The following is a 44,343-nucleotide window of genomic DNA, read 5'->3' as shown; positions in this document are numbered from 1 at the left end:
GGGCCGCAACGCGGCCCCATTTACTTCACTTAACGGTAACGGTAATTTTCTGCGACTCAACGCTAGGCTTGAACGGCACATGATACTTGTCGCCCAGCACCAACTGCAGGGTGTGCTTGCCTGGTGTCAGGGTGATGGTCGCTTCAGTCTGCGCCTTGCCGAAATGCAGCACCTGCGGCCCAGCCGGCAGCGGCGCGTTGTTTTCCGGCATAAGGCTGGTCGGCAGCGGTGTATCGCTCAGTGGCTGCTTGTCGACATCTACCAGCAAGTGGTGGTGGCCGCTATGCGGAGTCTGGTCGCCAGCGGGTTTCAGCGCCATGCCTTCGATGGCAAATTTGACGGTAAAGGTCTTGTCGACCGTGGCACCATCCGCCGGGGAAACAATGAAGACCTTGGCATCCTTCGGCGGCTCCTGGCTTTGCAGGGCATCCGCTGCACTGGCCAGTACCGACGCCCCCATGAGCAGACCGGCAACGGCAGCACGCGAAAATAGGCTGTTCATTCACTTCTCCTGTGATTCACTTCATTGACCGCCGCCAGGTAACGATCGGCAGCGGAGCATCAACATAGTCCAAATGTGGCCCGAGGTGTCTGGGCCCGCTGTCACAAATAATTTATCAGCGGTTTAAACATTAGGAGAGACCCACGGTCATAGCCAGCGTTCGACCGCCACCACAAATAAAGCAGCGGCGAATGAAATTTACCTGCTGAACAAGAAGGGATACTCATGCGTTTGACCATTGGCGTACTGCTGACAGTACTGATCAGTCCGTTGGCCCAGGCCGAGCTGATAGACGAAATCAACGACCGGGGCGAACTGCGCATTGCCGTGCAAGCCGATACACCGCCTTATGCCTTCAAGCAGGACGAACATCTGGCGGGCTTCGATGTCGAGCTGGGCCAGGCCCTGGCCAAGGAGCTGGACCTGCGTGCCGAGTTCATCGAAACCCCCGCAGAACAGATATTGCCCGAGGTCGAGAGCGGCAAGAGCGATGTTGCCCTGAGCCAGCTGCGCGCTGCGCAGAAGGTCGACGCGGCACTGGATGTCAGCCAGCCGTTTGGCAGTGACAAGCTGGTAATCCCGTTCCAGAAAGACAACCCGGCCTTCGAGAGCGCAGTGAACAACGCCCTGCAGCGGATCAAGGATGACGGCAGGCTGGCGGACCTTGAAAAGAAATGGCTCAAGGGTGAGAGACCTACCGCCGGCCAGTAACCTGCTGATGACATCTCAGTGGTCGAGGGCTGCCAGGGCCTGCTGCGCCTCGGCCAACTGCAGCTCGCTGAACACCAGCACGCCTTCGCGGCGCAGCAGCGCAGTAGTCACGCCCTGCCCCGCCACTTTGACCCCGCTGAAGCTGCCGTCGTAGGTCAGTTGGTTACCGCAGGAGGGGCTGCCGGACTTGAGTACGGCGACCCGGATGCCGTGCCGACGCACCAGCGCCAGGGCGATCTGCGCACCCGCCAGAAACGCCGCACTGACGTCCTCGCCCGACACCGTAATCACCTGCGCCTGCCCGTCGAGCACCTGCGCGCCCTGCCCGCCGGGGATTTCTGCAGGTGGCCGCGGGGTCGGCAAGCCGCCAGCTACCTCCGGGCACAGCGCTACCACACGACCCTCGGCCTGCCAGCCTTGCAGCACGTCCGGATGGCCACTGGCACGCCCGTCGTAGCGCACCGGCTGGCCCAGCAGACACGCGCTGACCAAAACCGGCGACAATTCAGAACGGCTCATTGCCACGCCTACGGAACCAACCCGTCAACGACAAGCGCTCACGCCCGGCCGCCAGCACTTCGTGGGGCACGTCGTCGGACAGAAACACCACCAGTGTGCCCGCTGTCGGCGCTACGTCATGCACGCGCTGGTCATCGAGGAACATGCGCAACTCGCCGCCGTCGCCGGGCTGCCAGTCCTGATTGAGATAGATCACAGCCGACACGGCGCGGCGGTCGTCATCGCGAAAGCGGTCCAGATGGCGCCGATAGAACGCCCCCGGCGGATACAGGGCGAAATGGCATTCGTAATCTTCAAGGCCGATGAACAAGCCCTGATTGATTGCCTGACGCAGCGCGTCCATGGTGTCCAGGTAACGGTCGCAAGCGCTCGACTCGCCAGGCTCCAGCCAGCGGATGTGATCGCCACGGATCGCCTCGCGAACCTCTAGCGTGCCGCCACGGCCAACCCCGGCAGGGTTGAGCTGGCCGTCGCCGGCGCGCCGCCGGCATTCAGCGGCCAGCGCGCTGACCAGCTCGGCCGGCAAAAAGTCGGCCTGCTGCGACCAGCCCTGGCTGGCCAGGTCATCGACAATCGCGGACAGCTTGGAAACATCGGAAGTAATGTGCATGGCGCATCATAGCCATTCGCCCAGGCCCCCTCCAGCGCCACTTGGCTGACCGGCGTCATTGCGTCTCGACAAACTCCCACTGCGCCACGGACAATAGCGCACTGCCGACAGGAGTCCTGAATGCGCCGTTTGTTTTCCCTGCTGTTGCTGATGATCTGCACCATGCCTGTCTGGGCAGACAGCCTCGATCAGCTGTACAAGGCCGCCGGCTGGCCCGACCAGCGCGCCCATTTCAATGATGCCGTGAGTGCTGCCCAACAGCGCTACCGCAACAGCCTGCCGCCTGCGGTTTACCAGGCGCTGGTGAGCAACAGCAACCAACGCTTCCAGGCCCAGGCCATGGACCAGCGCGCACAGGCGCAGCTACGCAGCAAGCTGGCCAACCCGGCGCCAGCCTTGGCGTTCTTCAATTCGCCGTTGGGGCGCAAAGTGGTGGCCGCCGAGTTGCTCGCCACACGCAAGGACCAGTTGGCCAAGAACGCCAAAGGCCTGCCCAAGCTGCAGGTCAGCGACACTCGGCAACTGATCATGGGCCACCTGGCCCAGGCCCTGCCCGCGCGCGAAGCCGGCGCCGAAGTCAGCCTGGCGATCGCCGGCGTGGCTGCCGACAGCCTCAGCTCGATGATCCCAGGGCTGTTTGGTGGCGGTCAGGCGCAAGGGTTGCTCGACGGCCAGCGCCAGCGCCTGATGAACCAGATCGGCGAAGACCTCAACAACACCTTGCTCTACGTCTACCGCGAGCTCAGCGATGCCGAACTGGAAGAGTTCGCCAACTTCGCCGAATCCGCCGACGGCCAGGCGTACTATCAGGCGGCACTGGCGGCAGTGCGTGCGGGGCTTGCGGTCGGCCAGAACGGCAATCAGCTCAAGTAATCAGCCCAGCCGCTGGCTGATGAAATCGAGGTAGCGCTGACGGGTTGCCGGCAGTTCATTGGCCAGATGATGGCGCGCCTCTGGCAGCAGCAGGATCTGCGGATCAGCGAACTTGGCCTTGAGCACCTTGAGGTTGTAACGCCAGTCGACCGTGCCATCCGCCTCGCCCTGCACGATCAACGGCCTGCGCGTGCTCGGCGGCGCCGCCTCGATCCGCTTGACCCAGCTCATCAGCGCACCTACCCAGGCAGTCGGCAAGCGCCGTGGTTGCAGCGGGTCGGCCTGCAGAAACGGCAGAAACGCCGGGTCGTTGCTGTTTTCGCTGAACTGGCGCTGGATGCCGTTGACGAAGTGGCGCAGCAACCGATAGCTGAGCTTGGACCAGTGCCACGCCCGCGGCCGCACCAGCGGTGCCAGCAGGATCAGCTCGCCATCGACCGGGCTGTGTTCGCCGGCATGCAGCACGTGATCGACCGCGATCGCGCCACCGGTGCTCTGCCCGCATAGATGCCACGGGCGTGGCAGCTCCAGCTCGCGGGCCTGGCCGAACAGCGCCACCAGTGTCTGCTGATAAAGCCCGAAGTCACTGATGCTGGCCCGCTCGCCACTGGACAGACCATGCCCGGGCAAATCACAGCTGACCACCGCCAAGCCCTTGCTCAGTGCCCACTCGATGACATGCCGGTACAGCCCCATATGGTCATAGTAGCCGTGCAGCACGAACAGCGTCGCCACCGGCTGCGGCGGCAGCCAGGCCTGGCCGACCAGCTCGAAACCGCCCGCCTCGAAGCTGCCGAGCAAACGCTGCACAGGCAGATCCAGGCCATAGAAGCGCTGGTACGCAAGCGCCTGGGCAGATAACGGCTGGCGGCTCGACAATGGCGCGAGGCCGCTGCGCAGGTCGACGTTGAAAGGAGCAGGCATCGGCAAAATCCGCGAACAAGTATTGATCTGGGATATTCAGCTCAAGCGCGGCGCATGGCAAGCTGGGCGCCCCTCCAACTCATTGCAAAAAGCGAGTACCGCAGCTGCGGCCCCCCCATGAAAAAGCTGTCGACCTTGGCCATCACCCTGCTCTGCGCCGCCGTGCTCTGGTGGGCTTACGACAGTTTCCAGTCACGTTATCTGCGCCCGTTCGCCAATCAGGCCACGCTGTTCGATGGTAGCCAGTTGCGCCTGCCCGCCGAGCTTGCCGGCCCCGGGGCGATCCGTGTGGTGCATTTCTGGGACCCGGCCTGCCCGTGCAACGTCGGCAACCAGCAACATCTGAGCGAACTGGTCGAACAGTTCACGCCGCAGGGAGTGAGTTTCTATCTGCTGCAAAAGCCCGCCAGCCATGGCGCGCTGCCGGCCAACCTGGCCGCGCTCAAGGTCCTGAGCGAGCTGCCCGGCAGTGCCAGCCTGCCCGCCAGCCCTGCGGTGGCGATCTGGGATCGCGAGGGCCGACTGGCCTACTTCGGCCCGTACAGCGAAGGCGCCGTGTGCAACTCAAGCAACAGCTTCATCGAGCCGATCCTCAAGGCCTTGCTCGAGAACCGCAATGTCAGCGCCTCCAACACCCTCGCGGTCGGCTGTTACTGCCCTTGGGCTGACTGACGCTCGCGGGCCGGATTGCCCACCACAACCGCACCGGCGGCGACATCGCGGGTAACCACGCTACCAGCACCAATCACCGCGTCATCACCGATGGTGACGCCCGGCAGAATGATCGCACCGCCACCGATCCAGACGTTGTTGCCGATGTGCACCGGGCGCCCGCTTTCCAGGCCGGTGCGGCGCACGTCCGGGTCGAGCGGATGATCGGCGGTGTAGATCTGCACCGACGGCGCGATCTGGCAGTCGTGGCCAATGTGTACCGGCAGCACGTCGAGGATCACGCAGCTGAAGTTGATGAAGGTGTTGGCACCGATACTGATGTTGTAGCCATAGTCGCAATAGAACGGCGGGCGGATGACCACGCCCTCGCCGACTGCGGCAAGATGTTCGGCCAGCAATGTATGGCGGCTGAGCTTGAGCTGCTCGTCGCTGCCGTTGTAGCGGTCCATCCACTGCTTGTTGCTGCGTTGCTCAGCCTGCAACTCGGGGCAGCCTGCGTGATAGAGCTGGCCGCTGAGCATCTTCTGTTTTTCGCTGAGGGACATGCAGACTCCTTTGGGGGCTATGCTGGTGGCGCGATTCGGTCAATGATCTGACAACCGTTTGCGTTGATATGCACAAGGAGTTCTGATGAAACGCAGCTTGTCCGTGCTGGTCGTGGTGATTGCCGTGGCCGCTGCCGGCGGTTACTGGTATGTCCACAGCAAGCAGCCCCAACGCCACGGCGAACTGAGCCTGCGCGGCCTGCAAGCGCCGGTCAACGTGCGCTACGACGAGCGCGGCGTGCCGCACATCCAGGCGCAGAGCGAAGCCGACCTGTACCGCGCGCTGGGCTATGTGCACGCCCAGGACCGGCTGTTCCAAATGGAGATCATGCGCCGCCTGGCCCGTGGCGAGCTGGCCGAAGTGCTCGGCAGCAAGCTGGTCGCCACCGATACCCTGTTCCGCAGCCTGCGCATCCGCGAGCAGGCCGCCCGCATGGTCCAGCGTCAGGATCGCCAAGGCCCCGCCTGGCAAGGTTTGCAGGCCTATCTGGATGGGGTCAACCAATGGCAGGCCAGCCACCCCAAGCCGGTCGAGTTCGACCTGCTCGGTATCACCCCACGCCCCTTCAGCGCCGAAGACACCCTGAGCATCGCCGGGTATCTGGCCTACAGCTTCGCCGCCGCGTTTCGCACTGAACCGGCGCTGACCTATATCCGCGATCAGCTTGGCGCCGATTACCTGAACATCTTCGACCTGGAATGGCAGCCCGAAGGCGCCCTCGCCCCGCGCCTGGCAGCCGTCGACTGGCGCAGCCTCGAGCAACTGGCCAGCGCCAGCCAGGATGCTCTGGCCGCCGCCGGCCTGCCGCAGTTCGAGGGCAGCAATGCCTGGGCAGTTTCAGCCAGCCGCACCCGTAGCGGCCGCCCGCTGCTGGCCGGCGACCCACATATCGGCTTTGCCGTGCCGGCGGTATGGTATGAGGCCGAGCTGGCGGCGCCGGGTTTTGAGTTGTATGGCTACTTCCAGGCACTCAACCCGTTTGCCCTGCTCGGCCACAACCGCGATTTCGGCTGGAGCCTGACCATGTTCCAGAACGACGACGTCGACCTGATTGCCGAGCGCAGCAACCCGGCCAATCCCGAACAGGTTCTGATCGACGGCCAGTGGCAAACCCTGCAGCGCAGCCAGCAGCAGATCGCGGTCAAGGACGCAGCGCCGGTCGAGATCACCCTGCGCAGCTCGTCCCACGGGCCGATCGTCAACAGCGTGCTCGGCGAAACGGCGGGACCCACGCCGATTGCCATGTGGTGGGCGTTTCTGCAAACCGAAAACCCGATTCTTGAGGGCTTCTACCAGCTCAACCGCGCCGACAGCCTGAACAAGATGCGTCTGGCGGCGGTGAAGATTCAGTCACCCGGGCTGAACCTGGTGTGGGCCAATGCCGCTGGCGACATCGGCTGGTGGGCCGCGGCGCAGTTGCCAATCCGCCCGGAGGGGGTCAACCCGGCGTTCATCCTCGACGGCAGCAGCAGCCAGGCAGACAAGCTTGGCTTCTACCCCTTCAGCCTCAACCCGCAGCAGGAAAATCCAGCCAGCGGTTACATCGTCTCGGCCAACTTTCAGCCACCGGCCACGATCCCGGTGCCGGGTTACTACAACCTTGCCGACCGCGGCCGCCAGCTTGACCGGCAACTGGCCAACCCGCAGATCAAGTGGGACACAGACAACAGCCAGGCGCTGCAACTGGACACCGCCAGCGACTACGGCCCACGCCTGCTCGCGCCATTGCTGGCGACCCTGCGCGAAGCTGCCGAGGGCGTGCAGGAGCAGGAGCTGGCCGAGCAATTGGCAGCCTGGCGCGGTGACTACCCGCTGGATTCGACCAGCGCGACCCTGTTCAACCAGTTTCTGTATGAGTTGGCCCATGCCGCACTGCATGATGAGCTGGGCGATACCTGGTTCACGATGCTGCTCAACACCCGCGCCATCGATGCCGCCCTTCCCCGACTTGCAGCTGATCCGGAATCACCCTGGTGGAGCCAGCGCGGGACCAGTCAACCTGCAGGGCGCAGTGCGGTGGTGCGCGAGGCCTGGCACAAGACGTTGGCCCACCTTGGCGAAACCTTTGGCGCCGACCCGGCCAACTGGCAATGGGGCAAGGCGCATACTCTGATCCATAACCATCCGCTGGGCGTGCAGAAGCCGCTCAACCTGCTGTTCAACGTCGGCCCGTTTGCCGCGCCGGGCACCCACGAGGCGCCGAACAATCTCTCGGCCAAGATCGGCCCCGCGCCATGGCCGGTGAACTATGGGCCGTCGACCCGGCGAATCATCGACTTCGCCGACCCCGCCCAGGCATTGAGCATCAACCCGCTCGGCCAGAGCGGCGTGCCGTTCGACCGGCATTATCGCGATCAGGCCGAGGACTACATCGAAGGCCGTTATCAGCGGGCGCAGCTGGGCGTGATCCCGGCGCGCAGTACCTTGCGCCTGCTGCCTGCCGAATAGCCTTTCGCAGAAACAAAAACGCCGACGCAAATGCGTCGGCGTTTTTTTCAGGGCAGTCAGCGTGCAAATCAGAACGCTGGCAGTACCGCACCGCTGTATTTCTTGGCGATGAAGGCTTTCACTTCCGGGCTGGTCAGCGCTTTGGCCAGTTTCTGCATGGCATCGCTGTCCTTGTTGTCCGGGCGAGCCACCAGGAAGTTGACGTACGGCGAGTCGCTACCTTCGATGATCAAGGCGTCCTTGGCCGGGTTCAGACCTGCTTCTAGGGCGTAGTTGGTGTTGATCATGTCCAGGTCAACCTGGTCCAGCACGCGCGCCAGCATGGCCGATTCAAGTTCCTTGAACTTGAGGTTCTTTGGGTTCTCGGCGATGTCTTTCGGCGTGGCCAGGGCGTTTTTCGGGTCTTTCAGGGTGATCAGGCCAGCCTTCTGCAGCAGGATCAGGGCGCGGCCGCTGTTGCTGCCCTCGTTGGGGATGGCAACGGTAGCGCCGTCTTTCAGCTCGCTGAGGTTCTTGATCTTCTTCGAGTAGCCGCCGAAGGGTTCAACGTGGACACCGATCACGGTGACCAGGTTGGTGCCTTTACCTTCGTTGAAGCTCTTCAGGTACGGCAGGGTCTGGAAGTAGTTGGCATCCAGGCGCTTCTGATCGACCTGCACGTTCGGTTGCACGTAGTCGGTGAAGACCTTGATCTCCAGATCGACACCTTCCTTGGCCAGGGTCGGCTTGATCAGTTCGAGGATCTCGGCATGCGGCACCGGGGTGGCAGCGACTACCAGTTTCTCGGCCGCATGGGCAACGCCGGTCAGCGCCAGGGCAGCAGCCAGGGCCGCAGTCAGCAGGGATTTCTTCATGGTGATCCTTAAGTAAGCTGAGCCATCGGCGACGGCAATATGGGGTGCCCGGCGCAAGCTGCGCTGGGCGTGAAGCGGACGATACCGGGATTTTATATTCCGGAACAATATCTTTTGATTAGCTGCTTATATCAAAAAGAATTGGCCATCATCGACTTCGCTTATTAGCCGCATGATCGACTATTTGAGTGCCGCCAATGCTGACTCGAGCAACTGGCGCAGGGCTGCGCTGGTGTGCGGCTCCCGGCTATGACCGAGCTGGCTCAGTCGCGCCGCCAGGCTGGCCAGCGGTGCGCTGTCGGGCAGGTCGAGTTGCTCGGCGAGGATCTCGTCGCCATCGCTCACCAGCAGGGCGAAATGGATGACGTTTTCCAGCTCGCGGGTATTGCCCGGCCAGGTATGCGCCTCCAGCGCTTGCTGGGCCAGGTCGCTGATCAGTGGCACCGGCCGCTCCAGCCGGGCGCTGTAGATGCCGACGAAGTACTCGGCCAACGGCAGGATATCGCCTACCCGCTCACGCAGTGCCGGCAGTTCCAGCTCGCCCTCGTGCAGGTACAGGTAGAGCCGCTCGTTGAAGCGCCCTGCCGCCACGGCCAGGGCCAGGTCAATGCTCGAAGCGGCAACCAGGCGCACGTCGACCGGCTGCGGCTGCTGCGCACCGACCCGGGTTACTTCACGGTTTTCCAGCGCGGCGAGCAACTTGGCCTGAATCGCCAACGGCAGGTCGGCAATCTCATCCAGGTACAGCGTGCCGCCATTGGCCGAACCAAACCAACCGGCCCGGCTGCTGGCGGTGCCGCCGTGGCTGCCGGCGCTGTAGCCGAACAGCTCGGCATCGGCGTAGGTATGGCTGATGGCGGCGCAGTTGACCGAAACGAACAGGCCGGCGCGGTCGCTGGCGCGATGGATCTGCCGCGCCAGCAGCTCCTTGCCGGTGCCGGTTTCGCCACGGATCAGCACCGGCAGCGGCTGCACTGCCAGACGCTCCAGGTCTCGGCGCAGCTGCTGCGAGCGCGGGTCGACAAACACCAGCGCCTTGGCGCGAATGCTCAGCGGGCTTTTATCCAGCTCGGGGAAGGTCAGCAGCGGCTGGCCGAAAGGGGCGTGCAAGGTCATGACAAACTCCCGCCGGGCCATCAGCAGCCGGGCGTCTCAGGCATTCTGTGGATAACTGCCGGGTCAGGCGCGCCGTAGCGTGCGCTGCTCGATCCGGCTTTGCAGGCGGTACAGGTAGGCAAAGCCCTGCTCCCAGCGCTCATGCCCGGACTTGACGTTGATATGCCCGGCATTGGCCAACAGGCCCGCCTCGGCCGCCCATTCCTGGGCCAGATACAGCGCCCGCGGCACGCTCACCGCTGGGTCGTTGTCCGAGCTCACTACTTGGCTGGCAAACGGCAACGCCTGCAGCGGGATCGGCGCGAAGTTGCGCAGCGCCGGCGCGCAGGTTGGCCGTTCGACATCCGCCGGTGCCACCAGCAAGGCGCCACGTACCCGTGCGAGCAAGGCCGGGCTGGCCGCAGCGGCCCAATGGGCAACGGTGATGCAGCCCAGGCTGTGGGCAATCAGGATTACCGGCGTACTGTCGGCGGCAATCGCCTGCTCCAGCGCCTGCACCCAATCGCGCCGCTGCGGCGTCAGCCAGTCGGCCTGCTCGACCCGAGCGCTGTTGGGCAGGCTGCGCTGCCAGTGGCTTTGCCAATGATTGTCTGGCGATCCTTGCCAGCCCGGCACAATCAGGTAACGAATTGACTCATTGCGCATGGGGACGCCTCCAGGAAGTTTGCGTGCTTGTTGACCAGTATAGGGAGCGGGATATATCCGTAAAGGAATAAGAAGCTATGTGTTTATAACCAATTTACGTTTCGCAAATAAAAAAAGGGCCACCCCCCTGCCAAGAGGTATGGCCCTGAAGCACTTGCCTGAAGAGGGTACGACGGGCTCTAGCGTGCGGTTATCACCGCCAGCTTGGTGATCCCGGCGCGTTCGATGGCCGCCATGGCGCGGGCTACTTCGCCGTAGTTGACGCCATCGTCGGCCTGCAGCTGCACTCGCACCTCGGCGTCCTTGAGCTTGGCCGCCTTGAGGTTGCTTTCGAGCAGGTCTGGCTGGATCTCGTCCTTGTTGATGAACAGCTTGCCGCCACCATCGATGCTGACCACCAGCGGGTCTTTCTGCTCGACCGGGGCCACGGCTTCGGTCTTGGGCAGGTTGATCGGTATGGCGTTGGTCAGCAGCGGTGCGGTGACGATGAACACCACCAGCAGCACCAGCATGACGTCGACCAGTGGCGTGACGTTGATTTCACTGAGGACTTCGTCGTTGTCCTGGGTTGAAAAGGCCATATCAGGACGCCTCTTTCACGGGCTGGGTGAAGCCGGCCTGAGGCTTGTGTGCGGTCGGGTGGACCAGCACGCGGAAGGCGCTCTTCTGGGCCAGGCTGTAGAAGTCATGGGCAAAGTCATCGAGGTCGGCAGCGGTCAGCTTGAGCCGGCGCAGGAAGTAGTTGTAGACCAGCACCGCCGGCACCGCGACCGCAATACCAACGCCGGTTGCAACCAGTGCCGCACCGATCGGCCCGGCCACGGTTTCGAGGCTGGCCGAACCTGCCGCACTGATGCCCTTGAGCGCTTCCATGATGCCCCAGACGGTGCCGAACAGGCCGATGAAGGGCGAGGTGCTGCCGATACTGGCGACTACAGCAAGGCCGGTCTCCAGCGAGCGCCGTTCACGCACGATCTGCTGGCGCAGGGCACGTTCGAGGCGGTCCTGATGGTTGATCGACTGGCTAAGGTCGCTGGCATGGCCAGGCTCACCCACGGCGATGGCGGCGTACCCGGACTGCGCCACGCGGGCGGCCGGGCCTGGCAGTTCGTGGCTGAGCTCGGCCGCCGAGTCGAGGCTGGAGGCAGCCCAGAACTGCCTGTGAAAGCGTTTGTCCTGGTTCTTCAGGCGCACGAACTGTACGGCCTTGATCAGCGCCAGGCCCCAGGTGGCGACAGAGAACACAACCAGCAGCCAGATCACGGCTACTTCAACGGACTCGAGGGGAGATGCGGATGCCAGCAGGCTCATGATGAAGTCTTCCTATGTTCGGTCGGTATACGGTTCAGGTGCATGTTCAGGGGTGTAATCAGCGCAGCTTGAAGTCGATCGGCACACTTACCCAGCCGGACTGGGCGACATCGCCCTGCTTGGCCGGGACAAAGCTCCAGCGCTTGACGGCCGCCAGTGCGGCGTCGTCGAGGGCCGGGCGGCCACTGCTTTTCTGAATCTGGATCTGGCCGGGCTTGCCGCTGGCCATGACCTCGACCCGCAGCAGCACGGTGCCTTCCCAGCCGCGGCGCTGGGCCATCTGCGGGTATTCCGGCGCCGGGTTCTTCAGGTAGGCAGCGTTGGCCGACGGCGGCGTGACCGGCGCTGGCGCCGGTGGAGCTGGCGTTGGCGCAGGTGCTGCAACTGGCGGCGGCGGAGTTTCCACCGGTTTCGGCACGGGCTTGGCGACAGGCTTTGGCACCGGCTTGGGTTTCGGTTTAGGCACAGGCTTGGGTGCAGGTTTGGCCGCCAGCTCATCGACTACCGGCGGCGGTGGCGGCTCGACTACCGGAGGCGCTGGTGCAGGCGGTGGCGGTTCGACCACGGGCGGGGCCGGTGCGGCAAACTCGATGGTCATGGGTGGGATCTGCGGTGGCACGACCGGTAACGGCGGGGTCGGGCTCTGGCTGATCCAGTACGCCGCCGCGCCATGCAACGCCACTACCAGCAGGGCCAAGGCCCATTTGTCGCGGCGCTTGAGGCCGCTGACCGGCGTGCGTTGCAGGCGCAGCTGGCCGAGCGGCAGACGAAGCGTGCGTCCAAGCTCGACCAGGTCGCCCGGGGCCGGGCGCCATGGCTGGTCGTAGGCCCTGACGGCCGTATGGACATTACCCATTGATCAAACTCCTGGGGTCTCGATTCATGGCTGAATCATCGGTGCCAGACGCTTATCTCTGAAAGTAATGTTTAAACGCAAACTTAGAACTTAATTGAATATTGGTATTAGGGGGAAGGCCGCAGCCCGCGTGGTTCGTGGGCTGGCCGTGATGGCGGGGATTTTGATGCCTGGGCGGCATTTGAAATATTCCTGGAAGGCATTGGTCTTGCGGGGGATGGGGCTGCTTTGCAGCCCAATCGCGACACAAGGCCGCTCCTACAGAGGCCGCGCCGTGTCAGGGACTGCGCGGTCCCGGTAGGAGCGGCCTCGTGTCGCGATTGGGCCGCAAAGCGGCCCCAGAATGGATCAGATATCAGCCACCTTCTGCCAAACCTTGGGCCGGAAGAACAATGTCTCGCCCCGCGCCAGCCCGGTCAGGCTGTCATGGTCCTTGACCACCTCGGCTTCGATCAGCTCGCTCTGCCCTTCCACCTTCAAGGTCACCCGCGTGGTCGCGCCCAACGGCCGAATATCACGCACCTCGGCCGCATGGTGGCCTTCGGTTTCATGCCGCGACAACGACACCTCGTGTGGGCGGAACAGCACATGGTTGCCTTCACTCAGGCTCATGCGGTTGGAGTCACCAAGGAAGTGATAGACGAAGTCGTTGGCTGGCTTTTCATAGACCTCACCCGGCGAGCCGATCTGCTCGATCACGCCCTTGTTCATCACCACGATGCGGTCGGCGACTTCCATCGCTTCTTCCTGGTCGTGGGTAACGAATACCGAGGTCAGGTTGATGTCTTCGTGCAGCCGCGCCAGCCAGCGGCGCAGCTCTTTACGCACCTTGGCATCCAGCGCACCGAACGGCTCGTCGAGCAGCAGTACCTTGGGCTCGACCGCCAGGGCGCGAGCCAGAGCGATACGCTGACGCTGGCCGCCGGACAGCTGCTCGGGGTAACGGTCGGCCAGCCAGTCGAGCTGGACCATGTTCAACAGCTCATGGACCTTCTCGGCGATGCGGCTTTCGCTCGGCCGCTCGCCCTTGGGCTTCATGCGCAGGCCGAAGGCGACGTTGTCGAACACGCTCATGTGGCGGAACAGCGCGTAATGCTGGAACACGAAGCCGACGTTGCGATCACGCACGTCATGCCCGGAGACATCTTCGCCATGGAAGACGATGCTGCCATCGTCCGGCGTTTCGAGGCCGGCGATGATCCGCAGCAGGGTGGTCTTGCCGCAGCCCGACGGGCCGAGCAGAGCCACCAGCTCGCCGCTGTTGATATCCAGGTTGATGTTGTCCAGAGCCTGGAAGCTGTTGAAGCGCTTGCTGACGTTACGAACTTCGATCGACATGAATTATTCCTCCGCTGCGCTTTGGCGCAGACGGTTAATACGGTTCTCGCTCCACTGCTTGAGCAGCAGGATGAAGAGCGCCAGGATCAGCAGCAAGCTCGCCACGCTGAACGCCGCGACGTGGTTGTATTCGTTGTAGAGGATTTCGACGTGCAGCGGCAAGGTGTTGGTAACCCCGCGGATATGCCCGGAGACCACCGACACCGCACCAAACTCGCCCATCGCTCGCGCAGTACACAGCACCACGCCGTAGATCAGGCCCCATTTGATGTTGGGCAGGGTCACGTGCCAGAACATCTGCCAGCCATTGGCGCCAAGCAGGCGCGCGGCCTCTTCCTCTTGAGTGCCCTGCTCTTGCATCAGCGGGATCAGCTCACGGGCTACGAATGGCACGGTAACGAAGATGGTCGCCAGGACGATGCCCGGCAAGGCGAACACGATCTGGATGTCGTGATCCTGCAGCCACGGCCCGAAGAAGCCCTGCGCGCCGAACATCAGCACATAGACCAGACCGGCGATTACCGGCGACACCGAGAACGGCAGGTCGATCAAGGTCACCAGGATGCTCTTGCCGGCAAAGTTGTACTTGCTCACGCACCACGCCGCACTGACCCCGAACAGCAGGTTCAGCGGCACCGAAATGGCCACCGCGAGCAAGGTCAGCCTGAGCGCCGACAGTGCATCGGGCTCGAAGATCGCCTCGAAGAACGTACCGAAGCCGTTCTTCAGCGCTTGGGAAACCACGATCACCAGCGGCAACAGCAGAAACAGCGCAAACACCAGCCAGGCCGAAATGATCAGCACCCGCCGTGAGGTGGCGCTGCCGCGGCGGGCGGCGTTGGCGGCGGCCGTTGCGCCTAGAGTTGAAGCAGACATGGGCGGTCCTCCTTCAAGGGGTTTCGATGCGCCGCTGAAGCAAGTTGATCAGCAGCAGCAGAATGAAGGAAACCACCAGCATCAAGACGCCGATGGCAGTAGCGCCGGTGTAGTCGTACTGGTCGAGCTTGACCATGATCAGCAACGGCAAGATTTCGGTCTTCATCGGCATGTTGCCGGCAATGAAGATCACCGAGCCGTACTCGCCCACACCGCGAGCAAAGGCCAGCGCGAAGCCGGTCAACCAGGCCGGCAGCAGCGCCGGCATGAGGATATGGCGGAATACCTGCAACGGTTTCGCGCCCAGGCAGGCAGCCGCTTCTTCGACTTCTCGGGGGATGTCCGCCAGCACCGGCTGCACCGTTCGCACCACAAATGGCAGGGTGACGAAGGTCAGCGCCAGGGTGATACCCAGCGGCGTGTAGGCGATCTTGAAACCGAGGTCGGTGGCGAACTGCCCGACCCAGCCGGACGGCGCATACAGCGCGGTCAGGGCGATGCCGGCGACTGCCGTGGGCAAGGCGAACGGCAGGTCGATCATCGCGTCGATGATCTTGCGCCCGGGGAAGGTGTAGCGCACCAGCACCCAGGCCAGCAGGGTGCCGATGATGCCGTTGATGATGGCGGCGAACAGGGCAGTGCCGAAACTCAGCTTCAGCGCGGCAATCACTCGCGGGGCGCTGATGATGTTCCAGAACTGCTCCCAGGTCAGCTGCGAGGCATGCACGAACATGGCCGCCAGCGGTATCAGCACGATCAGGCTGAGGTACACCAAGGTGTAGCCCAGAGTCAGCCCGAAGCCGGGTATGACGGGGGATATACGACGTGACATAAAGGTCCCTGGTTTAACGCATCAAGCCCGGGACAAGTCCCGGGCCCATGCAGGCTACTGAAGCTCCAGTGCGGCACTGTACTGCCGAGTTACTGCGCCTGGTAGATCTGGTCGAACACACCGCCATCGTTGAAGAATTTCGGCTGTGCAGTTTTCCAGCCGCCGAAGTCCTTGTCGATGGTCACCAGGTCAAGTTTGGGGAATTGCTTGCCATATTCGGCAGCCACTTTCTGGTCACGCGGGCGGTAGAAGTTCTCGGCGGCAATTTTCTGCCCGGCCGGGCTGTACAGATACTTGAGGTATTCCTCGGCGATCTGCTCGTTGCCTTTCTTCTGCGCGTTCTTGTCGACCACTGCCACTGGCGGCTCGGCGAGGATCGACAGCGAAGGCACGACGATTTCGAACTTGTCGCCGCCGCCATCTTCCTTCAAGGCCAGGAACGCTTCGTTTTCCCACGCCAGCAGCACATCGCCCTGACCATTGTTGACGAAGGTGATGGTCGAGCCGCGCGCGCCGGTGTCCAGCACAGGCACGTGCTTGAACAGCTGCTGCACGTATTCCTGGGCCTTGGCTTCGCTGCCGCCGGCTTTCAGGCCATAGGCCCAGGCGGCGAGGAAGTTCCAGCGAGCGCCGCCGGAGGTTTTCGGGTTGGGAGTGATCACCGACACGTCGTTCTTGACCAGGTCGCCCCAGTCCTTGATGCCTTTCGGGTTGCCTTTGCGCACCAGGAAGACGATGGTCGAGGTGTACGGTGTGCTGGCGTCCGGCAGGCGGGTCTGCCAGTTCTCTGGCAGAGTCTTGCCGAGCTTGGCGATTTCGTCGATGTCGCCGGCCAGGGCCAGGGTCACCACGTCGGCGCGCAGGCCGTCGATCACTGCACGGCCTTGCTTGCCCGAGCCACCATGGGATTGCTGAATCTTGACCTTGTCATCCGGGTGCGCCTGCTGCCAGTGCTTGATGAACTCGGCGTTGTACTGCTGATACAGCTCACGGGTTGGGTCATAGGACACGTTGAGCAGTTCGTAGTCCTTGGCGATGGCGGAACCGGCAAACACGGCACTGGCCAGAGCGGCGAGCGCATAACGGCGGATGGACATGGTGAAGCTCCCGAATTGGCTTTTTTTCTAATTGGTAAGTAGTGCGCGATCAGCCGGTCTTGTTGCCAGGCTGCTGCAGGCGGAACTTCTCCTTGCGCTCGATCTGCACGACCTGAGCGTTGTGCACGGTGATCTCTACCGCGCCGAAGCGCAGGTCGCGCAGGGCGGCCTGGATCTCACGCAAAATGGTCGCTTCGTCCTGACCGTCGATGCTACGCAGGGATGCACTCATGCTCGTTCTCCTGTGAGTGAAGTGCCGGGCAGGGGTTTGAAGGGGATTTGCGCCTGGCTTGAAGCTGATAATAGTGAGGCGCGGATATTCTTAAAAATACTATTTAAGAATGTTTATATAACCAAAAGCAGAAAGGCCATTGCGCTGGGCAATGGCCTTTTCTGAACGGCGCGCGGTATTAGCTGGATGACTGTTCTGGCTCGCGAATCTTGTACCAGGCCACATACAGCGCCGGCAGGAACAACAGCGTCAGCAGCGTTGCACTGATGATGCCGCCGATCATGGCGTAGGCCATCGGCCCCCAGAACACCTCGCGGGCAATCGGGATCATGCCCAGGCTGGCCGCCGCTGCGGTGAGCAGGATCGGCCGGCGGCGATGGTTGGTCGCCTCAAGCACCGCCGCCCAGGGCGACAGGCCCTGCGCCTCGAATTCGTCGATCTGGGTGACCAGGATCACCGAGTTGCGGATGATGATGCCGATCAGCGCCAGGATTCCGAGGATCGCCACAAAGCCCATTGGCGTACCCGTCGGCACCAGCGCCAGCACCACCCCGATCAAGCCCAAGGGCGCCACGCTGACCACCAGGAACAGCTTCTGCACGCTGTGCAGCTGGATCATGAGGAAAGTCGCCATGAGGAACAGCATCAACGGAATAACCTGGCCAATTGGCCCCTGCGCCTTGCCGCTCTCCTCGACCGTACCGCCGGTGGCCACTTCGTAGCCCGGCGGCAACTTGCTGGCGAACTCTTCGATATCCGGTTTGAGCTGTTTGACCAGGTCGGTCGGCTGGATATCACCGTTGACCGAGGCCTTGATGGTGATGGTCGGCTTGCGATCGCGGCGCCACACCAGCGGCTGCTCCAGCTCGTAGCGCACCGTGGCAATCGACAGCAGCGGGATCGAGGTGCCGTTGGGAGTCAGTATCTGCAGGTTCTGCAAGGTATCGGGCGAGCCGCGCTCGCTGTCTTCGGCGCGGGCGATCACGTCGACCAGGTAGATGCTGTCGTTGACCTGGGTGATCGGCACGCCGCTGACAATGCTGTTCATCACATTGGCGACGTCTTCGGACGACAAGCCCAACTGACGCGCCTTGTCCTGAGCGATCTCGACCCGTAGGACTTTGCCCGGCTCGTTCCAGTCGAAGATCATCTCGCCTATGTGCTGATTGCTGTCGAGCATGGTCGCCAGGTCGATCGCGTGCTTGCGCACCAGGTCGATGTCCTTGCCGCTGATCCGGTACTGGATTGGCCTGCCCACCGGCGGGCCCATCTCCAGCGACTGCACATTGCTGCCAATGCCGACGAAGTCTTCGCGCAGCAGCTTGCGCAGCCGGTCCATCAGCCCGGCACGCTCCTCCAGGCCTTTGCTGACGATCACCAGCTGGGCGTAGTACGGGTTCTGCAGCTGCTGATCGAGCGGCAGGTAGAAACGGATCGCGCCCTGGCCGATGTAACTGCTCCAGTGCACCAGATCGGGGTCGTCCTTGATCTTCGCTTCAAGCCGATCGACCACCTTCTGGGTCTCCTCGATAGAGGCGTTTTGCGGCAGGTTGAGGTCGACCAGGATTTCCGGGCGGTCCGATGACGGGAAGAACTGGTTCTGCACAAAGCGCATCGAAAACAGCGCCAGAGCGAAGATCAGCACCGTACCGATGATCGTCCACCAGCGGTTGCGCATGCACCACAGCAAACCATGCTCGAAGGCACGACCGACGCGGCCGGTCTTGGCTCCGTGTTCCTTGACCTTGTTGGCCTTGAGGATATGCACGCCGAGTACCGGGGCGAAGAACACCGCCACCACCCACGACACGATCAAAGCCACTGCGATCACCGCGAACAGGGTGAAGGTGTACTCGCCGGCAGAGCTGGCGTTGAGCCCGATGGGCACAAAGCCGGCCACCGTGACCAGGGTGCCGGTCAGCATCGGGAAGGCCGTCGAGGTATAGGCAAAGGTGGCCGCCTGCTCCTTGGTTTCGCCCATTTCCAGGCGCGTGACCATCACCTCGACGGTGATCATCGCGTCATCCACCAGCAGGCCGAGGGCGATGATCAGGGCACCCAGCGAGATCCGCTGCATGGTGATGCCGCTGTATTCCATGAACAGGAACACCATCGCCAGCACCAACGGGATCGAGCACGCTACCACCAGCCCGGCGCGCACGCCGAGGCTGACGAAGCTTACCGCCAACACGATCAGTACCGCCTCGAACAAGGCACTGGTGAAGCCGCCAACTGCCTTCTTCACTACCACGGCCTGATCCGACACGGTGTGCACACCAACCCCGACCGGCAGGTTGGTGATGATCTGGTCCATCTTGGCTTTCATCTCGGCGCCGAACGCCTGGATGTTGCCACCGGCTTTCATGCCAATGGCCAGGCCAATCGCCGGCTGGCCGTTGTAACGGAACATCGGTGCAGGCGGGTCGGTGTAGCCGCGCTGGATATTGGCGATGTCGGCCAGGCGGAAGAAGCGATCATTGATCCGCAGGTTGACGCCCTCGAGGTCTTTCTCGGAGCTGAACTGGCCGCTGGTGCGCACCGAAATCCGCTCAGGGCCGGCCTCGATCACCCCCGCTGGGGTAACGGCGTTCTGGGCTTGCAGAGCCTGCATGACCTGGCGCTGGTCGATCCCCAGTGCCGCCAGCTTGCGCGTCGAGAAGTTCAGGTAGAGCACTTCGTCCTGCACGCCGAACAGCTCGATCTTGCCGATATTGGGCACTTCGCGGGCTTCGGCGCGGGCCTGCTCGACGTAATCGCGCAGTTGCCGCTGGCTCAGGCCATCGGCGGTGAAGGCATAGATGGTGCCGTAAACGTCGCCGAATTCATCGTTGAACGCCGGGCCCTGAATACCTTTGGGGAACTGGCCGCGAATGTCGTCGATCTTCTTGCGCACCTGGTACCAAATGGCCGGGATATCCGGCGCCTTGGTGGTATCGCGCAGATACACATAGACCGTCGACTCACCGGGGCGGGTATAGCTTTTGACGTAATCGAGCGAGTCCAGCTCTTCGAGCTTCTTCTCGATGCGGTCAGTGACCTGATTGAGCGTCTCGTCCTGGGTCGCGCCGGGCCAGCGGGTCTGGATGACCATGGTCTTGATGGTGAACGACGGGTCTTCTTCACGGCCCAGGTTGAAGTAGGAGAACACCCCCATCAGCACACTGACGAACATCAGGTACCAGACAAAGGACTGATGCTTGAGCGCCCATTCGGACAGGTTGAAGCTTCCTTTCATTGCGCATCCTCGTCAAAGCTGACCGGCTGGCCGGGCTTCAAGCTGTTCACGCCGGCAGTCACCACGCGCTCGCCCGGCTGCACGCCGGAGGCCACGACGATGCTGCTGGCGGTGCGGTCGATCAGGGTCACGTCGCGCAGGGCCACGGTCTTTTGTTGGGTGTCGAGGACCCACACCTGGGTCTTGCCGTCACGTTCGAGCAAGGCGCTCAGCGGCAACTCGCTACGCGGGGTGACCGCCGAGGACAGGTTGACGCTGATCGCCGTGCCCAGGTGGAACGCTGCGGGGGTACTGGCCAGGGTCAAACGCGCACGCCGGGTGCGGGTGGTGGCGTCGGCTTGCGGCTCCAGCTCGCGCAGGGTCGCGGTAGTATTGACCGCAGGGTCGAGCTGCGCGGCAACAGTGAAAGTCAGGTCTTTGCTCAATTGTTCGGCCAGGCCGATTGGCAGGTCGATGACCGCCTCTTTGACGTCGGGGCGGGCCAGCGTGACCACTTCCTGGCCAGCGCTGACGGTTTGCCCGGCCTCGGCACGCCAGGCGGTGACCACCGCGGCGTTGTCGCTGCGCAGGGTGCTGTAGTCGAGTTGATCGCGAGCCTGGCTGACTGCGGCACGTGCTTGCTCGAGCGAGGCACCGGTGGTTTTCAAGTCGGTCTGGGCGATGTCCAGTTGCGCCTGGGCGCCAACGCCACGGTCGTACAGCTGCTGCTGGCGGCGGGCATTGGCCTGGGCATTGATCCACTGCGCCTGGACCCGCGCCAGGTCGCCTTCGGCGGCGCGCAGCTGGTTCTGTTGATCGGTCGGGTCGAGGGTGGCGAGGATATCGCCCGGTTTGACCTGGGCGCCGACATCGAGCCAGCGCCGGGCGATCCGTCCTGACACGCGAAAGCCCAGGGTGCTTTCATAGCGAGCCTGGATCGTCCCGGCGAAGCGCCCCAACTGCGCCTGAACCTGCGGCTGGACCACGGTCGACAGCACCGGGCGGACCGGTTCGGCAGCCTCCTCGTCCTTGCCACAGCCGCCCAGCAGCGCAGCCGAGCAGAGTATCAGCAGCACTGCTTTCATGGCGCGGCGCCTCCGTCCTTGGCGTTGACTTTCTCGACCTGCATACCGGGGTGCAACAGCTGCCCGCCACTGACCACCACGGTCTCGCCGCCTTTGACGCCATCGGCAATCACCACTCTGCCGGTGAGATAGCGGCCGACCTGGACTGGGCGCAGTTCAACCTTGTCGCCCTCACCGACCACCCACACTGCCGGCTCCTTGAGCGCCTTGGTCAAGGCCGACCACGGCAGTTCGATGCTCGGCCGGCCCTGGGTGCGGCCGCTGGCGGTGACAGGCGAGCCGAGTTGCATGCCGGCGGGCACACTCTGCAGGGCGACCTTGATCTGCACCGTGCCGCTGTCGGCGGACACCGTCGGGGTCACTTCGCGCACCTGGCCCTGCGCCTGCACCTGCGGGTTGTCGAGCAGCTTCACGATCACTGGCGCGTCGCTGGGCGGCGCCATCAGCAGCGATTCGTAGACGTTGAAGACCGCATCACGATCACCGTCCACGGCCAGGCCAAAGATCGGCATGGTCGCCTGCACCACCTGGCCAACCTCGGCCTGGCGCGAGGTGATGACGCCATCGGCGTCGGCAACCAGCGCGGTGTAGCTCAGTTGCTCCCTGGCATTGGCCAACTGCGCCTGAGCGGCCTTCAAAGCACTTTGATTGCCGCGCAGCGCCGCCTCGGCAGAATCATATTCGCTGCGGCTGGTGTAGCCCTTGGGCAGCAGTTTCTGCTGGCGAACGAAGGCCGCGCTGGTCTGGGTTACCCGCGCCTGCGCAGCAAATACCTCGGCCTTGGCCGAGTCGACGTTGTTCTGCAGGTCCTTGGGATCGAGCCGCGCCAGCACCTGGTTGGCCTTGACGTGATCGCCGACGTCGACGCTGCGCGAGATGATCTTGCCGCCGACCCTGAAAGACAGGTCGGTCTGCACACGCGCCTGCACGTCACCGGTAAGGGTCACGTTGGCGGCAAAATCTGTGGTCTGGACTTGCTGTACACCTACTCTGGGCAGTTCCGGCGGGGCAATTTCTTCTTTGCAACCCACCAATAGCGACAAATAACCCAGGCAAGCGACCGACAATAGGCGCCTCAACGGCATGCGTGCTCCTTGCTTGCGCGCGAATGGTTCGAGGGATGCGACTGTTAGCGTAGATCAGGGTTCCGCAATCGGCACTGATAGGGGTCAGTCAGCCTGACTGATCCTGTAAAGGGTCACGAATGTCATACCCGGAAACGAGAAGCACCGCGTTCTCCATGCGGCAACGGCTACGGTTCAAGAGGGCGTCAAACTCAAGGAAGAACCATGACATTCGCCGAATCCTACCTGCTGCGCCGTGGCCGCTGGTCCGAGCCTGGCAGGCGTTATTTACTGACCACGGTCACTCATCAGCGTGAAGCGCTGTTTGGTCAATTACACACAGCACGCATCGTTGTGCAGCAGCTGCGTTTGTCAGATCAGGAACAGGACTGCCAGTCGTTGGCCTGGGTGGTGATGCCAGATCATGTGCATTGGCTGATCGAATTGAAGTCGGTGACGCTGGGGACTTTGATGCGCAGGTTCAAGTCGAGATCCAGTCTTGCCTTGCACAAGGCCGGCGTTCGCTATGGGCCGGTTTGGCAAGCCGGGTATCAGGATCGGGCGCTGCGTAGGGAAGAAAGCATGCGCAGTGTAGCGACGTATATCGTTGAGAACCCAGTACGGGCCAAGCTTGTCGACAGCATTGGCGATTACCCGCATTGGGATACGGTCTGGCAGTAATTCCGTGTCGTGGCCTTCGCGGGTAAACCCGCTCCTACAGGGTTTTGAGGAACTCATGAAAATGAGGTGACCCAGCAAGTACGGATCACTCACACACCATTGAAAGCTGAGCGGTATCGGGGCCGCCACTGGCACCGCGATGCCCTTGAAACGATCGCGATGCCTGTGGGAGCGGGTTTACCCGCGAAGGGCCGCGAAGCGGCCCCCGAGGTAGGTCAGACGGACGCTGCAGTCTGCGCCGGGCGACGTACCTGAGGCTGGCCAACGCTTGCCGCTGCACCCTCCTCGATAGCCTGCTGGATGGCCTTGCGGCGGTGCTCTTCAGCGCGGCGGCTGAAGTACCAGACCATGAAGGTCACCAGCGATACCGACAGCAGGATCAGGCTGGCCACGGCGTTGATCTCGGGTTTGACCCCGAGCCGCACTGCCGAGAACACTTCCATCGGCAAGGTAGTCGAGCCCGGACCAGAGACGAAGCTGGCCAGTACCAGGTCATCCAGCGACAGCGCGAACGACATCATGCCGCCCGCCGCCAGCGACGGCGCGATCATCGGGATGGTGATCAGGAAGAACACCTTCCACGGCCTGGCACCGAGGTCCATCGCCGCTTCTTCGATCGACAGGTCCAGTTCACGCAGGCGCGCCGACACCACTACCGCCACATAGGCTGCGCAGAACGTGGTGTGGGCGATCCAGATGGTGACAATGCCGCGCTCCTGCGGCCAGCCGATCATCTGCGCCATGGCCACGAACAGCAGCAACAGCGACAGACCGGTGATCACCTCGGGCATGACCAATGGCGCCGTGACCAGGCCACCGAACAGCGTGCGGCCCTTGAAGCGGGTGACCCGGGTCAGCACGAACGCGGCCAGGGTACCCAGCGCCACCGCGGCGACCGCGGTGTAGCAGGCGATCTCCAGCGAGCGCATCACCGAGCCCATCAGCTGGGTGTTGTCGAGCAGACCGATGTACCACTTCAGCGACCAGCCGCCCCATACCGTTACCAGCTTGGAGGCGTTGAACGAGTAGATCACCAGGATCAGCATCGGCAGGTAGATGAACAGCAAGCCGAGCACCAGCATCAGCTTGGAAAAACTGAAACGCTTCATGCTCTGCCCTCCATCTCTTTGGCCTGGCTACGGTTGAACAGCAGGATCGGTACGATCAGGATCGCCAGCATTACTACCGCCAGCGCCGAGGCTACCGGCCAGTCACGGTTGTTGAAGAATTCCTGCCACAGCACTTTACCGATCATCAGGGTTTCCGGGCCGCCGAGCAGTTCCGGAATGACGAACTCACCCACCACCGGAATGAACACCAGCATGCAGCCGGCAATGATGCCGTTTTTCGACAGCGGCACGGTGATCTTCCAGAAGCTGTTGAAGGTGCTCGAACCGAGGTCCGAAGCGGCTTCCAGCAGGCTCTGGTCGTGCTTCACGAGGTTGGCGAACAACGGCAGGATCATGAACGGCAGGTATGAATAGACCACGCCGATATACACCGCCAGGTTGGTGTTGAGGATCTGCAGTGGCTGATCGATCAGGCCGATCCACATCAGGAAGCTGTTGAGCAGCCCGTTGTTGCTGAGGATGCCCATCCAGGCGTAGACCCGGATCAGGATCGCGGTCCAGGTCGGCATCATGATCAGCAGCAGCAAGACCGTCTGGCTTTCCTTGCGCGCGTTGGCGATGGCATAGGCCATCGGATAACCGATCAGCAGGCACAGCACGGTGCTGATGAAGGCCATCTTCAACGAGCCGAGGTAGGCCGAGATATACAGCTCATCCTCGGTCAACAGCCCATAGTTGGCCAGGTTGAGCACCAACTGAATCTTGTCTTCGACGTAGGTGTAGATCTCGGTGTACGGCGGGATCGCCACGTCGGCTTCGGCAAAGCTGATCTTCAACACGATGAAGAACGGCAGCATGAAGAACAGGAACAGCCAGATGAACGGCACGCCGATCACCAAGTGCCGTCCCTCCGGGACCAGCCGCTGGAAGGCTCGCTTGAGCTTGCGGATTTTCATGAGCGCAGTACCACGCCGCTGTCGTCTTCCCACCACACGTAGACTTCGTCGCCCCAGGTCGGGCGGGTGCCCTGGCGCTCGGCGTTGGCCACGAACGACTGGACGATCTTGCCGCTCGGCAGCTCGACGTAGAACACCGAGTGGCCGCCCAGGTAGGCGATGTCATGCACCTTGCCGCGCGACCAGTTGTATTCGTAGCTCGGCTGCTCGGTGGTGACCAGCATCTTCTCTGGACGCAGCGCGTAGAGGATGCTCTTGTCCTCGACCGAGGTGGAAACACCGTGGCCGACGTAGATATTGCGCTCAAGCTCGGGGCTGGCGATCAGCGCGTGGCCCTCGGCGTCGTCGACCACCTGCCCTTCGAACAGGTTGACGTTGCCGATGAACTCACACACCAGGCGGCTGGTGGGGGTTTCGTAGATGTCGATCGGCGAGCCGATCTGAGCGATCCAGCCCAGGTGCATGATGGCGATGCGCTCGGCCATGGTCATGGCTTCTTCCTGGTCGTGGGTCACCATCACGCAGGTCACGCCGACCCGCTCGATGATCTGCACCAGCTCCAGCTGCATCTGCGAGCGCAGCTTTTTGTCCAGCGCGCCCATCGGCTCATCGAGCAGCAGCAATTTCGGCCGCTTGGCCAGCGAGCGCGCCAGCGCCACCCGCTGGCGTTGGCCACCGGACAGCTGATGCGGCTTGCGCTTGGCGTACTGGGTCATGTGCACCAGCTTGAGCATCTCGTCCACGCGGGCGTCGATCTCGGCCTTGGGCATCTTGTCCTGCTGCAGGCCGAAGGCGATGTTCTGCGCCACGGTCATGTGCGGGAACAAGGCGTAGGACTGGAACATCATGTTGATCGGCCGCTCGTACGGCGGCATGTCGGTGATGTCGACGCCATCCAGATAGATGCGCCCTTCGCTCGGCCGCTCGAACCCGGCCAGCATGCGCAGCAGGGTCGATTTACCGGAGCCGGAGCCACCCAGCAGGGCGAAGATCTCGCCTTTGCGGATTTCCAGGGACACATCGTCCACGGCAATTGTTTCGTCGAACTTCTTCGTGACCCGGTCGATCTTGACCAGCACCTGCTTGGGTTGCTGGCCACCCTCGAGGGCTTTCTTATAGGCACTGGAGGCAACTGCCATGAGTGAAACTCCCAACAAGATTTTTAAGCCCGCCCTCAAGGAGGCGGGTCTGGATGATTATTTGCCCGACTTGACCTTGGTCCAGCTGCGGGTCATCAAACGTTGCACCTTGGGCGGCAACTCGCTGTTGACGAACATCTTGTCCAGTACTTCCTGCGGTGGGTAAACCGCGGCGTCGTTCCTGACATCCTGGTCCATCAGCGCGCCAGCCTTGGGGTTCGGGTTGGCGTAACCGACGTAATCGCTGACCTGGGCGATAACCTCAGGCTTGAGCAGATAGTTGATGAAAGCGTGGGCCTCTTTGCTGTTTTTCGAGTCGGCCGGAATCGCCAGTACATCGAACCAGAGGTTGCCGCCTTCCTTGGGAATCGCGTAGGCCAGGTTGACGCCCTTCTTCGCTTCTTCAGCACGGGCCTTGGCCTGGAACACATCACCGGAGAAACCGGCGGCCACGCAGATGTCGCCGTTGGCCAGGTCGGTGATGTATTTGGAGGAATGGAAGTAGGTCACGTAAGGGCGCACGGCCAGCAGCTTTTTCTCGGCGGCGGCGTAATCCTTGGGGTTGCTGCTGTTGGGATCGAGGCCCATGTAGTTGAGCACCGCGGGCAGCATTTCGTCAGCCGAATCGAGGAAGGCCACACCGCATTTGGACAGCTTCTTCATGTTTTCCGGTTCAAACAGCACTGCCCACGAGTCGATGCTGTCGACGCCGAGCACGGCCTTGACCTTGTCGACGTTGTAACCGATGCCATTAGTGCCCCACAGATACGGCACGGCGTAGAGATTGCCGGGGTCATTCTTCTCCAGGCGCTTCATCAGCGCCGGGTCGAGGTTGGCATAGTTGGACAGCAGACTGCGGTCGAGCTTCTGGAATGCGCCCGCCTTGATCTGCTTGCCGAGGAAATGGTTGGACGGCACGACCACGTCATAGCCGGTACGACCGGCGAGCAGCTTGCCTTCCAGGGTTTCGTTGGAGTCGAAAACGTCCTGCACCGGTTTGATCCCGGTTTCTTTCTCGAAATCGGCGAGGGTGGTTGGCCCGATGTAGTCCGACCAGTTGTACAGATGCACCGTAGGCGCCGCTTGGACGCTGCATGCCAGCGTCAGGCCCGCTCCGGCCAGCAAGGCCTTGCGAAGTACAGATTTAGACAAGTGGATGCTCCTTGGCAAACAGTGCATTCGGTGACGGTAGCCGTCAGTGATAAAGGCGCCGCCAGACTGGCAAAACCGGCGCGCAACTTACCCTTGCAGGAACGCTGCGGCAAACTTATTCGTCGCAGTGCGCCTCCGGGCCGAAAACCGCGGCCCAGAGGCTTTCACTCAGGCTTACTTGCCCGACTTGATCTTGGTCCAGCTGCGGGTGATCAGACGCAGGGTGCCTGCATCGAGATCGCTGATTGCGTACAGCTGTTTCTTCACCGCATCCGACGGGTAGATGGCCGGGTCGCTGGTGATGTCCTTGTCGACCAGGGCAGTCGCCGCCTTGTTGCCGTTCGGGAAGCGCACGGCGTTGGTGATCTCGGCCATGACTTCAGGCTGCAGCAGGTAGTTCATGAACTGGTAGGCAGCGTCGAGGTTGCTGGCATCCTTGGGGATGGCGACCATGTCGTAGAAGGTGCCGGCACCTTCCTTGGGAATGGTGTACGCCAGCTTGACCTTGTCGCCAGCCTCGTGAGCACGGGCTTTGGACTGTTCGAGGTCACCCGAGTAGCCGACTGCAACACAGATGTTGCCGTTGGCAAGGTCGGAGATGTACTTGGACGAGTGGAAGTACGCCACCGATGGGCGGATCTTCATGAACAGGTCTTCGGCTGCTTTCAGGTCAGCCTTGTCTTTGCTGTTGGTCGGCTTGCCCAGGTAGTGCAAGGCGGCCGGGATCATTTCGGTCGGGGCGTCGAGGAAGGTCACGCCGCAGCTCTTGAGCTTGGCCATGTTCTCTGGCTTGAACACGGTGTCCCACGAGTCGATCTTGTCCACGCCCAGCGCGGCCTTGACCTTCTCCGGGTTGTAGCCGATACCGATCGAACCCCACATGTACGGGAAGGCGTGCTTGTTGCCTTCGTCGCTGGCATCGCCAACGGCCTTGAGCAGGTCTTCGTCGAGGTTTTTCCAGTTGGGCAGCTTGGAGCGATCCAGCTCCTGATAGACGCCGGCCTTGATCTGCTTGGCGAGGAAGTTGTTCGACGGTACGACGATGTCGTAGCCAGACTTGCCTGCCAGCAGCTTGGCCTCGAGGGTCTCGTTGCTGTCGAACACGTCGTAGACCACTTTGATGCCGGTCTGCTTTTCGAACTTGGCCACGGTATCCGGGGCAATGTAGTCCGACCAGTTGTAGACGTGGAGTACTTTGTCGTCAGCCTGAACTGCGGTAGCCATGGCACCCATGAGGGCGGCGGCCAGCAACGTCTTGCCCATTTTCTTCATGCGTAATGCTCCAGAATTTATTATCAAGCCATCTGTTCAGCAGCCAGGTCCCATGGTGCAAGCGCTGGGCGACTGAATCAGTCGCTAGTCTGGCAAGTTACAAGGCGCTGTATCAACAACAGCAGACCCTTGTAACCGCTTAATGTCACAACGCTAGCGTAGCAGGCGGCTATTTCACCGCTTCATAGGTTAAATCCAGGCACTTGCGCGCCTTTTCCACCAGTTCGTCGATCTCGGCATGGGAGATCACCAGCGGCGGCGCGATGATCATGGTGTCGCCCACGGCGCGCATGATCAGGCCGTTGTCGAAGCAGAAGTTACGGCAGATCATGCCGACGCCCTTGCCCTCATAACGGCTGCGAGTTGCCTTGTCCTTGACCAGCTCGATCGCGCCGAGCAAGCCAAGGCCGCGCACTTCGCCTACCAATGGGTGGTCCTGCAGCTCACGCAAACGCTTTTGCAAATACGGTGCCGCTTCTGTCCTGGCGCGCTCGACGATGTGCTCATCGCGCAGCAGGCGCAGGTTTTCCAGGCCGACCGCAGCCGCCACCGGGTGCCCGGAGTAGGTGAAGCCGTGGTTGAAATCGCCGCCTTCGCTGAGTGCTTGGGCCACCTTGTCACGCACGATCACACCGCCCATGGGGATGTAACCGGAGGTCAGCCCCTTGGCGATGGTCATCAGGTCAGGCTTGAGGTCGTAGTAGTCCGAACCGAACCACTCGCCAGTGCGGCCGAAACCGCAGATCACTTCATCGGCAACGAACAGGATGTCGTATTTGGCGAGGATCTCCTTGATCTTCGGCCAGTAGGTTTCTGGTGGAATGATCACCCCGCCAGCACCCTGGATCGGCTCGGCGATAAACGCCGCAACATTGTCTTCGCCGACTTCGAGAATCTTCTGTTCCAGCTGCTCGGCCGCCCACACACCGAAGGCGTCCGGGCTCATGTCACCGCCCTCACCGAACCAATACGGCTGAGGAATATGCACGATGCCCGGGATCGGCAAGCCGCCCTGCTCGTGCATGCCACTCATGCCGCCCAGGCTGGCACCGGCCACGGTCGAGCCGTGATAGCCGTTGATGCGACCAATGATGGTCTGCTTGTGCGGCTTGCCCTTGAGCGCCCAGTAATGGCGAACCATGCGCAGCACGGTGTCGTTGCCTTCTGAGCCGGAGCCGGTGAAAAACACATGAGTCATGCCCGCCGGGGCCACGTCGCTGATCGCCTTGGCCAGCTCCAGCGCCGGCGGGTGGGCGGTCTGAAAGAACAGGTTGTAGTACGGCAGCTCGCGCATCTGCTTCTCTGCCGCCTGCACCAGCTCTTCACGCCCGTAACCGACCGCAACGCACCACAGCCCGGCCATGCCGTCGAGGATCTTGTGACCCTCGCTGTCCCACAGGTGCACGCCCTCAGCCTTGGTGATGATGCGCGGGCCCTTCTCCTTCAGCTGTTTGTAGTCGCTGAAAGGTGCCAGGTGGTGCTCACCGCTGAGGGTTTGCCAGTCACGGGTTTGCGGGTTGTTGACGCTCATGTGCTTCTCCGTTGTGCGACAGCCGCGCTCCTGCGGGCCGGGTTTGGTTCAGACGGCAAACAGCAGGAATTCACGTTCCCAGGAGCTGATCACGCGTTTGAAGTTTTCATGCTCGGCGCGCTTGGTGGCTACGTAGCCGGCGATGAATTTCTTGCCCAGGTACTGCTCCAGCTCATGGCAGTTCTCCATGCGTTCCAGTGCATCTTCCAGGGTCAGCGGCAGACGCAGGTTGCGCCGCTCGTAGCCACGGCCCTGCACCGGTGCGCTTGGTTCGATGGCCTGGATCATGCCGATGTAGCCACACAACAGGCTGGCAGCGATGGCCAGGTATGGGTTGGCATCGGCGCCTGGCAGACGGTTCTCGACTCGGCGGTTCTGCGGCCCGGCATCCGGCACACGCAGGCCGACGGTGCGGTTTTCTTCACCCCACTCGACGTTGACCGGGGCCGAAGTGTCCGGCAGGAAGCGGCGGAACGAGTTGACGTTGGGGGCGAACAGCGGCAACACATACGGGATGAACTTCTGCAGCCCGCCGATGTGGTTGAGGAACAGCGCGCTCATGCTGCCGTCGGCATTGGCAAAGATGTTCTTGCCGGTCTGCATGTCGACCACGCTCTGGTGAAGGTGCATGGCGCTGCCCGGCTCGCCGGTCATTGGCTTGGCCATGAAGGTGGCGGCAACGTTGTGCTTGAGCGCAGCCTCGCGCATGGTCCGTTTGAACACCAGTATCTGGTCGGCCAGGTGCAGTGCATCACCGTGACGGAAGTTGATCTCCATCTGCGCCGTGCCGTCTTCGTGGATCAGCGTGTCGAGGTCCAGCTGCTGCAGTTCGCACCAGTCATAGACGTCTTCGAACAGCGGGTCGAATTCGTTGGCGGCTTCGATCGAGAACGACTGGCGGCCGGTTTCCGGGCGGCCCGAGCGGCCTACCGGCGGCTGCAGCGGGAAGTCCGGATCTTCGCTGCGCTTGGTCAGGTAGAACTCCATCTCCGGCGCGACGATTGGCTGCCAGCCCTTGTCGCTGTAGAGCTTGAGCACTTTCTTCAATACGTTGCGCGGCGACAGCTCGATCGGGTTGCCCTTTTTGTCATAGGTGTCGTGGATCACCTGAGCAGTTGGCTCGATGGCCCAAGGCACGAGAAACACCGCGTTCTCGTCAGGTCGGCAGATCATGTCGATGTCGGCCGGGTCGAGCAGTTCGTAATAGATGTCATCGTCGACATAGTCGCCGGTCACGGTCTGCAGCAGCACGCTTTCAGGCAGGCGCATGCCCTTTTCGGCGATGAACTTGTTGGTCGGCGAGATCTTGCCGCGGGTGATGCCGGTCAGGTCGCTGATCATGCATTCCACTTCGGTGATCTTGTGTTCTTTCAACCAATCGGTGAGCTGGTCGAGGTTGTTACTCATAAATACCTCAGGAGGTAAGGTGGCCCGGTCGGGATAGCTCGGGCAGTGCTGACGTCGGGCGTCGATCAAGGCGGTAGCCGGCTCGGCGCAAGGGCCGCAGCAGACCCGCGCCTTGATTCTGGATGGAGTAGCCGGGCATTGCAAAACTGCGCGCACAGGACGTCATCGGAACCACGCCCACGGCGGGATTCCTTGAAGCATTCACAGGGCAGAACAAGCGAAGGGGGTGCAGCAGACTGCGACGTAAGGCGTATGGACCGGGGCGACCGTCAATTATTGCGGCCAGAGCATCAGCCTCAGCAAATGGCTGAGCGTTGCCCTTGCGGCGGACGGATTGAGTCCCTGAAAGCACTGCACAGACAGCACCTGCAGGTCGCGACAAGCGGACCATATGACCCTCGTATTATTGTGTTTTGGGTTGCAACCGAGCTTAGCCTTGTTCATTTTTTTACACAACACCTCCGTAAAAAATAAAAGACAGGCAGGCCGAGATAACCCTTTTCGGCTTAAATAGCGGATAATGCTTCGCCCCGATATGCAGCAAATCTGCCGTAGATGTGCCATTTCAGGGCGTTAAGGGGTTGGCTTGACTTCGGTTTGCGTTTCCGATTGACTGGAACTGCAAGCCCCCCTTGATTGATATTTTTAACAACAAAGGTGTTGCATCATGTCGGTACCCCCGCGTGCCGTTCAGCTTAACGAAGCGAACGCGTTCCTTAAGGAACATCCTGAGGTTCTCTACGTTGACCTTCTGATTGCAGATATGAATGGTGTGGTGCGCGGCAAGCGCATTGAGCGCACCAGCCTCCACAAGGTTTACGAGAAAGGCATCAACCTGCCGGCCTCCCTCTTCGCCCTCGACATCAACGGTTCGACCGTTGAAAGCACGGGCCTGGGTCTGGACATCGGCGATGCGGACCGCATCTGCTACCCAATCCCTGACACCCTGTGCAACGAGCCGTGGCAGAAGCGCCCTACGGCTCAGCTGCTGATGACCATGCACGAGATCGAAGGCGAGCCGTTCTTCGCCGATCCACGTGAAGTGCTGCGCCAGGTCGTGAGCAAGTTCGACGACATGGGCCTGACCATCTGCGCCGCATTCGAACTCGAGTTCTACCTGATCGACCAGGAAAACGTGAACGGCCGTCCACAGCCGCCGCGCTCGCCGATCTCGGGCAAACGCCCGCAGTCGACTCAGGTCTACCTGATCGACGACCTCGACGAATACGCCGACTGCCTGCAGGACATCCTTGAAGGTGCCAAAGAGCAAGGCATCCCGGCTGACGCCATCGTCAAGGAAAGCGCCCCGGCGCAGTTCGAAGTCAACCTGCACCATGTGCCTGATGCGCTCAAGGCCTGCGACTATGCAGTGCTGCTCAAGCGTCTGATCAAGAACATTGCCTACGACCATGAAATGGACACCACGTTCATGGCCAAGCCGTACCCCGGCCAGGCTGGCAATGGCCTGCATGTGCACATCTCGATCCTGGACAAAGATGGCCACAACATCTTCACCAGCGAGGATCCCGAGCAGAACGCCGCGTTACGCCACGCAGTCGGCGGTGTGCTCGAGACCCTGCCCGCGTCGATGGCGTTCCTGTGCCCGAACGTCAATTCGTACCGCCGCTTCGGTTCGCAGTTCTACGTGCCCAACGCACAGAGCTGGGGCCTGGACAACCGTACCGTCGCCGTGCGCGTGCCGACCGGCTCGCCCGACTCGGTCCGCCTGGAGCACCGTGTAGCAGGCGCCGACGCCAACCCGTACTTGATGATGGCAGCGGTGCTGGCAGGCGTGCACCACGGCCTGACCAACAAGATCGAACCGGGCCCGGCGATCGAAGGCAACTCGTACGAGCAGCTTGATCAGAGCCTGCCGAACAACCTGCGTGATGCCCTGCGCGAGCTGGACGACAGCGAAGTGCTGAACAAGTACATCGATCCGAAGTACATCGACATCTTTGTCGCGTGCAAGGAAAGCGAGCTGGAGGAGTTCGAGCACTCGATCTCCGACCTCGAGTACAACTGGTATCTGCACACCGTGTAAATGAAAACGCCGTCTGATCAGACGGCGTTTTTCATTGTGGCGTGAGGTTTACAGGGTCTTCTCGAAGATCTTCGAGTTGCGCTGGAAGTTGTACAGCGAAGCCCGCGCCGCCGGCAGCCGCTCGACGCCACTGGGCTCGAAGCCGCGTTCGCGAAACCAGTGCGCAGTGCGCGTGGTCAGCACGAACAGGGTCTTCAGCCCGAGCGTGCGCGCCCGCGATTCGATCCGCTCGAGCAGGTCATCGCCACGGCCGCCGTGGCGGTACTCCGGGTTGACCGCCAGGCACGCCAGCTCCCCCGCCGACGAATCGGCAATCGGGTACAACGCCGCACAGGCGATGATCAGACCGTCGCGCTCGACCACACTGAACTGCTCGATCTCACGCTCCAACACCTCGCGCGAACGGCGCACGAGAATGCCCTGCTCTTCCAGCGGGCTGATCAGCTCAAGCAAACCACCGACGTCTTCGATGCTCGCCTCACGGACGATCTCGAACTGCTCCTGCGCCACCAAGGTGCCGCCGCCGTCGCGGGTGAACAGCTCGGTGAGCAGCGCACCGTCTTCGGCATAACTGACGATATGGCTACGCGCCACGCCGCCCTTGCACGCCTCGCCGGCGGCATCGAGCAGTTCGCCCTGATAGTCGCTGCCCAGCCGTGCCAGGTGCGGCGCAATCTGTTGCGGGCGCAGCTCGCGCACCAGCCGGCCGTTTTCATCGAGCAGGCCGGGCTCGGCGCCAAACAGCAGCAGTTTGTCGGCGGCCAGTTCGATAGCTGCGCGGGTGGCGACGTCTTCGCAGGCCAGGTTGAAGATTTCGCCGGTCGGCGAGTAGCCCAGCGGCGACAGCAGCACGATCGAGCGTTCGTCGAGCAGGCGATTGATGCCCTTGCGGTCGATCCGGCGGACTTCACCGGTGTGGTGGTAGTCGACCCCTTCGAGCACGCCGATCGGCCGTGCAGTGACCAGGTTGCCGGACGCCACGCGCAGTCGTGCGCCCTGCATTGGCGAGGAGGCCATGTCCATCGACAGGCGCGCCTCGATTGCCACGCGCAAGGCGCCGACCGCGTCGATCACGCAATCCAGGGTGGCGGCATCGGTAATGCGCATGCCGTGGTGGTAATGCGGTGTCAGGCCACGGGCGGCCAGGCGGCTTTCGATCTGCGGGCGCGAGCCGTGCACCAGCACCAGGCGCACGCCAAGGCTGTGCAGCAGCACCAGGTCGTGGACGATATTGCCAAAGTTGGGGTGATCGACGCCGTCGCCGGGCAGCATGACGACGAAGGTGCAGTCACGGTGAGCATTGACGTACGGCGAAGCGTGGCGGAGCCAGGTTACGTAATCGGGCATGACAGGGCCTGTGGCTAAGTGGACGGAGAACGGTCAAGACGCACAACGGTGCGAGGTCATCGTCGGAACAGGCTTGCGGTCACGCGCACTCTCCTCTAGGCAGGAACGAATCAGCTCAATGGACGTTTAGCTCAGGCAATAGTGCCTGATCAGGTCACGCAATAGACGCACGGTAGGCTCGATACGTGACATTTCAAGGTATTCGCCGGGCTGGTGAGCACAGGCGATGTCGCCCGGCCCGAGCACAATGGTCTCGCAGCCCAGCTGTTGCAGGTACGGCGCCTCGGTGGCGAAGGCCACTGCTTCGGCGCGGTGCCCGGTCAAGCGCTCGGCCACACGTACCAGCTCGCTGTCGGCGGCCTGCTCGAACGGCGCCACCTCAGGAAACAACGGTTTGTAGTCGATGCTCACCTGATGCTGCTCGGCCAGCGGCACCAGCTTGGCGCGAATGGCCGCGCGCAGCTGCTCCGGGTCCATCCCGGGCAATGGCCGCAGGTCGAACTCGAGCGCGCACTGGCCGCAGATCCGGTTGGGGTTGTCGCCACCGTGAATGCAGCCAAAGTTCAGCGTCGGCGTCGGCACGGTGAACTGCGGGTTGCTGTAGGTTTGCTGCCATTGCTGGCGCAGGCCGATCATCTCGGTCATCACTGCGTGCATCGCTTCCATCGCACTGTGGCCCAGGCTTGGGTCTGACGAATGGCCGCTGCGGCCGAGAATATCGATGCGTTCCATCATGATGCCCTTGTGCAGGCGAATCGGCCTGAGCCCGGTCGGCTCGCCGATCACCGCTGCGCGGCCAAGCGGCTGACCGGCCTCGGCCAGGGCGCGGGCGCCGGACATCGAGCTTTCTTCGTCGCACGTAGCAAGGATCAGCAGGGGTTGTTTGAAGTCATGTTCGAGCAGCGGCAGCACGGCCTCGATCACCAGCGCGAAGAAACCTTTCATGTCGCAACTACCCAGCCCAACCCAGCGATCGCCCACCTCGGTCAGTTTCAGCGGGTCGCTCTGCCACAACTGCTCGTCGAACGGCACCGTGTCGCTGTGGCCAGCCAGAATCAGCCCGCCAGGGCCCGTGCCGCGGCTGGCCAGCAGGTTGAACTTGCCGGGGGTGACCTGCTGGATATCGCATGTGAAGCCAAGGTCAGCCAGCCAACCGGCGAGCAAGTCGATTACCACGCGGTTGGACTGATCCAGTGCGGGCTGGGTGCAACTGACCGATGGCGCGGCGATCAGGGCGGCGAACTGGTCTTTCAGCGATGGCAACGGCATGCGCGGATTCCTCGAAAACGTCGGCCCATCATAACAACGCCTGACGTAGACGGCGCAAGGCCGCTGCACCGGGGCAACCGACCAGTCGGATCACAGCAGCACGGCTGACTGCTGTAGACTGCCTTGCAACGATGCCCCTCCTTCGAGCCCGCGATGCACAAAGAAACCGAACTCAAACTCCGCGCCAGCCGCGAGACTCTCACCGCCCTTCGTGAGCACCCCCTGCTGAAGAAGCGCAACAAGTCCGGCTGGCAGACCCGCGAACTGCTCAACCAGTACTTCGACACCCCTGAGCGTGAGCTGTCCGCCGCGCGTGTCGCCCTGCGTCTGCGCCGCGATGGCGATGCCGTCATCCAGACCCTCAAGTGCCGTGGCCAGAGCGTCGCAGGCCTGTCTGAGCGCAACGAATTCGAGTGGCCGCTGGAAAAAGCCAAGCTCGACCTGAAAAAACTCGACGCCAGCTGCTGGCCCGAGCAACTCGCCGAGCTCGACAAAAAGACCATCAAACCGCTGTTCACCACCGACTTCACCCGCGAGTTCGCCGAGATCTCCTGGGGCCGCGGCAAGGCCAAAGTGGTTATCGAAGCAGCGCTGGACCAAGGCTTTGTCATCGCTGGCAAGCGCAAGGAAGAAATCTGCGAGCTGGAGCTTGAGCTGCGCGAAGGTTCCGCTGAAGCCCTGCTGGAACTGGCCGCCGAGCTGGCCGCGAGCCTGCCCTTGATGCCCTGCGACATCAGCAAGGCCGAGCGCGGCTATCGCCTGCTTGAGCCAGACAGCTACGAGCTGGACCTGCCGAGCGCCGAGCTCGACGCCGAAATGCCGGTCGACGATGCCTTCACCGCCCTGGCCTGGCAGTTGCTGGCGAGCAGCCAACGGCTGGCCGAGCAGTACCGCCACAGCGGCCACTGGCGCCTGCTGCAGGACTGGGTGCAGTGCCTGAGCGAGCTGCGCGCCCTGGCCGGCAGCATGGGCCAGGCCGCGCCGCGCGCGACCACCAGCGCCTTGCGCGCCAGCCTCGACGCGCTGCTGGAAGACTGGCGCCCGCTGGTACAGGCCGGTAACGACGACGAAGACGTCCGCCGCGCCGCGCCCGAGCAGTTCAGCGAAGAGCTGGAAGACCCACGCTGGGGCCAGTTCTCGCTGGAAACCTCACGCTGGCTGCTGGCCCGCGCCTGGACCGTCGAGCGCAAAGGCCGTGGCGAACGCCAGGGCAAGGCGCAGTTGGCCAACTGGCTGCAACACCTGGTCGGCGAAGAAGCCCGCGCGCTGAAGCTGCAAGAGCGTTATGTGCAGCAGCCGGAAGACCTTGGCGAGCAGTTGCCACGCATCGAAACCCTGCTGACCTGGCTGCGCCACGCCCGCCAGGTGCTCGACGTGCCGCAAATGGATCGCCTCTATGGCGAGCTGAACAAGCTGCACAAGCTGGCTGAGCAGCCGTTGGGCGAGGAAGAGAACGACGAACTGCTGATCGCCCGCGTCGAGCAGGCCCGTGCGATCGAGCAGAACCGCGCCTGGAAGCACCTGCTCAAGTCGCCGTCAACGCGCTAACGGCAGGCTGGTCGTGGACTTGATTTCGGACAAGGCCACGATCGAGTTGACCTCCTGGATCCCTGGCACATTCGACAGCTTTTCGAAGAAGAATCGTTCGTAAGCTTCGATGTCCGGGGTGACAATGCGCAACAGGAAGTCGACCGACCCCATCAGCACGTAACATTCCAGCACCTCGGGGAATTCACGGATCGCTTCGGTGAAGCCGGCGAAGTTGGACCGCCCGTGGGCGTTGAGCTTCACCTCGGCAAAGATCTGTGTATTCAGGCCGACCTTCTTGCGGTCGAGCAGGGTCACCTGAGCGCGAATCACCCCCTCTTCCTTCAGCCGTTGAATACGCCGCCAGCAGGGTGACTGCGACAGGCCGACGCGTTCGGCAATCTGCGCGCTGGACAATGAAGCATCCTCTTGTAGCAGCTGCAGGATGCGCCGGTCATAGGCGTCCAGTTCGTTTTGCATTAATTATTCTCCAAGGCGCCAATAGGCGAATTGATCAATCTGCCTAGCTGACAAATCGTCTCAATCATAGCGAAAAAATGCCGCCTGCCGCGTGGCAGAATTTCTTCCGTCCTGGAGGAGAATCACATGAACGCACTTGAACGGCCCGACACCCTGCCCCGCTCCGACGTCTGGGCCGCCAGCGCGGCGCACAGCCATGTGCGTTATCAACTGCAAGCCGAGGCCGAGCCAGACAGCCTGTGCCGAGTGCTGAACCTGTTCGCGATGCAGTTCCTCACGCCCAATAGTGTGCAGATGCGTCAGCAGGGCGACTGGCTGGAGCTGGAAATCGGCATCGATGGTTTGAGCTGGCATCGCGCCGAAGTCATCGCGCAGAAGCTGCGCAATCTGGTTTGTGTCGGCGAAGTCGAGCTGAGCAACTTGCCGCAGTTGCAAGGCGTAGCAGCAGGCTGATAGGTGCTGGGCCTGCTTCGCAGGCTACAGGTTTAGGCGGCGCTACAAGTCCCGGTGGGAGCGGGTTCACCCGCGAAGGGGCGCAAAGCGGCCCCAATTTACTGAATACGACGCAAATTTCAGCCAGTAAAACCCCGCAATCGTTGCATCGACGCCAAAGCTGTCCAGGCGGCTAGCCTTGCCCGTACCTTTTCGGCACGGACGCCGCCGCGATGCATACCCAAGACAGCCACGACCTCGACCTCAAACGCCTCCTCGACGCTCTGCTCGCCGACCACCGCCTGCAACCCGGTGACGTCCTGCGCGCCCTTGAGCAGCCAAACCAGTGCAGCAGCCACCCGCTCGAAATCATCGCCAGCCTGAACCTCAGCGATCAGCAGCGCCCCGGCCATGTCCTCGATCTGGACAGCCTGTGCCAATGGCTGGCCGATGTCGTGCAGCAGCCCTTCGTCCGGCTCGACCCGCTGCAGATCGACCTGGCCCAGGTCGGCAGCCTGATCTCGCGCGCCTTCGCCGACCGCCATGGCATCCTCGCTCTGGCGGTCGATGTGCACAGCGTCACCGTGGCCAGTGCGCAGCCCTTTCAGCGTGAGTGGGAGCATGATCTGGCACGCAGCCTGGGCAAGCGCGTCCAGCGCGTGCTGGCCAGCCCGGTGCACATTCGCCAACTGAGCCAGAGCCTGTTCCGCCTGGCCCACTCGGTGCAGGGTGCCGGCCTGCAACAGGATGCCAGCCTGGGCGAGCTCGAGCAGTTGCTGGAGTTGGGCAAGCGCCAGGGCGAGACTGGCGCGGAGGATGCGCACATCGTGCATATCGTCGACTGGCTGCTGCAGTACGCGATCGAGCAGCGCGCCAGCGATATCCACCTCGAACCGCGCCGTGAACAAGGCCAGCTGCGCTATCGCATCGACGGCCTGCTGCACACGGTGTATGCCTTTCCGCTGGCCGTGACCCTGGCGCTGGTGAGCCGCCTCAAGCATCTTGGCCGCATGGATGTTGCGGAGAAACGCCGACCGCAGGACGGTCGCCTGAAGACGCGGCTGGCCGGCGAGATGGAAGTCGAGCTGCGCCTGTCGACCCTGCCCACCCCGTTTGGCGAAAAGCTGGTGCTGCGCCTGTTCGACCCGCAGCAGCTGCATGAGGACTTCGACCGGCTCGGCCTCGATGGCGAGCTGCGGCACCGCTGGCAGGCACTGCTGCGCCAGCGTCAGGGCATCATTCTGGTAACCGGGCCGACCGGCTCGGGCAAGACCAGCACGCTGTACGCGAGCCTCAAGCGGTTGGCCACGCCTGAGGTCAACCTGTGCACCATCGAAGACCCGATCGAGCGGCTGGAACCCGCTTTCAACCAGCTGCAGGTGCAGCCCAGCCTTGACCTGGGCTTTGCCGACGGCGTGCGCGCCCTGCTGCGGCAAGACCCGGACATCATCATGATTGGTGAGATTCGCGACCGTGAAACCGCTCAGGTGGCCATGCAGGCAGCGCTGACCGGCCATCTGGTGTTGTCGACCCTGCACACCAACGATGCCTGCGCAGCGATTGTTCGCCTGCAAGAGCTGGGCGTTGCCGATTACCTGATCAAAGCCACGTTGATCGGGGTGATGGCCCAGCGCTTGGTGCGCACCCTGTGCGCCACCTGCAAAGGCCAGTCAGCGCAGCCGCCCATACCCTGTCGGGCATGCCGCAGTACCGGTTACCTGGGCCGTATCGGGCTATTTGAGCTGCTCACACCGGGTCCAGCCTTGCTCGGCAGCATTGGCCCGGCGACCGACCTGGCGGAGCTGCGTCAGCATGCCCTGCGCGATGGCCTACGCGATCTGCGCAGCGACGGTGAGGCCAAGATCGCCCGCGGGCTGACCAGTCTGAGTGAAGTGCTGAGCGTCTGCAGCTGACGAATATTCCTTAGCGCGCAAGGAACTTGGCCTGTGTATCGAGCATCCAAGCAAGCATTATCCGCCCACCCTCCTAGGTACTTCAGCATGCGTTTCAAAACAGCCATCGCCGCCGCTGTCCTGCTTTCGCTGCCCGTTGGCTCGGCCATGGCCGACAGTTTCTGGCACAACGTCATCTCGTCCGGCGCAACTACTGCGTCGACCTACCTGACGTTCAAGGATCACAAGATGATCGTCGCTGCGCAGGACGATGCCGGCAGCTTCGTTGCCAGTGAAGGGGCTATTCGCGGGCCGTTCCTTGAAGCTGCGATGCGTCAGGTACGAGCCGACAATCCAGGCCTGGAGGCAAGCGACATGCAACTGGCCAATGCCATCCTGGCCAAAAACGCTGTAGCTGAATAAGCCCGCGCTGTTGCTACCGATGGTGGCGACTGAGTGATAGCGACCGCTCCTGGGCCAGCCGTGCCGGCCCAGGAGCGATAAGCGCCGCAGCGGAGGCGATTACTCGCCGATAGCGGCCTTGTAGCCAGCGGCGTCGAGCAGCTTGTCCAGCTCGGCAGTGTTGGTCGGCTTGAGTTTGAAGATCCACGACTCATAAGGGCTGTCGTTGAGCGATTCGGGGCTGTCCGCCAAGGCTTCGTTGACAGCAATCACTTCGCCCGACACCGGCGCGTAGATATCCGATGCGGCCTTGACCGATTCGACCACGCCAGCAGCGTCGCCTGCTGCGAACACTTTGCCAACTTCAGCCAGCTCAACGAAAACCACGTCACCCAGAGCCTCCTGGGCGTGATCGCTGATGCCAACGGTTACCGTGCCATCGGCTTCCAGCCGTGCCCATTCGTGGCTTTCGGCAAAACGCAGTTCGGCGGGAATATTGCTCATGTCGTAGGGTCCTCGATGTCAGGGATCAGCGGTCGACCCGCCAGGTAATTGTTCAGATAAGAATCTTGCCGTGGCGCACGAAGGTCGGTTTGACCACCCGCACCGGGTACCACTTGCCGCGAATTTCGACCTCGGCGCGCTCGCCGGTGGCCATCGGCACACGCGCCAGGGCAATCGACTTGCTCAGCGTAGGAGAGAAACTACCACTGGTGATCTCCCCTTCGCCAATCCCGGCGACGCGAACTACCTGATGGGCACGCAGCACGCCGCGTTCTTCGAGCACCAGCCCAACCAGTTTTTCCTGCACGCCGTGCTCGATTTCATTGAGCAGCGCATTGCGGCCGATGAACTCGCGCTCGGCCGGCTGCCAGGCAATACACCAGCCGAGGTTGGAGGTCTGTGGGGTGTGCTGCTCGTCGATGTCCTGACCGTACAGGTTCATCCCGGCTTCCAGGCGCAAGGTATCGCGCGCGCCGAGGCCACTGGGGGCGATACCGGCGCCAACCAGGTCATTGAAAAAAACCGGGGCTTGTTCGGCGGGCAGAATGATCTCCAGGCCGTCTTCGCCCGTGTAGCCGGTGCGCGCGATGAACCAATCGCCCTCGGCCACGCCTTCGAACGGCTGCAGCTCACGGATCAGCGCTGCGCGCGACCAGGACACCAGCTCAGCCACCTTGTCGCGCGCACGGGGGCCCTGGATGGCGATAATGGCCAGCTCCGGACGTGGCGTGACGTTGACCTCGTAGCCGGCACTGTGCGCCTGCAGCCAGGCGACGACCTTGGCTCGGGTAGCGGCATTGGCCACCAGCCGGTAGCCCGCTTCGGTGCGATACACGATGAGGTCGTCGACTACCCCGCCCTGCTCATTCAGCAGGGTGCTGTAGAGCGCCTTGCCTGTACTGCCGAGGCGGGCCACGTCATTGGCCAGCAGGTACTGCAAGTAGCGTGTGGCTGCTGGGCCATCGACATCGATCACCGTCATGTGCGAGACGTCGAATACGCCGCAGTCAGCGCGCACCTGATGGTGCTCCTCGACTTGCGAGCCATAGTGCAGGGGCATGTCCCAACCGCCAAAGTCGACCATCTTGGCGCCTAGCGCCAAGTGCCAGTCGTACAAAGGTGTGCGCTGTCCCATGGGTTTCTCCTTCCGGGCGTGGCGAAGCGGCGACGGTCGGCGACGTTTAATCGCCACCTGATCTTGTAGGACCCGCCGCAGCGAATGGCGCGCATTGTAGCGGCAAGGGCGCGGGCTGGCATCCTCAGTGAGTCTGACCCGGGCGACGGGCCGAACGGCGTATCAGGCCGATGACCGGCAACAGGCCGACCAGCACCAGCGTCAGCGCGGGCAGCGAAGCGCGTGCCCACTCGCCCTCGCTGGTCATCTCGAACACCCGTACGGCAAGGGTATCCCAGCCGAACGGGCGCATCAGCAAGGTTGCCGGCATCTCCTTGAGCACATCGACGAACACCAGCAAGGCAGCGCTGAGAGCGCCCGGTACCAGCAACGGCAGATATACCTTGAAAAACAATCTCGGCCCGCCGACGCCGAGGCTGCGCGAGGCTTCCGGCAGTGACGGGCGAATCCGCTCAAGGCTGCTTTCCAGCGGGCCATAGGCGACCGCGATAAAGCGCATCAGATAGGCCAGCAACAATGCCGCCAGGCTGCCCAGCAGCAACGGCCGGCCGGCACCGCCCAGCCATTGCGACAGCGGCACCACCAGTTGATTGTCGAGGTAACTGAACGCCAGCATGATCGACACCGCCAGCACCGAGCCGGGCAAGGCATAACCCAGGTTGGCCAGGCCAACACCAGCGCGGATAGCCCCGGTCGGTGCCTGGCGGCGGGCAAACGCCAGCAGTAACGCCGCGCTGACCGTGATCAGTGCCGCCATCGCGCCAAGGTACAGGGTGTGCATGACCAGGCCGACATAGCGCTCATCAAGGTCGTGCCGGCCACGCTGCCAGAACCACACCAGCAGTTGCAGCAGGGGGATGACGAAGGCGCAGGCGAACACCAGCAGACACCAGCCGCTGGCCGCCCACGCCTTGAGCCCGCGCAGGTGATACAACGCCTGCACCCGTGGCCGCTCGTTACCGCTGCGGCTGGCACCTCGAGCGCGGCGTTCGCCATACAGCACCAGCATCACCACCAACAGCAGCAAACTGGCCAGCTGGGCCGCGCTGGACAGGCTGAAGAAGCCGTACCAGGTCTTGTAGATGGCGGTGGTGAAGGTGTCGAAGTTGAACACCGCTACGGCGCCGAAATCCGCCAGGGTTTCCATCAGCGCCAGGGCGATACCGGCGCCGATGGCGGGCCGCGCCATCGGCAACGCAACCCGCCAGAACGCCTGCACCGGCGAAAGGCCCAGGACCCGCGCTGCTTCCATCAGGCCTTTGCCCTGAGCCATGAAAGCGCTGCGCGCGAGCAGATACACGTAGGGGTAGAACACCAGCACCAGCACGATGATTACCCCGCCGGTCGAGCGCACGCGCGGCAGGCGCATCGGCCCGAACAGCTCACGCAGGGCGCTCTGCACCGGCCCGGCGAAATCCAGCAGACCAACGAATACGAACGCCAGCACATAGGCCGGAATGGCGAACGGCAGCATCAAGGCCCAGTCGAGCCAGCGCCGCCCGGGGAACTCGCAGAGGCTGGTGAGCCAGGCAAGGCTCACCCCAAGCACGGTAACGCCGATGCCCACGCCAAGCACCAGGGTCAGGGTATTGCCCAGCAGACGGCTCATTTGGGTGTCGAGCAGGTGCGACCAGATCTGCATATCGACCGACTGCCACGACAGCAGCAGAACACTCAGCGGCAGCAGTACCAGAGCGGCGATCAGGCCGACCGGCAGATACCAGCGGCGTTGGGGAGCGTGGGACAAATCCAGAGTCTCGTTTATGAGTTGGGGCTGC

The 44,343-nt window shown here is 62.6% G+C and carries 42 protein-coding genes; 10 read left to right on the top strand and 32 right to left on the bottom strand.

Annotated elements, in window-relative coordinates; translation table 11 throughout:
- Nucleotides 1-25 precede the first annotated feature (25 nt).
- Entirely contained in the window at nt 26-502 is a 477-nt protein-coding gene (locus IDM28_RS00210; RefSeq protein WP_101315369.1) for a DUF4399 domain-containing protein, read from the bottom strand.
- Nucleotides 503-727: 225 nt separating this feature from the next.
- Between IDM28_RS00210 and IDM28_RS00205 the strand changes: the two genes are divergently transcribed.
- The gene (locus tag IDM28_RS00205; RefSeq protein ID WP_101315367.1) at nt 728-1,213 is read left to right on the top strand and encodes a substrate-binding periplasmic protein; all 486 of its coding nucleotides are present in this window, start codon (nt 728-730) and stop codon (nt 1,211-1,213) included.
- 15 nt (nt 1,214-1,228) lie between these two features.
- On the opposite strand, the gene IDM28_RS00200 is transcribed toward IDM28_RS00205, so the two are convergent.
- Together IDM28_RS00200 and IDM28_RS00195 are read right to left on the bottom strand one after the other, a co-directional pair.
- The gene (locus IDM28_RS00200) at nt 1,229-1,732 is read right to left on the bottom strand and encodes a DUF523 domain-containing protein (protein ID WP_150573037.1); all 504 of its coding nucleotides are present in this window, start codon (nt 1,730-1,732) and stop codon (nt 1,229-1,231) included.
- Complete coding sequence (locus IDM28_RS00195) at nt 1,719-2,342, bottom strand: 2OG-Fe(II) oxygenase (RefSeq protein ID WP_188035129.1); 624 nt, start codon at nt 2,340-2,342, stop codon at nt 1,719-1,721. The genes IDM28_RS00200 and IDM28_RS00195 overlap by 14 nt, the downstream gene beginning before the upstream one ends.
- A 120-nt stretch (nt 2,343-2,462) precedes the next feature.
- Between IDM28_RS00195 and IDM28_RS00190 the strand changes: the two genes are divergently transcribed.
- Nucleotides 2,463-3,215: a DUF2059 domain-containing protein gene (locus IDM28_RS00190; RefSeq protein ID WP_101315360.1), complete on the top strand. Its 753-nt coding sequence runs from the start codon at nt 2,463-2,465 to the stop codon at nt 3,213-3,215.
- Here IDM28_RS00190 and IDM28_RS00185 read toward each other — a convergent pair whose 3' ends face one another.
- A complete protein-coding gene (locus IDM28_RS00185; protein WP_150570408.1) occupies nt 3,216-4,139 on the bottom strand; it encodes an alpha/beta hydrolase in 924 nt (307 codons plus the stop codon).
- 117 nt (nt 4,140-4,256) lie between these two features.
- Here IDM28_RS00185 and IDM28_RS00180 point away from each other — a divergent pair, with 117 nt between their 5' ends.
- Nucleotides 4,257-4,811 (top strand): DUF6436 domain-containing protein, encoded by a 555-nt coding sequence (locus IDM28_RS00180; protein WP_181105851.1) that lies wholly within the window; start codon nt 4,257-4,259, stop codon nt 4,809-4,811.
- On the opposite strand, the gene IDM28_RS00175 is transcribed toward IDM28_RS00180, so the two are convergent.
- A complete protein-coding gene (locus IDM28_RS00175) occupies nt 4,790-5,356 on the bottom strand; it encodes a sugar O-acetyltransferase (protein WP_101315354.1) in 567 nt (188 codons plus the stop codon). The two genes, IDM28_RS00180 and IDM28_RS00175, sit on opposite strands and share 22 nt — an antisense overlap.
- Before the next feature lie 85 nt (nt 5,357-5,441).
- Between IDM28_RS00175 and IDM28_RS00170 the strand changes: the two genes are divergently transcribed.
- Nucleotides 5,442-7,805 (top strand): penicillin acylase family protein, encoded by a 2,364-nt coding sequence (locus tag IDM28_RS00170; RefSeq protein ID WP_188035128.1) that lies wholly within the window; start codon nt 5,442-5,444, stop codon nt 7,803-7,805.
- 68 nt (nt 7,806-7,873) lie between these two features.
- On the opposite strand, the gene IDM28_RS00165 is transcribed toward IDM28_RS00170, so the two are convergent.
- From IDM28_RS00165 to IDM28_RS00100, 14 genes are all read right to left on the bottom strand, one after another.
- Nucleotides 7,874-8,659, bottom strand: coding sequence for a MetQ/NlpA family ABC transporter substrate-binding protein (locus IDM28_RS00165; RefSeq protein WP_101315350.1), 786 nt, complete (start codon nt 8,657-8,659; stop codon nt 7,874-7,876).
- Nucleotides 8,660-8,839: 180 nt separating this feature from the next.
- Entirely contained in the window at nt 8,840-9,775 is a 936-nt protein-coding gene (locus tag IDM28_RS00160) for a sigma 54-interacting transcriptional regulator (protein ID WP_150573042.1), read from the bottom strand.
- A 63-nt stretch (nt 9,776-9,838) separates the two neighbouring features.
- The gene (locus IDM28_RS00155) at nt 9,839-10,420 is read right to left on the bottom strand and encodes an alpha/beta hydrolase (RefSeq protein WP_150570412.1); all 582 of its coding nucleotides are present in this window, start codon (nt 10,418-10,420) and stop codon (nt 9,839-9,841) included.
- A 179-nt stretch (nt 10,421-10,599) separates the two neighbouring features.
- Nucleotides 10,600-11,001 carry an ExbD/TolR family protein gene (locus IDM28_RS00150; protein WP_101315343.1) on the bottom strand — a complete coding sequence of 134 codons (402 nt, stop codon included), beginning with the start codon at nt 10,999-11,001 and terminating at the stop codon, nt 10,600-10,602.
- A gap of 1 nt (nt 11,002) precedes the next feature.
- Nucleotides 11,003-11,731 carry a MotA/TolQ/ExbB proton channel family protein gene (locus IDM28_RS00145; protein ID WP_188035127.1) on the bottom strand — a complete coding sequence of 243 codons (729 nt, stop codon included), beginning with the start codon at nt 11,729-11,731 and terminating at the stop codon, nt 11,003-11,005.
- Nucleotides 11,732-11,789: 58 nt separating this feature from the next.
- Nucleotides 11,790-12,587, bottom strand: coding sequence for an energy transducer TonB (locus tag IDM28_RS00140; RefSeq protein ID WP_101315339.1), 798 nt, complete (start codon nt 12,585-12,587; stop codon nt 11,790-11,792).
- 348 nt (nt 12,588-12,935) lie between these two features.
- Nucleotides 12,936-13,925, bottom strand: coding sequence for a sulfate/molybdate ABC transporter ATP-binding protein (locus IDM28_RS00135; RefSeq protein WP_101315337.1), 990 nt, complete (start codon nt 13,923-13,925; stop codon nt 12,936-12,938).
- A 3-nt stretch (nt 13,926-13,928) separates the two neighbouring features.
- On the bottom strand, nt 13,929-14,801 hold the full coding sequence (gene cysW / locus IDM28_RS00130) for a sulfate ABC transporter permease subunit CysW (protein ID WP_101315335.1): 873 nt from the start codon (nt 14,799-14,801) through the stop codon (nt 13,929-13,931).
- Nucleotides 14,802-14,814: 13 nt separating this feature from the next.
- The gene (gene cysT / locus IDM28_RS00125) at nt 14,815-15,633 is read right to left on the bottom strand and encodes a sulfate ABC transporter permease subunit CysT (RefSeq protein WP_101315333.1); all 819 of its coding nucleotides are present in this window, start codon (nt 15,631-15,633) and stop codon (nt 14,815-14,817) included.
- Between the two features lie 89 nt (nt 15,634-15,722).
- A complete protein-coding gene (locus IDM28_RS00120; protein ID WP_101315331.1) occupies nt 15,723-16,730 on the bottom strand; it encodes a sulfate ABC transporter substrate-binding protein in 1,008 nt (335 codons plus the stop codon).
- 49 nt (nt 16,731-16,779) lie between these two features.
- Nucleotides 16,780-16,962, bottom strand: coding sequence for a sulfur starvation response protein OscA (gene oscA, locus IDM28_RS00115; protein WP_101315329.1), 183 nt, complete (start codon nt 16,960-16,962; stop codon nt 16,780-16,782).
- Nucleotides 16,963-17,140: 178 nt separating this feature from the next.
- Nucleotides 17,141-20,197, bottom strand: coding sequence for an efflux RND transporter permease subunit (locus IDM28_RS00110; RefSeq protein ID WP_188035126.1), 3,057 nt, complete (start codon nt 20,195-20,197; stop codon nt 17,141-17,143).
- A complete protein-coding gene (locus IDM28_RS00105; RefSeq protein ID WP_101315325.1) occupies nt 20,194-21,261 on the bottom strand; it encodes an efflux RND transporter periplasmic adaptor subunit in 1,068 nt (355 codons plus the stop codon). Before IDM28_RS00105 ends, IDM28_RS00110 begins: the two co-directional genes overlap by 4 nt.
- Nucleotides 21,258-22,346: an efflux RND transporter periplasmic adaptor subunit gene (locus IDM28_RS00100; RefSeq protein WP_101315323.1), complete on the bottom strand. Its 1,089-nt coding sequence runs from the start codon at nt 22,344-22,346 to the stop codon at nt 21,258-21,260. The genes IDM28_RS00105 and IDM28_RS00100 overlap by 4 nt, the downstream gene beginning before the upstream one ends.
- Before the next feature lie 204 nt (nt 22,347-22,550).
- On the opposite strand from IDM28_RS00100, the gene IDM28_RS00095 reads away from it, so the two are divergent.
- Nucleotides 22,551-23,006: an REP-associated tyrosine transposase gene (locus tag IDM28_RS00095; protein ID WP_101315322.1), complete on the top strand. Its 456-nt coding sequence runs from the start codon at nt 22,551-22,553 to the stop codon at nt 23,004-23,006.
- Between the two features lie 215 nt (nt 23,007-23,221).
- Here IDM28_RS00095 and IDM28_RS00090 read toward each other — a convergent pair whose 3' ends face one another.
- The 7 genes from IDM28_RS00090 to IDM28_RS00060 all read right to left on the bottom strand — a co-directional run bounded on the left by IDM28_RS00090 (nt 23,222) and on the right by IDM28_RS00060 (nt 31,533).
- Entirely contained in the window at nt 23,222-24,115 is an 894-nt protein-coding gene (locus IDM28_RS00090; protein ID WP_150570415.1) for an ABC transporter permease subunit, read from the bottom strand.
- The gene (locus tag IDM28_RS00085) at nt 24,112-25,032 is read right to left on the bottom strand and encodes an ABC transporter permease subunit (RefSeq protein ID WP_101315318.1); all 921 of its coding nucleotides are present in this window, start codon (nt 25,030-25,032) and stop codon (nt 24,112-24,114) included. The genes IDM28_RS00090 and IDM28_RS00085 overlap by 4 nt, the downstream gene beginning before the upstream one ends.
- Complete coding sequence (potA, locus tag IDM28_RS00080) at nt 25,029-26,171, bottom strand: polyamine ABC transporter ATP-binding protein (protein ID WP_101315316.1); 1,143 nt, start codon at nt 26,169-26,171, stop codon at nt 25,029-25,031. Before potA ends, IDM28_RS00085 begins: the two co-directional genes overlap by 4 nt.
- A gap of 57 nt (nt 26,172-26,228) precedes the next feature.
- Complete coding sequence (locus IDM28_RS00075) at nt 26,229-27,323, bottom strand: polyamine ABC transporter substrate-binding protein (RefSeq protein WP_188035125.1); 1,095 nt, start codon at nt 27,321-27,323, stop codon at nt 26,229-26,231.
- Nucleotides 27,324-27,497: 174 nt separating this feature from the next.
- Nucleotides 27,498-28,595 (bottom strand): polyamine ABC transporter substrate-binding protein, encoded by a 1,098-nt coding sequence (locus IDM28_RS00070; RefSeq protein ID WP_101315312.1) that lies wholly within the window; start codon nt 28,593-28,595, stop codon nt 27,498-27,500.
- A 169-nt stretch (nt 28,596-28,764) separates the two neighbouring features.
- On the bottom strand, nt 28,765-30,126 hold the full coding sequence (locus IDM28_RS00065) for an aspartate aminotransferase family protein (protein WP_101315310.1): 1,362 nt from the start codon (nt 30,124-30,126) through the stop codon (nt 28,765-28,767).
- 48 nt (nt 30,127-30,174) lie between these two features.
- Nucleotides 30,175-31,533 carry a glutamine synthetase family protein gene (locus IDM28_RS00060; RefSeq protein ID WP_101315308.1) on the bottom strand — a complete coding sequence of 453 codons (1,359 nt, stop codon included), beginning with the start codon at nt 31,531-31,533 and terminating at the stop codon, nt 30,175-30,177.
- 667 nt (nt 31,534-32,200) lie between these two features.
- Here IDM28_RS00060 and IDM28_RS00055 point away from each other — a divergent pair.
- Nucleotides 32,201-33,577 carry a glutamine synthetase family protein gene (locus IDM28_RS00055; RefSeq protein ID WP_101315306.1) on the top strand — a complete coding sequence of 459 codons (1,377 nt, stop codon included), beginning with the start codon at nt 32,201-32,203 and terminating at the stop codon, nt 33,575-33,577.
- 48 nt (nt 33,578-33,625) lie between these two features.
- On the opposite strand, the gene argA is transcribed toward IDM28_RS00055, so the two are convergent.
- Together argA and argE are read right to left on the bottom strand one after the other, a co-directional pair.
- Nucleotides 33,626-34,924 (bottom strand): amino-acid N-acetyltransferase, encoded by a 1,299-nt coding sequence (argA, locus tag IDM28_RS00050; RefSeq protein ID WP_101315304.1) that lies wholly within the window; start codon nt 34,922-34,924, stop codon nt 33,626-33,628.
- A 126-nt stretch (nt 34,925-35,050) separates the two neighbouring features.
- The gene (argE, locus tag IDM28_RS00045; RefSeq protein ID WP_181105860.1) at nt 35,051-36,193 is read right to left on the bottom strand and encodes an acetylornithine deacetylase; all 1,143 of its coding nucleotides are present in this window, start codon (nt 36,191-36,193) and stop codon (nt 35,051-35,053) included.
- Nucleotides 36,194-36,346: 153 nt separating this feature from the next.
- On the opposite strand from argE, the gene IDM28_RS00040 reads away from it, so the two are divergent.
- A complete protein-coding gene (locus IDM28_RS00040; protein WP_103435616.1) occupies nt 36,347-37,741 on the top strand; it encodes an inorganic triphosphatase in 1,395 nt (464 codons plus the stop codon).
- Here IDM28_RS00040 and IDM28_RS00035 read toward each other — a convergent pair.
- On the bottom strand, nt 37,730-38,200 hold the full coding sequence (locus IDM28_RS00035; RefSeq protein ID WP_188035124.1) for an Lrp/AsnC family transcriptional regulator: 471 nt from the start codon (nt 38,198-38,200) through the stop codon (nt 37,730-37,732). The two genes, IDM28_RS00040 and IDM28_RS00035, sit on opposite strands and share 12 nt — an antisense overlap.
- A 126-nt stretch (nt 38,201-38,326) precedes the next feature.
- Here IDM28_RS00035 and IDM28_RS00030 point away from each other — a divergent pair, with 126 nt between their 5' ends.
- From IDM28_RS00030 to IDM28_RS00020, 3 genes are all read left to right on the top strand, one after another.
- Complete coding sequence (locus IDM28_RS00030) at nt 38,327-38,653, top strand: hypothetical protein (protein WP_101315296.1); 327 nt, start codon at nt 38,327-38,329, stop codon at nt 38,651-38,653.
- Between the two features lie 212 nt (nt 38,654-38,865).
- Nucleotides 38,866-40,545, top strand: coding sequence for a GspE/PulE family protein (locus IDM28_RS00025; protein WP_188035123.1), 1,680 nt, complete (start codon nt 38,866-38,868; stop codon nt 40,543-40,545).
- Between the two features lie 87 nt (nt 40,546-40,632).
- Nucleotides 40,633-40,947, top strand: a complete 315-nt coding sequence (locus tag IDM28_RS00020) for a DUF2388 domain-containing protein (protein ID WP_150573485.1) — start codon at nt 40,633-40,635, stop codon at nt 40,945-40,947.
- 99 nt (nt 40,948-41,046) lie between these two features.
- Here IDM28_RS00020 and gcvH read toward each other — a convergent pair whose 3' ends face one another.
- The 3 genes from gcvH to IDM28_RS00005 all read right to left on the bottom strand — a co-directional run bounded on the left by gcvH (nt 41,047) and on the right by IDM28_RS00005 (nt 44,312).
- Nucleotides 41,047-41,430 (bottom strand): glycine cleavage system protein GcvH, encoded by a 384-nt coding sequence (gene gcvH, locus IDM28_RS00015; protein ID WP_150573484.1) that lies wholly within the window; start codon nt 41,428-41,430, stop codon nt 41,047-41,049.
- Nucleotides 41,431-41,482: 52 nt separating this feature from the next.
- Entirely contained in the window at nt 41,483-42,565 is a 1,083-nt protein-coding gene (gene gcvT, locus IDM28_RS00010; protein ID WP_188035122.1) for a glycine cleavage system aminomethyltransferase GcvT, read from the bottom strand.
- Between the two features lie 124 nt (nt 42,566-42,689).
- Nucleotides 42,690-44,312, bottom strand: a complete 1,623-nt coding sequence (locus IDM28_RS00005) for an ABC transporter permease (RefSeq protein WP_188035121.1) — start codon at nt 44,310-44,312, stop codon at nt 42,690-42,692.
- Nucleotides 44,313-44,343: the final 31 nt, after the last annotated feature.

It is taken from the genome of Pseudomonas sp. EZ-C24 (assembly GCF_014525325.1).
Taxonomy (GTDB): domain Bacteria; phylum Pseudomonadota; class Gammaproteobacteria; order Pseudomonadales; family Pseudomonadaceae; genus Aquipseudomonas; species Aquipseudomonas shirazensis.
Note: the sequence above shows the minus strand (reverse complement) of the source record. Positions and strands in the feature narration are given on the sequence as shown.

Coding starts and splice junctions, on each gene's coding strand:
- IDM28_RS00210 (WP_101315369.1), bottom strand. CDS start 502: ATGAACAGCCTATTTTCGCGTGCTGCCGTTGCCGGTCTGCTCATGGGG.
- gcvH (WP_150573484.1), bottom strand. CDS start 41,430: ATGAGCAATATTCCCGCCGAACTGCGTTTTGCCGAAAGCCACGAATGG.
- IDM28_RS00135 (WP_101315337.1), bottom strand. CDS start 13,925: ATGTCGATCGAAGTTCGTAACGTCAGCAAGCGCTTCAACAGCTTCCAG.
- IDM28_RS00160 (WP_150573042.1), bottom strand. CDS start 9,775: ATGACCTTGCACGCCCCTTTCGGCCAGCCGCTGCTGACCTTCCCCGAG.
- IDM28_RS00200 (WP_150573037.1), bottom strand. CDS start 1,732: ATGAGCCGTTCTGAATTGTCGCCGGTTTTGGTCAGCGCGTGTCTGCTG.
- IDM28_RS00165 (WP_101315350.1), bottom strand. CDS start 8,659: ATGAAGAAATCCCTGCTGACTGCGGCCCTGGCTGCTGCCCTGGCGCTG.
- IDM28_RS00175 (WP_101315354.1), bottom strand. CDS start 5,356: ATGTCCCTCAGCGAAAAACAGAAGATGCTCAGCGGCCAGCTCTATCAC.
- IDM28_RS00100 (WP_101315323.1), bottom strand. CDS start 22,346: ATGCCGTTGAGGCGCCTATTGTCGGTCGCTTGCCTGGGTTATTTGTCG.
- IDM28_RS00190 (WP_101315360.1), top strand. CDS start 2,463: ATGCGCCGTTTGTTTTCCCTGCTGTTGCTGATGATCTGCACCATGCCT.
- IDM28_RS00145 (WP_188035127.1), bottom strand. CDS start 11,731: ATGAGCCTGCTGGCATCCGCATCTCCCCTCGAGTCCGTTGAAGTAGCC.
- IDM28_RS00110 (WP_188035126.1), bottom strand. CDS start 20,197: ATGAAAGGAAGCTTCAACCTGTCCGAATGGGCGCTCAAGCATCAGTCC.
- potA (WP_101315316.1), bottom strand. CDS start 26,171: ATGGCAGTTGCCTCCAGTGCCTATAAGAAAGCCCTCGAGGGTGGCCAG.
- IDM28_RS00120 (WP_101315331.1), bottom strand. CDS start 16,730: ATGTCCATCCGCCGTTATGCGCTCGCCGCTCTGGCCAGTGCCGTGTTT.
- IDM28_RS00205 (WP_101315367.1), top strand. CDS start 728: ATGCGTTTGACCATTGGCGTACTGCTGACAGTACTGATCAGTCCGTTG.
- IDM28_RS00180 (WP_181105851.1), top strand. CDS start 4,257: ATGAAAAAGCTGTCGACCTTGGCCATCACCCTGCTCTGCGCCGCCGTG.
- IDM28_RS00030 (WP_101315296.1), top strand. CDS start 38,327: ATGAACGCACTTGAACGGCCCGACACCCTGCCCCGCTCCGACGTCTGG.
- IDM28_RS00150 (WP_101315343.1), bottom strand. CDS start 11,001: ATGGCCTTTTCAACCCAGGACAACGACGAAGTCCTCAGTGAAATCAAC.
- IDM28_RS00035 (WP_188035124.1), bottom strand. CDS start 38,200: ATGCAAAACGAACTGGACGCCTATGACCGGCGCATCCTGCAGCTGCTA.
- IDM28_RS00065 (WP_101315310.1), bottom strand. CDS start 30,126: ATGAGCGTCAACAACCCGCAAACCCGTGACTGGCAAACCCTCAGCGGT.
- IDM28_RS00090 (WP_150570415.1), bottom strand. CDS start 24,115: ATGAAGCGTTTCAGTTTTTCCAAGCTGATGCTGGTGCTCGGCTTGCTG.
- IDM28_RS00170 (WP_188035128.1), top strand. CDS start 5,442: ATGAAACGCAGCTTGTCCGTGCTGGTCGTGGTGATTGCCGTGGCCGCT.
- IDM28_RS00095 (WP_101315322.1), top strand. CDS start 22,551: ATGACATTCGCCGAATCCTACCTGCTGCGCCGTGGCCGCTGGTCCGAG.
- IDM28_RS00070 (WP_101315312.1), bottom strand. CDS start 28,595: ATGAAGAAAATGGGCAAGACGTTGCTGGCCGCCGCCCTCATGGGTGCC.
- oscA (WP_101315329.1), bottom strand. CDS start 16,962: ATGAGTGCATCCCTGCGTAGCATCGACGGTCAGGACGAAGCGACCATT.
- IDM28_RS00155 (WP_150570412.1), bottom strand. CDS start 10,420: ATGCGCAATGAGTCAATTCGTTACCTGATTGTGCCGGGCTGGCAAGGA.
- IDM28_RS00195 (WP_188035129.1), bottom strand. CDS start 2,342: ATGCACATTACTTCCGATGTTTCCAAGCTGTCCGCGATTGTCGATGAC.
- IDM28_RS00055 (WP_101315306.1), top strand. CDS start 32,201: ATGTCGGTACCCCCGCGTGCCGTTCAGCTTAACGAAGCGAACGCGTTC.
- IDM28_RS00020 (WP_150573485.1), top strand. CDS start 40,633: ATGCGTTTCAAAACAGCCATCGCCGCCGCTGTCCTGCTTTCGCTGCCC.
- cysW (WP_101315335.1), bottom strand. CDS start 14,801: ATGTCTGCTTCAACTCTAGGCGCAACGGCCGCCGCCAACGCCGCCCGC.
- argA (WP_101315304.1), bottom strand. CDS start 34,924: ATGCCCGATTACGTAACCTGGCTCCGCCACGCTTCGCCGTACGTCAAT.
- argE (WP_181105860.1), bottom strand. CDS start 36,193: ATGCCGTTGCCATCGCTGAAAGACCAGTTCGCCGCCCTGATCGCCGCG.
- IDM28_RS00105 (WP_101315325.1), bottom strand. CDS start 21,261: ATGAAAGCAGTGCTGCTGATACTCTGCTCGGCTGCGCTGCTGGGCGGC.
- cysT (WP_101315333.1), bottom strand. CDS start 15,633: ATGTCACGTCGTATATCCCCCGTCATACCCGGCTTCGGGCTGACTCTG.
- IDM28_RS00140 (WP_101315339.1), bottom strand. CDS start 12,587: ATGGGTAATGTCCATACGGCCGTCAGGGCCTACGACCAGCCATGGCGC.
- IDM28_RS00060 (WP_101315308.1), bottom strand. CDS start 31,533: ATGAGTAACAACCTCGACCAGCTCACCGATTGGTTGAAAGAACACAAG.
- IDM28_RS00185 (WP_150570408.1), bottom strand. CDS start 4,139: ATGCCTGCTCCTTTCAACGTCGACCTGCGCAGCGGCCTCGCGCCATTG.
- IDM28_RS00040 (WP_103435616.1), top strand. CDS start 36,347: ATGCACAAAGAAACCGAACTCAAACTCCGCGCCAGCCGCGAGACTCTC.
- gcvT (WP_188035122.1), bottom strand. CDS start 42,565: ATGGGACAGCGCACACCTTTGTACGACTGGCACTTGGCGCTAGGCGCC.
- IDM28_RS00085 (WP_101315318.1), bottom strand. CDS start 25,032: ATGAAAATCCGCAAGCTCAAGCGAGCCTTCCAGCGGCTGGTCCCGGAG.
- IDM28_RS00025 (WP_188035123.1), top strand. CDS start 38,866: ATGCATACCCAAGACAGCCACGACCTCGACCTCAAACGCCTCCTCGAC.